This window comes from Methanosarcina sp., from assembly GCF_035390745.1.
Taxonomy (GTDB): domain Archaea; phylum Halobacteriota; class Methanosarcinia; order Methanosarcinales; family Methanosarcinaceae; genus Methanosarcina.
Genome location: NZ_DAOOUJ010000002.1, coordinates 57,672 through 114,489, shown reverse-complemented (window position 1 = coordinate 114,489; position 56,818 = coordinate 57,672). Strand labels below are relative to the sequence as shown.

The following is a 56,818-nucleotide window of genomic DNA, read 5'->3' as shown; positions in this document are numbered from 1 at the left end:
ATAAAGGAAGATATTAAAAAGCTCAAAGGACAGATTGAACCCGAAGAGGAACAGAAACTTAAAGATTCTTTTATGGGAAACCTGCGCGAAATCTTCAGAGAGAAAGAAGTAGGGGATAACATTCTCCTGCAGACAGAGGCCAGATTGGAGGAAGCAAGCAGCTCAAATCTGGAGTTAAAAGAGATAAAAGAGTCTGAAAAACAACTTGAAGAGGATGATGGAAGCAAAAGCAGTGAAATTTCCAAAAATAAATCCCAGCACAAATGGCTCAGCACTAAAATAAAAAGTCACGAAGAAGCTCTGAGTTACTGGGAAAAACAAAAAGCATGAATTGTTTTGGAAACACGTGGGTGGTAGGACATGAACAACGACGTTTCAACAGCAGAAACTGCAACGGCCGACCTTTCAAACCTTAACGAACGGGAACTCAAGGGCAAGGTTAACGAGCTCAGGAGCAAGATAGAGAAAAGCGAAAGGCAGTTGGCTTCGATATTCAAGGACCTGAAAATAAACAGAACCGACATCGACGAACTGAAAGCAAAGAGAGATGCTCTGAATCAGCAGGTAAAGGAAAGGGTTGCAAAAGCGCAGGCACTTAGAGACCGCAGGGACGAAATCAATAAACAAATTGGCGAATACAAAGAGAAAAGAAGCGGGATAAATTCCAAAACCCAGGAACTTTTTTCAGGAATTGCCAACCTCAAGGAAAAGCGTGATGAGTGCAATAAACTCTCTCACGGAAGTGTGGAATCTCTTTCAAAGGCATATGAAGCTGAACTCGACGCTTTATTTAATAAAGAACTCCCCCTTGCAGTAGAGATAAAGATACTGCAGAAGCTCAACGACCTGAGTAAACGCCTGGAAGCTGCAAAAAAGGCAAATGAGCTCCATTCACAGATCCAGGAGAGTTATAAGGAATCAAAAGGAATTCATAAAGAAGGGGACGAATTCCACGAAAAAATCCAGGCACTTTCGGATGAGTCCCAGGCATGCCACCTTGAAATGCTTGAAAATTTCAAGACAGCAGATGAGATTCGAAAAGAAGCAAATACTTACCATGCCCAGCTTACCGACAAGATCGCAAACATAAACTCTATTAAAGAAAAAATCGATCCACTCAAGAATAACATCGCTAACAGCCGGAAAGAGCTCTCCTTATATCTTGATAAATTAAAAGATCTTCAGCTAACGAAAGATGAGAACAAAGTGAGCCAGAAGCATAACGATGCCCGTGAAAAGCTGCAGAAAAACGCACGGCTCAGCCTTGAAGACCTCAAGCTTCTTATAGAAAAAGGAGACGTAAAGTTCTCAAATGAATGAGAACTGAGAAGAAAAAAGTGTTTGAAAGCCGATTTAAAAAGTCTATTTCAGACTTTTGGCGTGAAAGTGCTCTCAAGTACTACCATTTTTTGGGCATGTTATTCGAAGAATATCATGCACGTTTTTTGGGAACTTTAGTCTCAGACATGGTTCCCACATTAAAAATCGATTTATGTTAGTATTATTTTGACTGAAATAATAGCTACTGGCCTCTTTTTACAAAATCATTTTTTCTTATATATTCCTGCAAAAACGCCGGTCATCAATAAAACGGCTCCAATGCTCAGAAGAAAAAGAGGAATGTCAAAACCTTCTGCCTGATTTTTGGATACAGGAGAAACAGAAGAGTTATTATCAGAGCTGTTTTCAGGAGAAATTGATTCTGTCTGGGGCGCAGGAAGTTTGGGGTCAAGGTACTGATATACAGGAGAGAACTTTACCAGCACTCCGCTTGCCCCACCGTATATAGTTTCCACTGTGAGGTTCAAAATCTCTGTAGAGTTGTTAGAATATACAAAAGTATCGCCCTTTCCAACAATAGCATCTTCAAGAAAAACGTCGTCTCTTCGAAGTTCGATCCATACTCTGTTGCCCTCGGAATTGGCGCCCTTTACGTGGATCTGATAATCCTGTAACAGAGTGTAATAGTTGCCCGACCGCACATAAATCTCATCCCCGTCAATTAAAATAATCGAAAGCCTCTCATTATTATCATGCTTATCATCCCCTGCGGCAGGAAGGGCTGTAAATGAGACGATAATTGAAAATAAAAAAAAGATCATAACGGAAGAAAAAATTGCATGGAAGAAACTAACTCCTTTCCTGCTTTTTCTTCCGTGTTTATTTGGGACGTGCATAAATGCATCTACCTGCAATAATTTCTTCCTTAGTATCATCTGCCTTCCTGATTATAAGTGCTCCGTCCGGAGTAACTCCTACAGCCCTGCCCTCTATAATCCTGGAAGGTGTGGTGACCTTTACTTCTTTGCCGATAGTATCCGAAAGAGCGAGCCAGTCATTGAGTATATGCGAAAACGGCTGAGTTTTGAAGCTTATATACTGCTGCTCAAGCTCGAAAAGGAAGTCCTGAAGGAACGAAACCCTTCTTATGTGCTTTCCAAGCTCGACTTTCAGAGTGGTCGAACCTGCACGGAAAGATTCGGGAATGTCTTTCATATCCATATTTACATTGATCCCTATGCCGAGCACGACATAATCCACTCTGTCCACTTCAGCTTTTGCTTCGGTAAGGATCCCGCAGACTTTCTTCCCGTTTATGCGGACATCATTGGGCCACTTGATACGGGCATCGAGCCCCATGTCGCGGATAACGTTTGCAACTGCAAGCCCGGCAACAAGGGTCAGCCTTGAGGCATGCCTGAGAGGAATCCCGGGCTTAAGGATCACAGACATCCATATCCCGCCGTGGGGAGAAACCCACTCTCTGCCCATGCGTCCCCTGCCTCCTTTCTGGATCTCAGCAATGACAAGGGTTCCTTCTTCTTCGGAAGCTGCGATTTCTTTAGCAACACTGTTGGTGGAGCTGACTTCCTCGAAGTAATGTATCTTCTTGCCCAGAAGAGTTGTTTTGAGACCCATCTGGATCTCATCAGGGTACAGGAGTTGAGGCACGGATTTCAGGACATAACCCCTCTTCGGGGAAGATTCGATTTCGTATCCGTCAGCCTGGAGGGATTTGATATATTTCCATACCATTGTCCTGGAAATTCCAAGCTTAAGCCCCAGTTCCTCTCCAGAAACTGGGGTCTTCTGTGCATCCTTAAGTGCCTTAATAATTCGAGATCGTTTATCTCCCATCCGCGCACCCCATATAAATGTATATGTTCCACCGTATATAATTTCTTAGTCCAAACATGTGCTCATACCATGATAAGCCGGAAACTCTTTTTCCTGTTTTCCGAAGAGTGAACTGTATCACTGCTGTGTATTCTTCGCCATATTAACATAGGCATGTACCGCAGCCGTGATCGCTGCAACCTTCTTGTCCTTAGCCTCAAGAGCCGAAGCCAGAGTAGCTCCTTTCTCACTGTCAGCTTTGACGACGTTTTCCACAGCCTCAAGGATATTCTCTTCTTCGATGAAGTTTGTTGTCAGATCACCCCTGCGAAATGCCGGATTCCTCATGACAGCTTTATGGAAGGGAATATTGGTTTTTACTCCCACAACCACATACTCATAGAGTGCCCGGTCCATCCTGGCAATAGCATCTTCTCTTTTTCTTGACCAGACGCAGAGTTTGGAAATCATGGAGTCATAGTAAGGAGAGATTGTATAACCTGTATGAACACCGCTGTCCACCCTTACTCCGGGCCCTCCGGCAGAACGGTACCTCCGAATCTTTCCAGGGGAAGGAGCAAAATCATTCAGGGGGTCCTCGGCGTTTATCCGACACTCGATTGCATGTCCATCAATAACGATATCATCCTGCCCGAACTCGAGTTTTTCACCCCAGGCAATCCTGAGCTGTTCCCTGACAATATCAACGCCCGTAACCATTTCGGTGATTCCGTGTTCCACCTGAAGGCGGGTATTGACTTCAAGGAAATAGAAATTTCCTTTAGAGTAAAGGAATTCAACGGTTCCTGCATTTACGTAGCCTATTGCTTTTGCAACCTTTACAGCAGCCTCTCCCATCTGCTTCCGGAGTTCAGGAGTCATGATAGGAGAAGGTGCTTCTTCAATCAGCTTCTGGTGCCTTCTCTGGATTGAACACTCCCTGTCCGAGAGGTAAACCATATTACCGTGCGAATCGGCAAGGATCTGAATCTCTATGTGCCTGGGCTCTTCTACGTACTTCTCAATAAATACCGAAGAATCCCCAAAAGCCGAGCCTGCCATCTGCCGGGTGGAACTTAATGAGGAAGCAAGCTCTTCTCTGGAATGAACGACTTTCATCCCTATTCCGCCACCTCCGGCAGATGCTTTGATAAGAACGGGATAGCCGATTTTTTCCGCAACTGCAAGGGCTTCTTCAGGGTCCTCAACAGCATCCTTTGTTCCGGGCACAACGGGCACTCCGGCTTTCATCATCAGATTCCGGGCACGGATTTTGCTTCCCATTTCAGAAATTACATGGCTCGGAGGGCCTATGAAAATAATACCCTCATCCTCACAGCGCTTTGCAAAGACAGGGTTTTCGGAAAGAAAACCGTAGCCGGGATGAATTGCCTCAGCTCCGGTATTTTTTGCAACTGCGATGATAGCTTCCATGTTCAGATAACTCTGGCTGGAAGGGGCAGGACCTATTAAATAAGCTTCATCTGCATACTTGGCAAAAAGGGCATTTTTGTCAGCCTCAGAACACACAGCGACTGTGGAAATTCCCAGTTCCCTGCAGGCACGCATAACCCTTATCGCTATTTCACCGCGGTTTGCAACGAGTACTTTTTTGAACATGATACCTCCACCCTGCCCGGTTTACTCGATTGACAGTATTATATCGCCGGGAGCAACAGTATCCCCTTCGGCAACAAAGATTTCCTTGACTACTCCCGAATGCGGGGCGTGGATTGCATTTTCCATCTTCATTGCTTCGATAACAGCTACTGTATCCCCTTCCTTGACGGCATCTTCTACCTTAACTTTAAGGGAAAGCACCATGCCCTGCATTGAGCATGAAACTCCTCCTTTGATGGATTCGGCACTTGGCTTTTTAGGGGATGCTTCTGAAATGGAAACCCCGCCGCCGATAGGCTCTATCTTGACTTCGTATACCTCATCGTCCACCTCGACTTTGAAGTGAGTCGGGATTGCATACTCTTTCGGGGCTGCAGGAGCAGGCGCGACGACTGTCAGGGCTTCTTCTTCCATTTCCCCTTTAAGGAACTTGGGAGCAATAGCCGGGTAAAGGATGTATGTAAGAATATCTTCTTCGGACTTTGCAATTCCCATTTCTTCTGCTTCTTTTTTCCTCTTCTCGTACTCGGGCTTGAGGAGGTCTGCAGGGCGGCAGTGAATCGGTTCTTCGTCGCCTATGATCTTTCCTATGATCTCAGGGGTTATCGGGGCAGGGGAGCGCCCGTAGAGCCCGCGTACGTAGTCTTTTACCTCTTTGGGGATGACCTTGTAGCGTTCTCCCATGAGCACGTTGAGCACAGCCTGTGTGCCTACAATCTGGCTCGTGGGAGTAACAAGAGGCGGATACCCAAGTTCTTCCCTGACTCTCGGCATTTCTTCAAGCACTGCCCCATACTTGTCAAGGGCATTCTGCTCTTTTAGCTGAGAGACAAGGTTGGAGAGCATGCCTCCCGGAATCTGGTAGATAAGAACGTTAGTGTCAATCTGTTCGGAAATAGGATCAAGGATTCCGCGGTACTTTTCTTTCAGGTCTTTAAAGTACCTGACAGCTTCTTCAAAAGCCCCGAGGTCAAGCCCTGTATCATACGGGGTTCCCTGGAGAGCTGCAACAACAGTCTCGGTAGGAGGCTGGGAGGTGCCCCACGCAAGTGGGGAAAGGGCTGTATCCAGGACATCCACTCCAACTGAGCAGGCTGCCATATAGCTCATGGGAGCCATTCCCGATGTGCAGTGGCAGTGAAGAGAAATTGGGATAGAGATCTCTTTTTTCATGGCACTTATTATTTTTGTGGCTTCATTGGGAGAGAGAAGACCTGCCATATCTTTGATACAGAGGGAGTCGCATTCCAGCTCTTCAAGCTGTTTTGCAAGTTCAACATACTTTTCTACCGTATGTACCGGACTTATGGTGTAGCAGACCGTGCCCTGGACGTGAGCTCCGAGTTTATTTGCCACTTTGATGGAAAGTTCCATATTCCGGATATCATTGACCGCATCAAAGACACGGAAGATGTCAATGCCGTTTTCATAGGCTTTGGTGACGAACTTTTCAACCACATCGTCCGAATAATGCCTGTACCCTACCAGGTTCTGGCCGCGGAGCAGCATCTGGGCATATGTGTTGTTCATCCCTTTCTTCAGGTCCCTGAGGCGCTGCCAGGGGTCTTCGTTAAGATAGCGAATACAGGAGTCAAAGGTGGCACCTCCCCACATCTCGAGGGAAAAATACCCAATCTGGTCCAGTTGTTCAACCACTTCGAGCATATCCCGTGTCCGCATTCTGGTTGCCAGGAGGGACTGGTGTGCATCCCGGAGGACGGTTTCAGTAATTTTTACACGCATGGATGAGCCTCTTAAATCGAATCAAAAAAACAGAATTGGTGGAATATACTCAACAGCCACTTTTCTGAGAGATTAATCAGGAGCCTGGAGTATATGGAAACCTGTTTTTTGATGCGGTTCTGTCAAAGCATTATTATTCTCCTGATTGCGGTTGATTGCAGCATTCTGAAGTTTGCTGGATAGGGGTTAATTCGGCGTAGATAACCGAATCTCAGGTACCGCATAATATATCAGGAGAGGATTGATATTGACGATATACCCGCAAAACACAACGTGTCCTGCGTCGAGAGAATATTTTTAGTAATACCATTGTTAACAAGTAAATACTTTTCGCTGGTGTTAACATTAGGGGATACTCTCTCAAAAGAAGCTTCTCAGGCTGAAAAATGATTACAATAGAATGATAAGAAAGTTACTGAAGCAGATAAGAAAAAGGGAAGGAAGAGGATAAATCAAAAGATGTCCCTGCCAAAGCTCAAGCTTGGGGCGATTAACTTTTTTGTTTCCGCCCAACAAAGAACCACTGGTCATAAGCGCCTTCCGCATCCGTATTGTCCACGATTTCTCCTTCTACTCCTGCCCTGAAGAGGGCATCAGCAAGAATTTCAATCTCGGGTTTGCTACTTACGGTAAAGAGCAGAACTGCCCCATCAGATGCAACAGAAACAGCCTCCCGTATAATGCGGACCCAGAGTTCTTTGTTGAAGTCATAGATAAGCCCCAGCATAAAACCCATTACGGCATCAAAACTCCCCGGCTCAAAATATCTTGAAACGGCTGTCGCATCCATTACCATGACTCTTTGAGGGTTCAGAACCTGCTGTTCGAGCCCCTGACAGACGGTACACTTGTTTACTTCTATTGCAAGGGGGTCCAGCCCTGATCTGTAAAGTGCAAGCGTTGACATCCCGTTTCCGCAGCAGACCTCAAGGAGCCTGCCTTCGGGATAATACCCTTTTTTCCGGAGAAGTTCAAGAATATCAGCAACTCTTTTTATGCGGTTTTCCGAAAAAACACTGCTGTAAGACTCAGGCCGGACAGAACAGCTGTCGCACATGTTCCTGTTGACAAGCATCAGGGAATAATATTCATTTACTGCCCTCATCCAGGCTTCGTAAGAAATTTCTACATCCTTTTCAGGCGGGATGAGGGCAAGAATGGAGTCTGCAAGAGCTTCAAATCTGGATTTCATAGCAGCCTGGGCAAAAGCTCCGGTAAATACTGACCAGAAGTCTACAGGAACATCCCCTTCTGCAGGATTAAAAAACAGCAATCCCAGTGTGTGCCCTGCCTGCCTGACCCTTACAAGCCGGGTGTTCTCCATATCAGGAAAGTTCTGGAATCTGTTTAGATACTGGAGCGTACGCTCAGGAGTTCTCTGGGAGGTATAACTTTCTTCAATAAGGTAGATCTCTTCATCTATGCCAAGGAGTTCCTGTAAGAGCATGTTTGACTAGATTCGAATAATCCAATATCAAGATTTCGAAAAAAGGATTTAAGACAGGCTGCAGGGAGTTTGGGTGAGAACAAATTAATGAAAATTGAGAGGATAAGGATCAAAAAGACCTGAAAGAAATTTACCGTCACCCATGATATCTTATAAAAATAATTCAAAATAAAAAAAGATAAAATGGGCTTTACAAAGTAAACAAAGGGGAAAAAGAGCATTAAAACCTGAATAAGATGGAAAGAAAACCCCGATATAAGCAAAAGTATTTATAGCATCTGATTACAAAATCAGAGATTATAAGGAAATTATATTAAACAAAAGAAGCTTGGAGGATAATATGGCAGCAAAAGTTATACCATTCGCACCAATTGAACGTTTAATAAGGACAGCAGGTGCTCACAGGGTGAGTGAGAGTGCAGGAATGGCCCTTACGGAAATTCTGGAAGAATATGGGCTTCAAATATCGAAAGAGGCAATAAAACTTGCAGAACACGCAGGCAGGAAGACTGTAAAGGCTGAAGACATAAAGTTAGCTAAAGAAATGCTGTAAATTAAAAAAGTAAAATGCTGAAAAACAGCATTTTCCCTATTTTTATTGTATATTTGATTACGCAGTTGCGGCTTCAATCTCAATTATGGTAAGGGATTCCACAGGACAATTCTTTGAGCATGCTCCGCAGCGGATGCAGAATTCATCATTGATTACTGCCACACCGTCAATTACCCGAAGTGCAAGTTCGGCAGTTTCGGGATCAAAATCATCGCTTTTCATCAGTTTTGCATTTACGGGGCAGACGGAATAGCATATCCCGCACCCAATACACTTTTCAGACTGAACTACTTTTTTGTTTTTCTTATCTGTCTTTGCCATTTAAAATCACCTCAAAAACTCCATAGAATTGCCAGACAACGGGAAACAGACCATTTAAGAAGCTGTAAAAGCAGGGCTGGCTGCAAATATAAAGAGAAATTTATATTTGTTCTGTCTATGATAGATCTGATATTTTTAAGATATATGAAGATTTCGAAAGCCTGACAGATGTCACGCCAGCGAAAGAGTTTCGAAAGCCTGATAGATGTCACGCCCCGAAAATAAGTTCAAGAAGGCCCATGCCTGTCATGGTAACAGCAGTTACGATAATTCCCGCTATCATTACCCCTGCAGCGATTGCCGGAAAAGAATGCCTGAACTTTACACCGAATACAAAAGCTGCTGCACAGCCTGTCCATGCTCCCGTAACCGGCAAAGGCACGGCAACGAAGATTGTCAGGGCAAGGAGCCCGTATTTCTCAAAATTATCGTTGTGGTTCCTGCGGGTTCTTGAAAAGAGCCAAGTAAAGAATATATCGAAGATCCGGTAGCGGCGCAGGTAATTAGAAACAGGCTCAAGGAAGAGCAGCAGGGGAATTACAGGGATAAGGTTTCCAATCACGGAAAGGAAATAAGCCTCAACAGGTCTCATCCCATAGACGCCCATGGCAACGGGGATTGCCCCTCTTAATTCAGAAATTGGAATTGCCCCTATAACCATAACTGCAAGCCAGTGCGGCACAGAAGCAAGCATTTCTACCAGTAAATTTTCAACGGACATGATGATCAGGAGTGATAATAATAATCTTTTAAAAGAAAAAGGCTCGCTTCAGAGACCTTTTTCGGTTGCTTTTCGAAGATCTGGGAATAGAAATTGAAATATCTAGAAATTGAAATATCGGATATATAAACTACATAAAACCATTTTTCAGAATTTTGGAGTTTCAGTTTTCTCTTGAGAGAGCAAAATGTGCAAGCAGGGCTTCCAGCTGGATTTTTTCGCTGGCCCCTTCGGTCAATCTGAAGTCAGTCTCCCCGATAATGTCCACAAGTGCGACAATATCCTTTTCCGAAAGCCCCAGGTCGAGAATCATAAGGTTGTTCATTTCAGAAACGACCCTGTAGATCTGGCCCACAATGTCTTCTCCGGAAAGACCTTCTTCATAAAGCAGCCGGTTAAGCTCCTTTCTGGCAGCCCGGAAGTTTCCGCGCAGGGCAGTCTCGATCAGATTCTTAATCTCATCAGGGTTTGCAGTGGCTGTAGTCCTGTAAATGGTTTCCCTGGAGATGGGCTTTTCTGTATCAATGAAAGCAGCAGCCTGGAGAGAGTTGACAGCTTTTCGCATATCTCCCTGAGCTACATAAATAAGAGCCTCATATCCTCCTTCTGTGATTGAAAGGCCCTGATCTTTAGCAATGTACTCAAGGCGTTCTCTGATAGCTTCATCGGAAAGCCGCCTGAACCTGTAGACTGCGCATCTGGACTGAATAGGCTCAATTATCTTGGAGGAGTAGTTGCAGGAAAGAATAAAACGGCAGTTGCTGCTGAATTTTTCCATTGTTCTGCGGAGTGCGGACTGGGCATCCGAGGTAAGGGCATCAGCTTCATCAAGGAAAATGATCTTGAACGGAGCTCCGCCTATTGGAGCGGTTTTTGCAAAGTTTTTGATTTTGCTTCTGACGATATCAATACCCCTTTCATCGGAGGCATTGAGTTCCGTAAAATTTTCCCGCCATAAATCTTCCCCGAAGATCTCCCTTGCTATTGAAACTGCAGAGGCTGTTTTCCCGACACCCGGAGGCCCGGAAAAGAGGAGGTGAGGAAGGTTTTTTGTTGCCACATAAGACATCAGGCGCTCGATTGTTTCATCCTGCCCTGCTACCTGATTAAGCCTGACAGGCCTGTATTTTTCAATCCAGATCTCTTCTTTAATCTTAGAATCCTCCATTCGTGCTTGCACCTTAATTAGAGAATATAATATTTAAACTTTCGAATGTTTGCGATATTTCTGGCATATCGGCATCATTTCGAAAGAAGGATACTTAAGAGAACATCCTCCCGGATATATAATTTTGGACTTACGCATACGGGATACAGGATCAAAGCGCATGAAATCTTCGAATAACTGGTACAAAGAAATGAAAGTACTTGAGAGAACTTTCATGCTAGATGAAAAATAGATGAAAAAATCAACTGAGAAATAAAAAACCGATCCGGGTATTGAGGACTGGTTCAATCCAGCACAGGGAGGGATTTCAGTCCAGGTATACCGTATGCAGAGTCTCATAAATAGGACCATCGGGAGTTAGAGTGCTTTTTTTAAGAAGCGCTTTATTCACCTGAAAACTGCCAATTTCGATATTTTTTAATTCATTAAGGACATTTATAAAAGCAGTTTTTTGATCTTTATTTAGAGATTTTACCCTGGCAAGGGTAGCATGGGCTGTAAATGCCCTTTCATCTTCTTTGAACTTAAAAGGTTTCAGTACGGTCTCCACTTCATCGTGAAGAGTTTCAAAGTTTCCTGTTGCTCCAAGCCACAGGACTTTAGGACTTGAAGGCTTTGGGAAAACCCCTATACCCCCAACTTTTGCTTCGAAAGGCTCACACATAATTGAATCAAGAGCTGCAGCAACAGGGTCAACCATTGACTCCTTAATATCACCCAGAAACTTCAGAGTTATGTGAACAATTTCAGGATTGACAAATTTCAGATCAAACCCGGAAAACCTTTCCTGAATCTGGCGGATTTTCTCCCCAAAATCTGGGTCCAGTTCCACTGCTATGAATGTCCTGATCAAAGCTTTCACCAGTATAGATTAGAAGGGAAAAACAGAAAAACGTTTCTGTAGACCTATGTTTCTGAAAAAGCAGATTCAAGATACAATTTACCTGAAAAATTGTAAACTATTTTGTCCGGGCGATGCCCGAAAAAATAAGAAATAATAAGTATCGGAAGTTGAGAAAAAGATAGTAGAGAAAAAGAGAAAAATGGAATCGACCACAGAACAATTATAATATATAAGATATAACACTAGAAAATAAACGGGCTTATGAAGAAAATAATTACCATTAATGTTAACTCTGAGAAAATAATGTTAACCTGGAGAAATAACATTGGCCCAAAGAAATAATAATTAACTTCAAAATCAAACACCAGATTATTAATAACTTCAGAATGAAAAAGCAGGACTGCAAACATGATTGCATAAAAATAAAAAGGGGTGAGTGACATGGACAGAGCACGTATAATTGCAGAAGCGGCAGCCCACATTTCCCAGGAGCTTGGTGCTGCCGCAATTATGGTCTCTGGAGATCTTAGTTTTGAGGGAATCGAAACCGCAGGGATTCCTGTTTATTATATCTCCATGCGCCCGAAAAGCATAATAGACCATCTCGTAGCAACCAGTAAAGATGGAAAAAGTCCTGCAAAAGAACTGGGGGACCAGCTCAATAGGGAAGCTGCAGGCAATGTTGACCACCTGCAGCATGCTGCTGCCATAGAGTATATGCTTGAGGGACCACGAAGCGGGATTGTAGTCGGTGTTGTTGAAACTCGTGGCTCCAGCTCAATTATAGTCCATAATCTCGAAGAAAACCCCCTTATAAAAGCAATGAAAGAATGTGAAGAAAGAGTTAAACCGGAAGTAATGAATGCAGTCCTGAAAATTGCCTTTGATATCGCCCTCACTGGCAGGGAAGGAAAAAAAATAGGAGCTGCCTTTATTGTGGGGGACTCAGAAGAAGTTCTGAAACGCTCTCATCAGATAATTCTCAACCCTTATGCAGGCCATGAGGATATCCACAGAAATATCCTTGACAAAAAAAACTGGGAATCTGTAAAGGAATTTGCCCAGCTTGACGGAGTTTTTGTGATAGACGAGGTAGGCATTATCCGTGCAGCAGGACGATACCTTGATGTGGACGGAAAAAATATTGACATTGAAAAAGGACTTGGAGGACGCCACGTTTCAGCAGCCGCCATTACCAGGGATACAGTAGCAATTTCAGTTACAGTGTCGGAGTCAGGCGGAGTCCTCAGAGTATATAAAGACGCTAAAGAAACCCTCTGTATGGAAGCCTTACAACCTGCATCCAGATATATCTGAATCTGGAATGCGGGAAAAATTTGTAACTGCCTGTTTTTAACCCTCTATATTTAACATATTTAACTGCCCATTTTATAGAATCACTCATAAAGATATGAAACTCAAGTGCAGATGGATATTAATGAATAAAGAGAATGCAGATAGCTCATAATTATGCAGAAAACCGGAGTAACGAGAGTGGCCCCATGAGCAGACAGATTTTTTACATGCCTTTTAGCCTGAAATTCCTTTTCCTGTTAGTACTCATAACGATCTTCGGACTCGGTTCTCTGTTTCTGGGAGTTATCGTTTCTGCCTTCATGAAAATAGGATTTTCCGCAGAAGACGCACTCCTTATCCTGTTCCTATCCCTTATTGGGAGCGGAATCAATATCCCATTGACAACTCTGAAATCTGACATTCCGGTTGTTAAGGACAGTTACATTAAGGTTTTCGGGATTTCCTACAGGATTCCTGCCCGGAGGATGGTCAGGAATGAAACCTTACTTGCCGTCAATGTTGGAGGGGCAGTAATTCCCGTCCTGATTTCCGCATATCTTCTTACGCAGTTCCCTGATTCTTTCCGTGCTGCAGGGATAGGTGTGGCGATTGTTGCAATCATAACCCATTCCCTGGCAAGACCAATTAAAGGAGTAGGCATAGCAACTCCTGCTCTGGTCCCGCCCCTGACATCCGTTCTTGCTGCAGTCCTGCTCACTTCAGCGATTCATATTCCCGGCTGCCCTGCTGAAACGTGCCGTGTTATCATTGCCTATACAGGAGGAGTGCTTGGAACCCTGATAGGAGCTGATCTGCTTAACCTGGGAAAAATAAAGAATTTAGGAGCTCCCATTGCAAGTATAGGAGGAGCAGGCACCTTTGATGGGATATTTTTAAGCGGGTTTATCGCCCTTCTCCTGATCTGAAAAAAGAGAGATAATTCTCAAAGAGAATGGACCTCTAAGAGAATAAACCTCTATTACTCTCACCTGTAATGACAGATCAGCTCTTTCTTCTGAGAGCCAGACATATCATAATTCCAATAATTCCGGAAACTATTCCAAAGCCGGGAAGTTTTGCAGAAGAACTCTCTGCAGCTTCCTCAGGATTACTATTCTTATCTTCGGAGTCCGTTACTTCAGAAGAGGGCGCTGCCCTATAATCGGCTGAGATATTTTCAGATTCTTCTGAGCCTGAGGTTATATTTGCCTCTTCTGTGGAATTATCTGCAGGTTTAGTGGCGTTTTTGTCTTCGACAACCACATCCATTGCAGGATAAATGATGTATCCGGCAGAAGAAGTACTGCCCTTTCCTTCATCTGAGGTCTGGAAATACCAGGAGTCGGTGAAGTAATTCTTTGTGTCTTTATCGAGGTTCAAAGTAATTGATTTTGAGTTTGTAAGAACAATCCCATCTTCAGAAACTTCTTCTACTTCAAAGCCCTGGAATTCATCCCCGTTTTCAATAACAAGGACATTATCTTTGTCAATAAGCCATGTATACTTGAAAACTGCAAATGAATCAGTGGCACTCACAAAAACAGAGTCTACATAGGTAACGAAATAGAGCTGGTCCTTTCCGTCTCCGAAATCTGCAGTTGCAGTAAAGGTTTGACCTTCTACAGTCCCATCTGCATTCACAATTCCAGATTCGAGCTCGGTTCCGTTTTTAGATAAGGAAAACCAGACCTTATTGCCCTCGACATCTACCTGGTTTACAGTTAGCGAATAACCTTTCCCAAGGTCCCAGACGTCTCCGGCTTTAAGCTCTTTTTTATCGCTGCCTTCCTGGTTGATAACAATGTTTGCAAGCTGTGAGGGATCGTTTTCAACAGTAACATACGGTTTTCCGAAAAATGTAAGTTTGTAGTAAAACATTCCACCGAGTTCTGCAGGAGCTGTGCTGTCATTAAGTTCAAGTTCGGAAACAAGTTTATGTTTTTCTGAGAACTGCCTTGTAGAATACACAAGCTCTCCTTCACCTATAATATGGTTTCCAGGATTGTTTTTCCCAAGTTCATCCTCCCCGTCTTTCTCAATGTACTGCAGGCGCTCTCCCCACCAGCCTTCAGAGGCAACGAAATTCTTGTGTTTGTTTATGGGGTAGTTAAAACCTCCAAAAGTAGTTGCATTCCAGCAAAAATCATCGGATGATGTCTCATTAGTATCAAGAGGTACTCCTCTTAAAGTATAATTTCCAGGTTTGTCCAGTTCTTTTGCAGGCAGGATAACGTATCCATTCGGAGAAGTGCTGCCTTTTCCTTCATCTGAGGTCTGGAAGTACCAGGAATCAGTGAAGTAATTCTTTTTATCCTTATCAAGTTCCAGGGTAATAGAATCTGAGTTTTCGAGGGCAATACCATCTTCGGAAGTTTCGACTACTTCAAATCCCTGGTATTCATCCCCGTTTTCAATAACAAGAATGTCATCTTTGTCAATAAGCCAGGTATACTTGAAAACTGCAACAGAATCAGTGGCACTCACAAAAACAGAGTCTACATAGGTGATGAAGTAGAGCTGGTCCTTTCCATCTCCAAAGTCTGCAGTTGCGGTAAAAGTCTGATTTTCCACAGTCCCGTCTGCATTCACAATTCCTGACTCGAGCTCGGTTCCGTTTTTGGATAAGGAGAACCAGACCTTATCCCCCTCGACATCTACCTGGTTCACAGTCAAAGAATAACCTTTCCCAAGATCCCAGGTGTCACCGGCTTTAAGCTCTTTTTTATCACTGCTGTCCTGCGTGATAACAATATTTGCAAGCTGGGCAGGATCGTTTTCAACGGTAACATACGGTTTTCCAAACCAGGCAAGTTTATAGAAAAACATCCCTCCAAGTTCTGCAGGAGTTGTACTGGCATTGAGTCCGAGTTCAGAAACAAGTTCGTATTTGTTGGAGAACTGCCTTGTAGAATATACAAGCTCTCCTTCACCAATAACATGGTTTCCTGGGTTGTTTTTTCCAAGTTCATCCTGTCCATCCTTCTCAATGTACTGCAGGCGTTCTCCCCACCAGTCTTCGGAAGCTACAAAGTTACTGTGTTTGTTTACAGGATAGTTGAAGCCCCCAAAAGTGGTTGCATTCCAGCAAAAACCATCGGATGAGGTAGCATTGGTATCAAAAGGAACCCCGCAAATAGCTGGACCCGCCAGACCCGGTGCAGGAAGCATCAAACAGATTGTTAAAGCCATCAATAGCGAATGCAAAAATCTTTTAATATCGAAATTCATAAACACCATCACTCATTTTAATATAAATTTAATAACTAATTCAACAAAGAAATTATTTATAAGCAAATATTGTTATAAATAAACCTAAAAGTAACAACAAATAAAGCTGAGTAGTTAATAAATTTTACGAATTTGAATCAAAAATCAGAAAGATAACACTGAAACATGACCCAAAAATAAAAAAACTGTTCTCAGCCATCCAATGTCAAGGAGAAAAGAATTAACAATCGAAAGAAAACAAAAATAAGAAAATAAAATAACGAAAAAATAAAAACCAAATGTACGAAATATGAAAGGACAAATTAAGTAGATTAATAAATTAAGTAGATTAATAGAATTGATGGCTGAAGATTAACAGACCTGCACTGGATCAGCCCGTTACTTTGAAACGGAGCAGAGCTGCGATTCCGCCAAGCTTGTGAAGTTTTTCTCCGGGCTCAAAGGCTGTGCTGAACACAACAACCTTTCCCTGCGCCTGCTCGACTTCCATAAGGAGCTTATCAATATCTTCCCCTTTTTCCCGCCCTTCCCGAAGGGTTTCGTCAGCAATTAGCAGGGTTTCAACAGCACCGTAACCAAGTGCATTTTTGACATCTGCAAAACCGTAAGCAGCTTTGCCGTCCATTGATATTTCCCTGATAAGGTCTTCCATAAGAGAAGACTCCCGGGCGATGCGGGATTCCTGCATGATCCGGTCCACAGCCCCTCTGCGGAGCACTTCCTGAAACCCGGACATCCCTATCATGGATGTGTCTTCAATCAATGCCTTTGAAGCCATTCCGGACTCAACTTCACTGAAGTATTTCAGGAAATCCTCTTTTGTAAAACCCGGCCCTGCAATCACTATAGAAGCATCTTCAGGAACGGCGTGCCTGAGCTGTTCAACAATTTCCCTGAAAAACTCATTCCGAAGCCCGCTCTCCCGCTTCCCGGAGGACTGCCGGATATGTGAATAGACCTCAATTCCGTAGTGGCGCACAAAACCAATATCTGCATCTCCTTCCTCAACTGCCACAATCACAACTTTCGGGCGCTTTCCGGCTTCTTCAGCATCCTGAATGCGCTGGAGCTGGTCGTTTTTCCAGTGATCCTTAATGATTGAGATGTTAGTCCCGATTTCCACATTGAGTGTGTGATAGGAACCTGCGTCCATCCCGTGCTCTATAGGGCCATGTATTCGCAGCCTGTTTGCAAATTTATGGAACTCAAGTTCCTCGACCCTGATCCCCAGCCTTACCTTTACTTTCTCAACCTTTTCCGGGCGGAGTTTATCGCTTGCCGTATCGGCTTTCCTTTTGGTCACGGCAAAGACCAGGTCTCCCTTTTCAATTATATATTTCAGGTGCCAGAGGTCATCAAGGGTCTCGGCTGTTACTGCAATTTCCCCTTCCCTGCCTTTCAGAGAACGGTTTGTCACCCTCATACCTTTTTCACTCCAGTCTTTTCAATACCTTCTCCGGCTTCTTCTATGAATTCCTCATCAGTTTCGCCTTCGCTATCTTCAAATCCTGCTTCTGTTCCGGGAGTTTCATACTCCTCGCCTTCGAACCCGACTCCCTTTCCTTTTCGTTCAGGCTTCTGGCTCCTGATATCAGATTCTCCGGCAGGAATCATCATAGCTACCTGGTCAGGGGATGCGATCTGTTTCACAAAACGAGGGTCATTCAGCTCATCTGCATAAATCCGGTAGATCTTTTTCGAGATATCGTTCTGGTTGAATTTGCCGGGAACAATTTCAAGGATATAATCTCCGTTCTTCCGGACTGCAGAAGCAGGCCCGCCTATAACCCTTGTTTCACCGCCTTTCAGCTCAAGCCCGACTGCAATGCCAAGAGGCACGTCTTTGAAGTAGTTACGCTCCCCGCGGATAACGAAAGCCCCTTTTTTCAGGTATTCTCCCGATTCAGGGGTCTTTGTTACCTGTTCGGATTTAATCCAGTAACAGTCCCCGCTGGACTGCCCGGCTTTCCAGAGGCTCGAATAAGAAACCGCAAACTGCGCAGCCTCCTGAAGTGTGGATTCCGGAACTTCTTCTCCTCCGGTCTTTACAACCGTAAGAGGAGCGCCCGGAGTCTGTGTATGGAAAACGATGTCTCTCTTTTCCATGTATTTTTTGAAAATCTCTTCGTTGGTATCGGCGTCCCTGCCTCCTACAACCAGGAATCCGTCTGAAGACACAAACCACCTGAAACGGTCGTACCAGTGCTTTTTCCTGGACGCCTGCAGTTTCCTGCCCGCCTTTGCAGCTTTTGACGCAGCCTTTTTCTCCATAGCCTTTTTAGTGTCCTCAATAGCCCTGATAGCCCCATCCCTCTTTTTGGTGAACTTTTTGACCTTTTCATAGTATTCCTGAGCATTCTGAGGCACGGTCTTGCGGATATCAAGGCTTACGATCTTCCCGTCGAGGTCTACCATTATAGTTCCGGTTTTCGGGTCAATGTTCGTAATTTTTTGAGCAGCAGGCACGGTCTTTTTTGCCTGTTTGAGGATGGAACGGATTTCATCCCAGGAATAGCCCTTTGCCCTTGCGCCATTGAGTACGGAAAAAAGTTCTTCAATAACCTGGTAATTTGCATATACGATTTCTGCAAGGGCATTGTTTTTCTCAATTTCTTTTCCGAACTTTGCAAGGCTCTCTTCCTGCTGAAGCAGACGCCTTTCAAAGACACCCAGGGTTTTTTCCTTCTTTTCAGCTTCTTTTACCTCTGCGACCTGTTCCAGAGCTTTTTTCCCGAAAAACTCATCAAGTGCCGTATTAAATGAATCAAAATATTCTTTTTCATAATCTGAATAGCGCTTAAGGTCAAATGGCACTACATCAAAGGTTTCAATTTTTCCATTAATTTCCTGCTTCACGTGCTGGGGCCTGAGCCCGGGAATCTGAGTTTCGATCCCAGCTTCGGTTTCGGGCTCACCTTCAGGTTTGGCAGCCGCCCTTCCCCTGAAAAGAGGTGAAAAAAGATCCTGCAATGCATTTTGGAGCTTTTCAGCATCCTCCAGGGTAGCTTCTTTTGCAGGTTTGGACTTCTCGATTCCTGCGCGTGCACAGGCTTCTTCTGCGAGGACGCCTCCGAGGTTGAACCTTGTAGCAATGGTCCGGACTATATCAGCCGTTGATTTAGAAAACGCATCCATGAGGTCCGAAACTTTAGCTTCGACAGGGCTCAACTGCGCTTCCGGAAGCTCATAAACCTCTCCACTCCTGAGCCTGCGGTCCTTAAGGGTTACGGGATTCATGGGCAGGATGATTTTGTTTTCCGAATCCACTATCAGGACATTGCCTCGCGCAAACAGTTCTACAATGAGTGTGCTTCTGACTCCAGCTCTCTCAATCCCTATTTTAATGATCCTGTCGAAGTCGTGCTGCTCGACAGATACAATCCTGCCTCCCATCAGGTATTTTCGCAGAAGCATGGGAAAAGCCTGGGGAAGCGTGGGGCTTGCCCGGATGTACTTTGTCATATGGAGGCGCTTTCCTGCCTCGATAACCAGGTTGTCCCTTCCCTGATGAAAAACGTAAAGGTTGATGCGTATCTCCTCGCTCGCAGGCTGGTAGATCTTTCCGATCTTCGCATCAATAATGGACCTGGGACCCGCTGACAGTTCGGCAACAACTGCAGCAACGTCTGCACTTGACATATCCTGTTTCATGAAGTGGATATAATAGAGGACTCATGTATAAGTGTTACTGTAGAATTTTTTTACAGATAGGAAATTTTCAAGCTCCCGAATTGCGATTTGGGAGCCCGCTGTCCTTCCCGAGTTCCGCCTCGGGAAGGCGGTGTCCTTTTCGGTCGCTTTGCTCCCTCAAGAGGACTCTTATTGTGGGAAAGATTTTTGAGAGGCATTTTAAAAGGAAACTCGAATGATAAAAAGAGACCGAATAGGAATAGTTATAATTCCCTCACAAGCCGAAATCCAAGATTGGCTAAACGTTTCTCAGGCTCACGGCTGAAGCGGGCAGCCGAGCGGCAGGAATCTACATCACAGTACCAGCTTCCTCCGCGAGAGACACGATTGGAACTGTTTCCGTCTTCCCATGCGCTGCCATCAGAAGGAGAGCCGTTATAATTATCGTGCCATCTGTCCTGAACCCATTCCCAGACGTTTCCGTGCATATCGTAAAGTCCCCAGGGATTTGGTTTCTTTTTACCAACCGGGTGAGTTTTGCGGCCTGCGTTCCTGACGTACCATGCATAATCGCCAAGCTTTGATTCATCGTCGCCAAAAAAGTACCTGCTCTGTGTGCCGGCTCTGCAGGCATATTCCCATTCGGCTTCCGAGGGCAGACGGTATTTAGAGGTGTTTTCCCTCGTGTTCAGTTTTTGAATAAATTCCTGGACCTCTTCCCAGGAAACCTTCTCTACAGGCAGGGATTCATCACTGAAGTTTGCAGGGCTGGTTCCCATAATCTTCTTCCACTGTCTTTGTGTAACCGGAGTTTTGCCCATGTAAAAAGGATTTTTAATCGTAACCCTATGGACAGGAGATTCGCAGTCTGACCTGTCTTTCTCTTCGGGAGAGGATCCCATTATAAATTCGCCTGCAGGGATCAGTAAAAATTCGATGCCTGTAGACGAGCTGATAAAAGTTTCGTGGTTCTCAGACTCTGTCGCACCATTCGAATATTCAATGGAATCTTCGATAGAGCCTTCAATTTCTTTCTTTTTCAAATAGGACCGGATTGTGTTAATAGGATTTATAATACTGATTTTACTTCCCAAAATACTTAACCCCCAAAATCATTATCTTCATCAGTTTCTACAGTTTCGCCAATTTTCACACTCGTTGACTATGACAATTATAAGCATGATAGTATAATAATGGAATCCATTTTTAAGTTTCTTATTATCTTATATTTATTGCGCATGACTCTATCTTTATGACTTTTTTAACTTAAAGAAGCTTTTTATTAGTTTCAAAATCTCTGACCTGAGCAAGGATAGGCAGGTAGACAGTAAAAAAGAAAATTTATAGATAACCAAAAGTAAAATATGAGATAATTTATCTTAGAAAAACCCAGACCATATCCCTGACAAAATAATTAACCGAGATCCAAAACCCTGAAGCCCTAAAACCATGGACATCCGAACCACCCGTTATTTGAAATCCTGTTTTCAGAAGTATTATAAAACCGCCGAGATAGGCCTTCCTGACCACCTGCCTAACAGGGAATGGGCTTTTATCTTTTATGATGACATGCCGGAAAAGATGATGCACAGGCACAAATCTTTCGGCTCGCCTGGAGAAGCTCTTGATTACCTTTACGGCATGGCGCCTGCGCATGTTTATAACTCTACCGCTTATTATGAATACCCTGATGCGCGGAAAATGAACGAGAAAAACTGGCTCGGCGCAGAGCTCATTTTTGATCTTGATGCAGACCACCTGCCGGACGCACCGAGGAATTATGCGGATATGCTTGAGCTTGTAAAGAAAGAGACTTTCAAGCTGATGGACTTCCTTTTAGACGATTTTGGGTTCTCAGAGCAGGAGATCGAGCTCGTATTTTCCGGAGGGAGAGGGTACCATTTCCACATTACAAGTCCGAAAGTCCTGAAGCTCGGCAGTTCCGAAAGAAGGGAAATCGTGAACTATGTCAGCGGCAGAGACCTTGATTTCAAGCACTTTTTCAGGGAAGTTGCAATGGACGGAGATTTCGGGACAGGCTCAAAGTCATTTAAAGGGATCAAGAACGTGCCGATGAAATGCACGCTCGTGGGTTATGATTCGGGGTGGGGGAAGAGGATTGCACTTTACCTTACGGATTACATGAAAGCAGAGTGCGGAAAGAAATACAAAAAAGATATGTTTTCCGAGCTTAGAAGGCATGAGAAGGTAGGGGACACCACAATCAAAAAGCTAATTAATATTACTAACAGTGAAAACGGCTTAAAGGATATTCTTGAGAGAGGAAGGCTGGACTTCGACGTAAGAAACTTTAAGGAGATTGCCGCATATTTCATGCAGGAATCAAGGGAAAATTTCCTGCACAGGTTCGGAGCGAGCGTTGACGAACCTGTAACTGCCGACATCAAAAGACTTATTCGTGTGCCCGGATCCCTGCACGGCGGATCAGGGATGATGGTTAAAAAACTTTCTTTGTCCGAACTGGAAAGTTTTGATCCGCTGAATGATGCGGTTGTTTTTGGCGAGAGACCGGTAAAAATAACTGTTTCAAAGCCTTTCTCAGTACAGTTAAAGGGCAAGGATTTAAGAATAGATGAAGGCATACAGGAAGTTCCGGAGTACGCAGCCGTATATCTGATTTGTAGAGGTGTTGCAGAATATGGATATAGAAGAAATCAGCCAGACACTGTATAAAGAAAAAAACCAGACCCTGAAGACAATTCCGGCTGATTTTTACCTGGAAGCCGAAAAATACATCCGGGAACTTGAGAAAGAGATAAGTAAAATAAATAATCCCCGTTCACCGGAGTCAAAAATGCTCAACGATGAGCATGAAAGAGCGCTTTCTGACCTTGAGACCATATTTATGAAAAGGATAGGAAAGGTCATTACCAGGGCAACGATCCAGTCTCACGCTGATAAACCTATTTCAAAGGATATCGAAAAACTGCTTCCTGCGGAAAAACTGCTTTATGACCTTGTGATTCAGGGAATCGAAGCTGCAAAAATAGAGCTGCTTGGCCCCATTCTTTACCCTGATTCCGGAAAGACTGCTAACTGGCCCTGTGTATGGGCTTCAAGACAGGCTCCTGCCCCAGTTCATTCGGAAGTAAAAAACGGGGAAGAAGTAACCGTGACTGCAGCGGAAAAGGAAACCGGGACAGATCCGGGCAAAAACAATATAAACGAAAACTATGTTGTTGTTCGAATACTGAAGGATTTGCCTACCTTCACAGGTGCAGACGGCAGGAATTATACGGTCAATGCCGAAGATGTTGTTGTTTTGCCGCAACTGAATGCAACAGGGCTGATAAAGCGGAATGCAGCAAAACTGATTGCTGCGGGGGACAAAAGTTCCGTAGAGAAGAATTCCGAAAAGAATTAATTTCTTGAAACATGCAGCTTTTTTTAGCCAGAAAAACAGTTTGATGGCAACATCAGAATGCCTGCAAATGGAAGGCTCATGCCTTATGAAAAAAGAGGCACTTCAGGTAATAGCATTATTATTTATATGTGTAGCTATATCTGTGTAGCTTAACCTTGTTAGCGTGCTCTGACCTCGTCTCCGATAGAGACCGCAACTCAGGATTCGAGACAAAAGAGGTCTGAATTATTTCAAACTCATCAATCAAAGGCTTCCCAAATAATAGCTTCCCAGGAAATAAAACGCCATACGTAACGCCATACGTATTAAACAAGTATATTTAAACGATGCTTTTCCGCCAAAGCCGGAACATGCACACCAATACCAATAATCGACAAAAAGGTGTAAAGAATGAAGATTCCAAAGAAGTTCAGAACTTACTGCCCGTTCTGTAAGACCCACCAGGAACACGTAGCAGAGAGGGTAAAGAAGGGCCAGGCTTCATCATTAACCCACATTGCAAGGCAGAAGAACAGACAGCAAGGCATAGGGAACAGCGGAAAGTTCTCCAAGGTGCCCGGCGGCGACAAGCCGACAAAGCGCATCTGGCTCAGGTATCGCTGCTCAGTATGTAAGAAAGCACACCAGAGACCCTGCTTCAGGGCAAAGAAGTTCGAGTTCAAGGAGTAAGATAATATGGTAGACTATACCCAGAGGCCAAAGAGCAGGTTCCTGCGCGTAAAGTGCAACGACTGCGAAAACGAACAGATCATATTCGGAAGCGCAAGCCGCAAGATTACCTGCGTTGTCTGTGGAAGAACCCTTGCCGAACCAACCGGTGGAAAATCTACAATTACCACTCACATCCTGGAAGTGCTTGAATAACCGGACCGGTAAAAGCACTGAACAGGAGTACAGTAGAGAGTAATAAAAGACAAAAATCGAGAAGTGGTACGAATGGGAAACGATAACTGGCCCGAAGTCGGAGAGTTTGTTGTCTGTACGGTGAAGAATGTAACTGATTTCGGAGCCTACGTCGAGCTTGAGGAATTCGGAGGGCGGGAAGGTTTTATCCACATCTCTGAAATTAAAGCAGGCTGGGTCAAATACGTCAGGGATTACGTCAGGGAAGGGCAGAAGATTGTCTGCAAGGTTCTGAACGTGGACCCTTCCCGCGGCCACATAGACCTTTCATTGAAAGACGTGAACGAGCACCAGCGGCGGGCTAAAATCCAGGAATGGAAGAATGAGCAGAAAGCCGCCAAGTGGCTCCAGTTCGTGGCCGAAGAGACCAAGACAGATGAAAACGGCCTGCAGGCTCTGCACGAGAGACTTGTAGAAGACTTTGGAAGCGCATATTCAGCCTTTGAAGAAGCAGCTATCGAAGGGGAGAAGGCTTTTAAAGGACTTAAAGTCAACAAGAAATACCTGAAGAGCATAGTCAAAATTGCAGGAGAAAATATCAAACTGCCTTTCGTGGATATCGCAGGGTATGTTGATCTGACCTGTAATCTTCCAAACGGCATAGAGGTCATAAAACAATCCCTCAGTGCTGCGAATTCCATCAGCGATGTAGATGGAAAGGATGTCAGGCTCGACATAACTTACACGGGGGCTCCGAGATATCGAATCAAGGTGATAGCTCCTGATTATAAGAAAGCCGAATCAGTCCTTAAGAAATCCGCCCAGACGGCAATAGACACTATTTCCAAACTCGGTGGACACGGGGTCTTTAAACGGCATATCGAATCGACAAAGGCGTGATACCCTTTGGGACAAAAGATCCGCAAATGCAAAAATTGCGGCAGGTACACTTTAAGGGAAAAATGTCCGGTTTGCGGGGGAGATGCCTTACCCGCTATCCCGGCTCGCTTTTCTCCTCAGGACCCTTATGGTAAGTACCGCAGACTGGCAAAGAAAGGATAAGGATTTTTATGCAGCAAAGTATACTTGTCCGCCTGAAAGAAAACCTTGCACTCAAAAACCCCATAATGGTTGTCGGACTTCCAGGAGTAGGGCTTGTGGGCAAGCTGGTAGCAGAACATCTTGTAGACGAACTCGCGGCTGAAAAGATTATGGAGGTTTATTCCCCACACTTTCCGCCTCAGGTTCTTGTCAACAAAGATTGTACCGTCCGTCCGGTAAGCAACACCATATATCAGGGGAAAGCAAACGAAACTGATGTTCTTTTTCTCGTTGGAGACCACCAGAGTACCACTGCACAGGGGCACTACGAACTCTGTTCTCTTTACCTGGACATTGCAGAGGAACTGAAAGTTCCCAGGATATACACTCTCGGAGGCTACCCGACAGGCAAACTCACCTATGAAGAGACAGTCCTTGGAGTTGCCAACAGCACTGAACTGATAGAAGAGATTAAAAAATACGGAGTGGAGTTCAGGGAATCCGAGCCGAGCGGAGGAATCGTAGGAGCTTCCGGCCTGCTTGTGGCTTTCAGCGGGATGAGGGGCATAGATGCCGCCTGCCTCATGGGAATGACACCCGGATACCTTATGGACCCTAAAAGCGCCCAATCTCTTTTGAAAGTGCTGTGCAATATTTTCGGAATCGAGGTAAATACAGACTCTCTGAAGAAAAAAGCTGAGGAAATGGAGAACATCCTCGAGAAATTGAAAGAAAAAGAAGAACAGCAGAACCTCCCGGAAGTCAAGCCCACGGAAGAAGACCTGCGTTATATAGGATAAATATACATTTCAGGAAGTAAATAAGGACAAAAATCCGGATAAACACACTGTAGAGAACCTGATAGTTAAAAACTTCTGGCGAAAGGTTCGGAAATGAAAGTCAATGCAGACCTCCATCTTCATTCAAAGTACTCGATGGCATGTTCCATGAAGATGGAATTGCCCTCAATTGCAAGTGAAGCCTCGAAAAAAGGGATGGAGCTTATAGGTACAGGGGACTGTACCCATCCGAAGTGGCTCGAAGAGATTAAGAAAGCAGCCATTTCAGACGAAGAAATCAGGATAGGAAACATTTCTTTTATCCCTACTACCGAGATTGAAGATATCGACCGTGTGCATCACCTTCTTATTTTGCCTTCAATTTCAAAAGCCGAAGAGCTGTCAGAAAGAATTGCCCCTTTTGGAAACCTTGAAGCAGATGGAAGACCCGCAGTTAAGCTGGACGGCTGTGAAATTGCCGAGATTGCAAAGGATATTGGAGCTCTTATCGGCCCCTGCCATGCTTTTACTCCCTGGACTGCTCTTTACGCTTACCATGACAGCCTGGAAAGCTGCTATGGGAGTATGACAGATTACGTTTCTTTTGTTGAACTTGGACTGAGCGCAGACAGTGATTATGCGGACAGGATTGAAGAACTGCACCGACTTACTTTTCTCACAAACTCTGATGCCCATTCCCCGTCTGCTAATAAATTAGCAAGGGAATTTACTCAGTTCAATGTCCCTGATATTACCTTTGATGGCATAAAAAAAGCCATTCTGAGGGAACAGGGATACGGGTCTACTCTGAATGTCGGCTTTTTCCCTGAAGAAGGAAAGTACAACAGGTCTGCCTGCATCAAATGTTTTACCCAGTATACTCTGCCCGAAGCTGAAGCTATTAAATGGCGCTGTTCTGCATGCGGAGGCGTTATAAAAAAAGGAGTGTTTGACCGGGTCAACGAACTTGCTGATTTTGAAGAGCCCAGACATCCTGTTTACCGCCCGCCTTATCTTCACCTTATCCCTCTTGCAGAAATCATACAGATGGCACTTGGCCATGCAGGTGTCCAGACAAAAGGCGTAAAAACAGCCTGGGAAACCCTTGTAGAGCACTTTGGAAACGAGGTTGAAGCCCTTATTTATGCAGAACCCGAATACCTGAAAATAGTGGACGAGAAGATAGTGAACGCAATTCTCGCCTTCAGGAAAGGTAATGTTATAATTCACCCGGGAGGAGGAGGGCAGTACGGCTGGCTTGAACTGCCTGAACACCTGAAAAATGAGAAGGCTGAACCTGCAGTAAAAGCCGGTGAGGAAAAGAAAAGAGCTTCAAGGATGACGAAGGAGAAAGAAAAGCCCGGGACCCAGATATCTTTCTCTGACTTCGAGCAAAAAATTACTGGAAAAGCATTAAAGGCGGATGTAGAGATGGCAGCTGGAACAGAAGCAAAAAGATCAGAAGAGAATACAGAAAAAACTGCAGGTCAGAAATCCCTTTTTGATTTTTAAAATTATGGAATTCGCGAGAATAAAATATATAAGATAGAAAGTATATTCACTTTACTCTGCACCAGAAACGCCGGGCGATGCCCGGAAACTTCCTCATTACTTAAATACTTTGGAATCAAAATGCCCAGGTCGTCTAGCGGTATGGCGACGGTCTCGAAAACCGTTCCCTTTGGGATCGCAGGTTCGAATCCTGCCCTGGGCGTAAATTCCAAATTAAATCTGTTAAAACCTTTTTTAGAAAAAGTAAAATCGCCTGAATTCCTTTTTTTACTTTCAAGGCGTTTTAAGGGAAGATTGTAGATCAGTAGCTGTAATTCTAGATAGATTAGTGAGTTATAATTCTGGGACTACTGGACGAAGTAAAAACTCGTAAGAAGCCTTTTCTTCACTGTAGAAAAGCAAAGAAGGGGCTTCACTATCAATAATAAATATAGGTTTATTACCACTGCTTTGAAGAAAGATATCAGTGGTTGAATTATGCCTTATTACAGATCATTTATTTGGCTGGGGGTATGGTAGAATTGTTACCAGACATATTTACTGCAGGAGGCTTGGGAGGCAGAGTAGTATTGTTGCCAGGCATTTCTCCAGCAGGAGGCATACTAGCGTTGGGAGACACATTACCCTCTGTTTCTTCTACAGGGGTAACTTCTTCGGTAGGAGTAACTTCTTCGGTAGGAGTAACTTCTTCGGTAGGGGTAGCAGTTTCAGCTTTTTCGCCACCTGTGCACCCTGATATTGCTACTATGGAAAGAAGCAGCAAGCTAATTACTAAAAAGCTCATTTTCTTCATTTTGTTTACCTCAATATCATTTATTTTATAGTTTTCATGAAGAGTAGAAGTGTTTTAAATTTACCCAGATGCGTAGAAATTATTTCCTAACTTCCTCACATTAGAGCATTGTGAATAGTATTGAATAACACTACCTTTAATAATTATTTCGGTTTATTCTTAAAAAAAATAAATCTAAATGATCTTTTTGGATATTCTCTTCTTTTAAGGGCTCTTTTTTCCAAATAGATCCAGTTTCTTTTTCTAAAAAATATGATATAGATCTCTTTCCATTAAAAATTAAGATGCTCTGGTGTATAGATTTAGATTTTAATATCAGACACACTGAGCGTTAGAAATAATAGATATAACCTGATAATAAGGTGAAAAAAGATTTCAAACAAAGGGGAGAGATATATGAGTTCCAAAGACAACCTCAAAGCTGCATTTACCGGCGAATCGATGGCAAACAGAACGTATCTGGCATTCGCAAAGAAAGCAGACGAGGAAGGGTATCACCAGATAGCTAAACTCTTTAGAGCCGCTGCTGCTGCAGAAACAGTCCATGCCCTCAATCACCTTCAGCGCATGGGCGGTATTGGGACCACAATGGATAACCTGAAAGAAGCAATTGAAGGGGAAACATACGAGTTTACGAAAATGTACCCCCAATTCATAGAGGAAGCACAGGCAGAAGGGGACAAAAGGGCTCTCTGGAGCTTTGAAGTAGCAAATAAAGTAGAAAAAGTTCATGCCATGCTGTACGAAAAGGCACTGCAAGAAATTGGAAATAACAAAGAAGTTGACTATTACGTATGTCCGGTCTGCGGACATACTGTAGAAGGCGAACCCGAAGGCAACTGCCCGATCTGCGGGGCATCTGCATCCAAGTTCAATAAAATCGACTGAAAACCCCGATAAAACAGCATTTTCGGGCAATTATCGAGAGATAGAGAGCTGACAAATAAGAAAAGCTCTCTACCTGCTTTTTTGCTTCCATATGCCTTATTTTCCTGCTTAAAATTTGCTTTGTTCTAATGTGCTGAGGAAGAAATAGAAATATTTAAGGAACATTTTAAAAACATTTTCTTGAAAACATTACTTCCTGCCGTTAAGTATTTAAAAGAGAAAAGATATGTCAGTATCCTTGTTAATCAATATTAAGGGGCTGTGGCCTAGCCCGGCATGGCGATGGGCTCCAGCGGATAAATGATGAACAACGGGTCTACCGAGTCTTTCCCGACGGGGCAGGACAATGAGGAACCGTTGGAGCACTGATAGATGCTCACCAGAGAACTGTTAAAGCAGTTGTTCGGAGATACCCGTCGATCGTGAGTTCGAATCTCACCAGCCCCACGTTTTTTCTTTTCTTTAATTTTGCTATGTCTCCTTTTTTAAACTCGTTCTGCATATTCTGATCTTAATCTGTTATGTTTAGAGAAATGAACATAGAAAAACCGGCAGGGCTGGAAATAATTACTTTCACAAAGCTTCCCCAACAGTTATTACCTTCAAAATACAATCTTCTTCTAAGATCCGATTTTTCTATATCCATCCAAACGACCGAGGTTGTCCTTTGAGGCGAGAAAAAGAAAAAATAGCAGTCCTTGTCAGAGCTACCCCGGAGAAGAGCAAAAGAAATGGGGAAGGGCACGCTGTTGGAGTTACCGGCATCAACAAAGATGGGGAGCTCCTCAGGCTTTACCCTCTCAGGTTCAGGTATGGGGAAGGGCTGGTGGATTTCAGAAGAAATGACCTGCTTGAGGTTACGGTTACAAGGCCTGAGAACGATATGAGATGGGAGAGCAGGAAAGTCCTTGATTACGTTAACCTTGGAAGGCCTGCAAAGGACAGGGAAATAAAAGAGCTTATCCTGCCGCTTGTTACTTCTTTAGAAAGGCTGAATATCGAGGGAGCAAGCCTCGGAGTGGTAAAGCCCGAGCTTCTGGATATTGAAGTTAAGGTAAACAGCCTTGAGACCTTTGACCGGCAGCAGTATTTTGATATGATGGGAGACTTTCTGGAGAAAGGAGAAAAAGCTGGAATGCCTGTAGAGATAAAGTATACTTTCAGGTGCGAGGGAGAAGAAGCCTGCAGAGGGCATAAAATTGTTCTGCTTGACTGGGAAATCAATGAAACCGTACGGAATATAGTGAGGGAAGAAAAAGAACATCTGGCTGTGAAAAAAAGAATAAAAGAGAAGCTCTTTGAACGCTTAAAAGAAAAAGAACTTTACTTTATAATGGGGACTCATTTCACGTATGGGACATGGCTGATCACAGGGATTTTCTGCCCTGAAAAAGAAAGCGTTAATCAGAGGAGTATCTTTGATTTCAGGCAGAAGAGAAGAGTTTCTGAAATAAATAAAGGACTGCAAACAAAAGTAAGATAAAACCTGTAGAAAACCTTCACTTAAACAGGTTTTAGAAAAATTAATTAGGAAAAATTAATAAACAGAGACTGGACGCTGCCTGATCCTGAAAAGCTCATCATTCAAGCTCTTTTTCCAGAAAAGCTTCCAGACGGTCCATGCCTTCTGCAATGTTTTCCAGGCTGTTGGCATAGGAAAAACGCAGATAGCCCTCTGCCCCGTTCCCGAAGTCTATGCCTGGAGTTACAGCCACTCCTGCCTCATTAAGGATCCTGCGGCTAAATTCAAGGGAATCGCTGCAGTATTTTCGGGCATCGGCAAGGACATAAAAAGCTCCCATCGGCTCTTTGCGTACATCGAGCCCCATGCCGATAAGCCTTTTTAGCATGTACTGGCGGCGTACATTGTAAGTCTGGACCATCTCAGCAACGTGATCCTGAGGGCCTTTCAGGGCTGCAATACCGGCTTCTTGAACGAAAGAGTTGGCACAGATAAAGAAGTTCTGGTGAATTTTCTGAAGTGCACGTACACATTCAGGAGGACAGATAATATATCCCAGCCTCCAGCCGGTCATTGCATACAATTTCGAAAAACCGTTAAGGACAAAGGCATTCCTGGTATATTCAAGGATTGTATGATCTTCTCCGCTGTAGATCAGACCCTGGTAGATTTCGTCCGAAATGATAGGAATACCTCTTTCCTCAGCTATTGCTGCAAGACCCTGAAGATTTTCTGGAGACATGACGTGCCCGCCGGGATTTGATGGGCTATTGATAAGAATGGCTTTCGTATAGGGGCTCAAACACTGCCTTACCGTTTCCGGCTCAAGGGCAAAACCGTTTGCCTCACTCGTGTAAACAAAAACAGGAGTCCCCCCAAGATGTTTTACAAAATTAGGATAGCAGGCGTAGTGAGGGTTCGACATAATTACTTCGTCTTTCTTTTCAAGAAGAGCCATAAAAACAATGAGTAGAGCAGGGCTTGTCCCGGAAGTAACAATAACCTGGCCCGGATCCAGGTCAACTCCAAACTTCCTGTAGTAAGACTCAACTATTGCCTCTCTGAGCTCGGGCAGTCCCTGGCTGTGAGTGTACTTAGTCATGCCCCGGCCAATAGCAGCACATGCAGCTTCACATATATGGGGAGCGGTGGGGAAATCAGGCTCTCCGACCTCAAGATGGATTATGTGCCTGCCCTGAGCTTCCAGAGCCTTGGCACTTTCCAGGACTTCCATCACATAGAAAGGAGGAATATCTTCGGATTTTTTTGAAAGAATACATTCGGCATTTATCGAAAACATAAAAGACCTTCTGAAAGATGATCACTATAAAAGCCACAAGTTAGAAGCAAATAATAACACTGAGTATGTACCTGAAACTGCGTATGCTTTCAAGATTTAAAAATCCTGTGGGGAAAACAAAAAGTTAGAACTGAAGACGCAAAAAAGGGAATTAATCCCCGAGAAAACTGAAAAGAAAAAATAAACTTTCTGGCTGGACAGATTCTATAGAAAGTTAATCTTTCGGCATAATTTTATCTACAACCTTCACATCCGGCCCATCCCATCCCTGATTTTCAAGCATCTTTGCAAAGTCACGCTGAAAGGTCTGGAATTTTTCAACGTTTTCAGGGATAATATTAAGGAAGTCATAATCTCCATAAGCTCCTGTAAAGAAGGAAGCTACCGTTTCTTCAAATTTTTCCTCGATCCTCTGCGGATACCAGAACCCGAATTGAGAAAGCAAAACGAAGTTAGGGTCAGGCACAGGAGTTTCTCCAGAATAAGAATAAAGACCAATAAATACCTCTTCTCCTGACTTTGCCAGGACCAGTTTTTTTTCAAATTCCGGTATCTGAAGTTTCAGGAACCATTCACCCTTTAAAAGGTCTTCAGGTTCTTTGATAACTCCATGGGCTTTAAGAATCCTTTCAGCTACCTGCTGGATCTCCAGAAGCATGCTGTTACGCTGTTCCTCAGGCATATTTAAACAGGAAATGCAGAATTCTTCCGAGGGAACTCCTGATCGAATGTCAGGCTCTTTTACCTTCGTCTCCTGCTTCTCAGCCTTATTCTCACGATTTTCAGGAAATTTCTCATCACTATGAGTTTCGTTCCTGTGCGGTGTTTCGATCTCAGGATATTTTGTCATGACTGCACCCCCGTTAATGTATATAGGATGTGGATGTCCATAAGCATTGGGATTGGTCCTGAACATCTGAATTCAATTTCACCCTGCATTCCTGAGGAGCAGGGTTTCAGGAACTGTGCATTTCCCGGCTTTTAACCAATCCTGCCTCTCTGCTTTCCTCGTGTGAATCCTCTTTTACATCTTCAGAAGCAAGCCACCTGATTCCAAGATATACAAACGGAGTATCAAGAAGAGCGAAAATTACCTTAAGGGCCCAGAGCGGCAAAACCATAGAAAATACTGCAGCCACATCCATTTCAGGAGTTGCGCGATAAAAAGCAATAAACATGAAAACTATAGAGTCAAGCAGCTGGGAGACAATTGTTGAGAAGTTGTTCCTGAGCCACAGATATTTCCCATTTGTTTTTTGCTTCCAGAAATTGAAAGCCCAGATGTCGTGATACTGGCTTATAATAAAAGCGGTTACACTTGCCAGAATCATTCTCAGGGAGTTTGAAAAAACATACTTATAAGCTTCATTATGCGGATACAGAGGAGAAGGGGGCAGGCCCGTGCTTACAAATACGAAAAATATAGCAATACAGAGTGAAAGAAAGCCTGCATGTACGAAAATCTTTGTCGCTTCTTTTCCTCTAACCTCTTCGACTATATCCGTAATAAGAAAAGTAGGCGGATATCCTAAAAGGCCGACAGAAGTTACTATTCCGAAAATCTCAATTAGCTTGCTTCCCAGAAGGTTTCCAAGGAGCAGGCAGCTGACGAACATAGTTAGCAAAAGCTGTGTTTTGTAATCTATGGGTTTCATGGATTCTCAGGGTTTAAATTGGGTTTGGGGTTGTTAGGGGGAAGATATAATACTGTAAGTGGAATACCTTGATTTACATAATATCGGTTTACAGATATTCTGAAACGTCAACTATAAAGTAACGGGCTGTACAGGCAAAAAGTTATCTGAAACGCTCTGCTCTTTTGAAAAGGTTTTGAGGTGATCGGTCTACTTCATCACATATGATTTTATGAGGGATGGAAGGAGGCAGGATAGAGCAGGCCTGGCTGTCCGTACCCCGCAGTCCCCAGGTCTCGTCTGTGAGCAGGAAGTAGGAGTTTTCAAGCCTGATGCCTTTCGATTTCAGGGAAGAAAGAATCTCCGGGTCTGAGAGGTCCTTTCGAATTTCTTCAGCGGCTTTTACCTGAGTGCCCGGACCTCCTTTTTTTATGGAATAAAAACGGTCATCAGAAAGGATTTTCTCCATATTACGGATTACCAGCCTGTAGCAGGTTTTTTTATTTGAAGACATTTCCGGCACTTTCTCAAGATAAAAAACACTGCTTTTATTGCGGGCAATATCTGTGAGAATATCTTCACGTCTTGAAAAGGATTCCACATTACATGTAGCTGTACTTGAGAAAAAAACAGGAAACTTTTTAGACAGACTGTCTGCGGCTGCCTGATACATCTTTTCACGGGGGATATATTCGAAGCTGATTCTGGACTCTGGAAACTCCTTTTCCACTTCCCCTGCCTTTCCCTGAAAAGTTTTTACGGCTTCGGTAGAATCGTTATAGAGAATTATTTCTTTATCCCTTTCGGAAAAAGTCCTTACAAGGGACATCGCGAAGTTAAGGGCTGCAAGTTCACATTCAAGGTTGTTCTGAGGATTTCCCGGGACTTTAGTTGTGGATTGATGAAGTTGCATACCGTTCCGCAGCACCACGCAGCCGATATAGGAGTCTTCACTTTCATTGTAGGATGAGTCGCAGTAGACTTCAAGCATTTTTACTTTCACCTTTCTGGTAGAGAGAATTTAAAGTAAGCCAGGCTCAGGATTAAAAAAGGTAGACCATAGCTTAAGACTTATAGATATGGGTAATTACGTTCTTACAAAAATAATGTTTTAATGAGAGAAAAAGATTTTCAGCATTAACCGGGATAAAAAGGCAGAAAAAAGAAAGGAAAGAAAAGAAGAAGAGGAAAAAGGAAAAATGCAATCAGATAATGATTGCTGCGGTTCTTTCGTCCTTTTCTTCGTTGAAGTCTGTTACGAGAGCTTCTGTTGTTAGAACCATGCCTGCAATTGAAGCAGCGTTCTGGAGGCCGCTCCTTACAACTTTTGTAGGGTCGATTACACCTGCTTCGAAGAGATCTTCAAAAACGTCTCTTTTTGCATTGTACCCAAAGTGTTCACTGGATTCAGCCTTTATGGCTGCCACAACCTCAGCGCCTTCTCTGCCTGCATTTGCTGCAATCTGGCGGACAGGATCCTCTATGGCTCTCTGGACGATCTTTACACCGACCTGCCTGTCGCCGTCAAGGTTAAGAGATTCAAGAATCGCAGCTGCGCGGAAGAGACTTATTCCTCCTCCTGTAACCACACCTTCCTCAACTGCGGCTTTTGTGGCATTCAGAGCGTCATCAATTCTCATTTTCTTTTCCTTAAGTTCGGTTTCGGTTGCAGCTCCCACTTTGATTACTGCAACGCCGCCTCCCAGCTTTGCCATGCGCTTTTTGAGTTCGGTTTTTCTGTAATCGGTTTCAGCAATATTTATCTGGGCATCGATAATCCTGATCCTTTCATCGATATCTTTCTTGTTGCCTCTGCCTTCTACAATTATGGTTTTATGGTTGTCAACCGTGACTTTTCTGGCACTTCCGAGCATGTAGTCGCTGAATTCTTCAAGCTTCATACCCTTTTCTTCGCTGATGACCTGCCCGCCGGTAAGGACAGCAATGTCCTCGAGCATTTCTTTTCTCTCGTTTCCGAACCCTGGAGCCTTTACAGCGCAGACCTTCAGGGCTCCTCGAATAATGTTCAGAATAAGGGCAGCCTGAGCATCTCCATCAACGTCCTCTGCAATAATCAGGAGGGGCCTTCCTTCAGAAGCGACCTTTTCAAGCACAGGTACAATCTGCTTCATGCTGTTGATTTTTTTGTCAGTAATCAGAATATAGGGATCTTCAAATTCACAGATCATTTTCTCGGTATCAAGTGCCATATAGGGGGAAACAAATCCGCGGTCGAACTGCATACCCTCGACCACATCAAGGCTGGTTTCCATGGTCTTTGAGTCTTCAACAGTTATTACCCCGTTGTAGCCGACCCTTTCCATAGCATCGGCAATCAGGTTGCCTATTTCTTCGTCATTGTTTGCAGAGATAGTAGCTACCTGAATGATTTTGTCCTTGCCCTTTACTTCCACACTTTTTCCTTTGAGATACCCTACGACTTTTTCCGTGGCAATCTCGATCCCCTTCTTGACTTCTATGGGGTTTGCTCCGGCACTGATGTTCTTTAATCCTTCCCGGATCATGCTCTGGGCAAGAAGGGTGGCTGTTGTTGTTCCGTCCCCTGTGTTGTCCTGGGTTTTGGAAGCGACTTCTTTAACGAGTTTGGCTCCCATATTTTCAAATTTGTCATGGAGCTCTATTTCTTTTGCAATGGTGACACCATCGTTTGTGACCACAGGCTTTGTAGTTTTATCCAGAACGACATAACGGCCCTTGGGTCCCAGAGTTATCTTGACGGTATTTGCGACTTTATCCACACCGTTTAAGAGTGCTTTTCTTGCACCCTCATCAAACATTATCTGCTTTGAAGCCATCTGTATCACCTTAATTAAGATCAATATTTCTACCGAATTAAATCATGGTTTATCGAGGTCATTATTTGCCTGACATTCACCAGACTCATGATTTACTGATATTCATGGTTGCCTGATTCAGTATTTTCAGAAAAGGCCTCATTCAATGTTATTCTTCAACAACCGTTGCCAGGATATCTTTGAAGTCGACAAAAATGTATTTTTCGTCATCGATTTCAATCTCGTCGGCCTGGTATCCCCCGTAAATTACATGATCACCTTTCTTCAGGGGGAGTTCTTTCCCGTCTTCAAAGGTTCCCACGGCAATAACAATTCCTTCTTTCTTCTCCTGCCGTGCAGATTCCGGGATGTAGATTCCGCCTTTAGTTACTTCTTCTTTCTTCTGGTGCTTGAGTAATACTCGTTCGCCAATAGGTTTGACAATCATCTTTTGTTCCTCCTATGTGTAAGCGACCTTAATATTAGCTGAAGGTTAACTTGCTGCTAGAAGTCAGTATAAAATCGGTGAATTATTGAGCTTTTTAGCGCCCAACTATCTGCATATAATGTAAAACTTATATTTAAAAATTACCCGCAAATATGAGAATAGATATTAATTTAATAAGAATAATCACAATAAAATAGATATGATGTCTACAAATTTAAATAAACCTTATATATCTGAATATCTAAAATAGTAGACAGATGGTTCAGCAAATTATCCTCAGAAACCTCGAAAAACCCAGAATCAAAAGCCTTGAAGAAGACCTCCTGTGGTTCTGTGATAGCTTTGGCTTCTCTTCGGGCAGGGACACCGAAAGCACAGCTAACAGGATAATTTTCAGCCTGCTTGAAAGGCTCTCAAATGAGAGTGAAAGTACATCGGAAGCTCTGGCTGAAGACCTGGATATGAAAATCTCAAGAATCAACCATCACCTCCGGAACCTCAATGAGTCCGGGCTCCTGTACAGGAAAAAACGCCTGATTTATCTGAGGGGAGGAAGCCTTAAAGCTGCGGTAAAGGAGATGAGGAAGGATTCGGAAAGGATACTGGACGAGCTGGAAAGCATAGCCGAAGAAATAGACCTGATGATGGGCCTGAAAAACAGGTAAAAAGGATACTGAAAAATACCTGAAAATACCTGAAAAACAGTTAACAACTGGTAAATGGATAATAAACTGAAACAGAGAGTTGATACCGGAAAAGAATTCAATAATTACCTGCATTTATTTTAATCAATGAATAAAGTCTCCATAGTTCCCTGTTCTGATTACTCCAGCGCAAAAGAAACAATAGCTAAAGCTCTTGATTTGCTCGGAGGCCTTGAAAACGTAATCAATCCTGGAGATAGCGTACTCCTCAAGCCAAATATTCTCGCAGCAAGCCCGCCTGAAGCTGCCACAACCACCCATCCGGCTGTGGTCTCAGCAATGTGTGAATTCGTGCTCAGTGCCGGAGGAAAGCCGGTAGTCGGGGACGGAGCGGGAATATCAAGGCCAGGTGCTACTGCAAAAGCCCTGAAAGCCTCGGGAATAGAAGAGGCTGCCTTAAAAGCAGGAGCCAGGGTTGTGAACTTTGAGACTGCAGGTTTTACCCTCACGGAAGTCCCGGAGCCCCTCCAGTTCCGAAAACTGTACATTGCAAACCCTGTCCTTGAAGCCGATGTTGTAATATCCCTTCCGAAATTGAAAACACATGAGCTTACGTATTACACGGGTGCGGTCAAGAATTTCTTTGGTACTCTTCCTCTTAAGTGCCGGAAAGAGACTCATCTTCTTGGAAAACGTGACCTTTTTGGCGAAGCTGTTGCTGATCTATACTCTATAATAAAACCTGATTTTGCGGTGATGGATGGGATTATCGGCATGGAAGGAAATGGCCCCTCCCATGGAAACCCGGTAAACTCAGGAGTAATTCTGGCGAGCAGGGACTGTGTTTCCCTGGATATTATTGCGGCAGAGATGATAGGATTTGAACCCCTTAAAATTCCGACGACCGCAGGTGCCCTGAAAAAAGGGTTCGGAAACCAGTGCCCTGTCGTGGTTGGAACACCGTTAAAAGAAGTCAAAAAGAAATTCAAACCTTCAAGCGGAGGAGTCAGTACAGCTCCGACTTTCCTGACGCGCCGCCTGGGGAAATATTATACCATATACCCCAGGATTAACCAGAGGAAATGCACCCGCTGTGCAGCGTGCTACAACAACTGCTCTCCCCATGCTGTGGAGCGTCTTGAAGACGGGAGTTTCAGGATCAACAGAGAAAAATGTATTTTATGCTACTGCTGCCGCGAACTCTGCCCCAATAATGCAGTAGAAATTAAAAAATCACTTCTCGCAACTCTTTTAACAGCAAAGGAAAGTCTATTTCAAAAAACATAACTGATAAAAGTAGAAAAGTGGAAAAACGGGCAGAGAAGGGATGGAAACCTGTATTACATTATAACACTTTCCATTTTATCTTTTTGCAAGATCTTTTAACCCAGAACGCCGAAAATATGTATAAAAAGAATCTTTTGCTCAACCAAATTACCCTGTGCTCATAATAAGAAAGGTGATGGTGAGATGGTCTATACCTATGTAGATACGGAATATGCTCCGGAAAGATGTTCCCTGTGCAATGGAACCGGACATGTTGAAGGTAAAATCTGTGAGGCATGCGGAGGACAGGGAAACGTGCTCGTTGCCCAGCCTGCAATAATATGCCCGCTCTGCAACGGGTCAGGAAATTTAGAAAGCGGAACCTGCAGGGCCTGCGGAGGAAGCGGATGGGCTCTATTCTGAAGGTAACCGGGGAATGATTTCAAATTATCTCATCTACCTTCATAAGTCTGAAGCGGGCCTATGGCTCTTCAGCAGATGATTTATCGGAAAGCTCCTCTGAACTCTCCAGCAAGTCTTTTTTTTCGTTTTGCTTTGCCAGAATGTCTTTCTTTTTTTCTTCAGACAGGCAGCCAAAGCAGGTTTCATACCTTGAAGATTTATACTTTTTTCTGCATACGGGACAGAGTTCCATACCCCTCAGGCTTGCAAAATGGCAGCGCCTGCACAGCACAATTGCATGCTCAAGAGATGCACCTTCTTCTTCTGCTTTTTTAATCTCCTCTTCGATAAGCTCTTCAATTCCGTTTTCCTCAAGCCATTCACGGTAGGTTGTGAGAATCGTTTCAAGGGGAGTGGCATAATGTCTTCAATTCCGTTTTCCTCAAGCCATTCACGGTAGAGCTGTTTAAAGTTTCCTTCTCCCTTATCTTCAACGAGTTTCTCAATACGCTGCTCTTCAAGGTCAGTATGGTCAGGTTCGGTCTTATGGATGGTTGAGGCTTTGTGCCATACAGGATGACTTTTATGGCGGTGTTTACCGGTAAGGATATATTCGAATTTCTGGTACTTCTGCCTGTATACTTCTTTAAATCTGGCATAGGCGAGATTATAAACCCCTGTGCGAATTTCTGCCGGAGAAAAAGCTCCAGGAGTATGGACACAGAGAAAGTCAGATGAGCCGCACCAGGCACAGACTTTACCTTCAATGAATTCGGACCTTTTTAGTTTCCATTCCCTGGAGGTTCGTTTCATCTGATACCTGTAAGATCTTTCGCAATAAACAAATTTTGGCATATTGCCCTATAAATTATGTACAGAGGATTATGACTGTTTTGAGTAAATTATATAGATTGCATAGAGTTAAGGAAACAATTTAAAAAATAATATAATCAGTATTTAGAAGAAATTTTTACAAAAGATAGAGCATAAAGCTCTAGAGAGATAGGGAAATCAGTACAGAGAAAACCTCTATAGACTCCGATTTTTACAAGATTTAGATAAATCATATAAATGATTTAGAATCCATATCTCTGTAATACTATCTAAATAATATTAGCTCATTAAGATAACTATTTATACAAAGTATATGTACACTATATCAAAGTACAATTAAAAAACAGCTAAAAAGTTGTTGAAACATGGCTGAAGATTGAGGTATCCAGTTACCTGAATCTTACAGGCGAAGTTGAAACTAATTAAAAAAGTGGGAGAAATTTATGGAGTATATAACTAAAACATGTCCAGTTTGTGGGCATGAATTTGTAGTCCTTGAAAAGGTTGAGAAAAAAGCAATCTACTGCACGCTTGAATGCCTTTTAGCAGCTCAGGGGAAAAATAATAGAGAAAAAGTTTCCCCGATCATATCTGCATAAAAGGTCATATTGCATAAATTATCAGTTTCATGGGGAAAAGCATAATTTCTTTACTTTTCCCTTTTACCTGAATCAATTAAAAACTGAATAACCTGAAGCAACTGAAGATTAAAACCAACTTAAATCAAGATAAATCAGGACAATAACTTAACAGTGGGGGAAAAATTATGAGAATAAGAGTAGTTAGTTCCAGGGAAGAGATCTTTACACTTAATCCGAATGAGCGTCTTGTTCACCTGGCATTCAGACCTTCAAACAAGGACATCTTTGGGCTTATTGAAACATGCCCGAAGATTGAGGTAATTCAGTTACCCAAATCGTACATGTCTACGGTCTCAAAGTCCATAGAGATGTTCCTTCAGATGCAGAGGATCCAGCTCCTTGAAGGAGATGTCTGGGGACACAGAAAAGATATTAACGAATACTTCACAATTCCATCCTCGGTAATCGAAAAAATAAAGATGATGAAGGCAGAAGGCAAAGCCGCTGAGGAAATTGAGAAAAAGGTTGCAAGGGAAAGTAAGCTGAACCCTGGGATGGTCGGCTATATCCTGAATAAGGAAATAACTGCCTGATCTTTACAGGACAATGTATGACCCTTGAGGCTGTGCTGGAGATTAGATCGTACAGCTATCGATTCCACATCACATTTATCTAATCTCCAGCTTAAGTCTTGAAACTTTTATAATTTGATGATTTTTGATTGATTACAGATACTTAACACGTTAACAGATATTGTGTTAACAGATGTTGGTTAACAAATCTGTATCCCGTATTTGTTTACCAAATATGTTTTATAACCCGGGACTTATAATTTTGCCTGCTTTGCTCTGGCAATATTATCGATATGGGATTTTCCGGGATTGTCTGCCTCAGTATTATACCTGCAAAGATAAAAGATATTTAAAGCTGGAGATCCCATGTTCCGGGCTTAAGAATATTTTTTGCTCTATTTCAGATCACAGGAGCCTGTCTAATTATCAAAGATAGAACCTGAAGAATCTATTGAAGAGACTTTCTCTGACTTCTCTTTATAATATTCGAAAAGTTCTCTCCCCCAGACAAGAGCTCGGGGTTCAAAACCAAGAAGGTATTGACCTTCAAATCTCCCTTTTTTATTGAATAACCCGAGCAGTAAAGCGCTATCCGAAATCGCAACCAATGCAGGGATTTCAAGAGGGAGCCCTGAGTAAACAAAAACAGAGGCGTTTTTCTTTGCCAGGATTTGCTCCCCCATATCCCGGAAGTCTCCTGAAAACCTGTCAAAAGAATCTCTGCTAAAGATGAGCTGTACCTGAACATTTTTTTTTGCAAGCTCCATAGAAAAAGATGGAGCCAGGGGATGAAAAAAAGAAAAAAGAAGCATAACCTTTGAAGACTCAGTAAAATGATCAATCAGCTCAGGAAACAGATCGAACCCATGAGTTAGCCCTGGTTCTAGAAGCTGGTTCCCCTTAAGGTCTCCTATACGTTTTAGCAGATGAAAAGGAATAGAATCCAGTTTCCTGTGGCCCCAGTAATAATCATTACCTTCAAATGTACTGGCTGCATCCAGAAGAGGACTGGCTTTTTTGACTAATATACTGCCTATGATAGAAAGAGAATATATATCTCCTTGCTGAAGAATTAAACCTTCTTCCTTTAATTTCTTAATATGGGGGAGTAAAGAAACTCTGGAGATCTGGAGCATATCAAGAATTTCATCAATACTTCTGGGCTTTTCTTCCAGCAATAACACTAAATCTTTCCTTTTCTCGGAAAATAAAAGGAGGTTAACAAGCTGTAGCTTCATCTGGTTTGCGCCTTCTAACATAAATCAGCGTCTAGTAGTAGACCAATTGTATAAAAAATTTAGATAAATATAACACTGTATAATCACTGGTGTATAGATATAAATGTTGCCTAAAACTAAAGCAAAAAACAAAGAAGTTAGAGGAAAAACAGAGAATACCTGATACGATTATTATTGGTTAACTGGAATCAGAACAAAAAAGACATATTTAAAAAAATACATTATTAAAGAAAAAATTTTAATTTTAAATTGACCCTGAGAGTAGAAGTTTAGGGAGAAAGAGGAGATTTCGATTAACAAAATACTTCCTGTGCTACTACTGATATTATTGTTAACTTTTATGGCTGGATGCACCGAGAAACAGACAGACACTTCAGGAAATCAAACAGACATCTCAGAGAATGTAACCATAACCCACAGGACATATGGTGCCTTCACACTTCCGGAAATGCAGCTGCAGGAATTGACCGTGAATAGCACCTCAGTTGTATTTACAACTTCGGATAACGAAGGAAAATTTAAGAAAACATATGAAAAACCTTTCAATGAAACTGCTTTCAGAGACCTTATAAATCTGTTTGAAGAAAACCAGTTCCTTCAGATGGAAGAGCGTTATGTTCCGCAGGAAGGGCAGCCTATAGTTACAGATGTCGGAACACTGGAAATTAGCCTGATTGAGGAAAACCGCACGAAAAAAGTAACTGTGGACCCTTATTATTCCGAATATATGCCAGAAGGACTTAAGGAGATCGATTCTGCACTGGTTGAACTGCGGGCTTATGCTCTGTCCACCTCTCCGGAAGAAGCTGAAAAAATAGCCGAAACCTGGATAAAAAGCGCGCCTACTTACAGTTTTGATGACTTTGACCTGAAACTGGAAGACCATGAAGTGCTTGAGACATTCCCTGAGCAGCACGTTCTGAACTACACTTTTACGAGCAGTTACGGAGGATACGGAAACCGGACAGACCAGATTGTAACCGAAGCCCTCACCCCTCACAGTATAGAAATCATTATTTCTGAAAGCGAGGTAATGTCTGCAGTAATCGACGGCAAGTGGGACGAAATTGCCCAGCAGCCTCTTGAAGATGAGTCAGATACTGCTGACAATACCACAGGAGTTTCAGGAGCAGAGGAAAACTTTGTAGAAATGAAGTATCCTGTATCTGAAGAAAAGACTCCCTGGGAAAAGTGGTATGGAGAAGGTAACATCCAGTTCATTAAAGCCCCCACTCAGGCAGAACTGATAATCGCTTATTACGGAAACGTGTACGAGATAGATGTTTTGGATACACAGACTGATGGGGACTGCGCCCCAGGATATCCCTGCAGCGAGTATTATATTGTAAAGGTAAAGGAAAGAGACTCTGCACAGATGAGAGAACTGGGATGGACAGACCTGGACGAGAAATAAAATTTAAAAAAAACAGCAAAACCAATATAAGAAGAAGCCTGGAAGCACTGCGTCCCTTTTACTGTATCCCCCCCTACAGCAGCCCCGCCAATATACTCCCCCAAGCATACTGATCCGGAGCAGGATCAATTGCCTCCAGGCAGTTCTTTACTTATTTTTCATACCCTCAAACTTTATAACTCCACAAATATAACATTATATCATTAACTATTTCTAATTAATTACCTAAAAAATTTTTTCCAAACAAAAAAGAGTCCCGTGTAGAAAATTTCAAAGAAAGAAAAAAACCTGCTAGGGGGCTGCATCCAGATAAAAGCACCTGAGTTCTTCTGTTCATCCATTTTTTAATCAGGTTTCATTAGTTAAGGTCTCATTCTCTGAAATGTTAAACCATAAAATGAACTCTGCTCCATTGTCTCTTTTGGATTAAATATCCACCCTTTGATCATGGAGTAGAATAATAGGATAGTTTAAGCTGAAATTAATAAGCTATACACTTAAGGATTCAAATATAGATAGTATAAATCACAAATCTTCTTATGAATTATTCAGATTCAATTGGGGTTGAAGGAAAATGATGGCAATTTACAGAGATCGAGTAGACGCAGGAAAAAGATTGGCAAAAGAACTTTCAAAATACTCGAACCGTACGGATGTGCTGATACTGGCACTCCCCAGGGGAGGAGTCCCCGTAGCGTTTGAAGTCGCAAAAGAGCTGAACGTAAAAATGGATGTTTTCATAGTGCGGAAGCTGGGAGTTCCCGGAAATGAAGAACTGGCAATGGGAGCAATTGCATCTGAAGATGTCCGGGTTTTGAATGAAAATGTTATAAAATCGTATAAAATACCTGACAGAATTATTGCTACGGTAGCTGCAAATGAACTCAGGGAACTGGAACGCAGAGAACGCAAATATCGTGGAAACCGCCCAAAACCGGATATAGAAGGTATGACTGTAATCCTGATAGACGACGGGCTTGCAACCGGAGCGACAATGCATGCAGCAGTTGAAGCCCTTAAAACCAAACACCCGGCTAAACTGGTTGTTGCAGTCCCTACAGCTTCCCCGGAGATGTGCAGATTCTTTAAAAAAATAGTAGACGAAATGATCTGCGCCGCCACTCCTGAACCTTTTTATTCGGTAGGGGCCTGGTATGGGGACTTCAGCCAGACCACAGACGAAGAAGTATGCAAGATGCTGGAAAAAGCACAGAGCCTTCCGGCAAAGTAAGTTTATAGACAAAGGGGGGGAAATATGAGCTCATCATCGAATATTGGTAAAAGGAATGTTGAAGTCCGCATTCCTGTGGACTCAGCCTATCTTGAAGGAAACCTGCAGATTCCAGAAGGAGCCAGAGGAATTGTTGTTTTCGTACACGGAAGCGGAAGCAGCCGCCACAGCCCGCGCAACAAGTACGTTGCAGAAGAGTTTCAGAAAGAAGGGCTTGCGACTCTTTTATTTGACCTTCTTACCGTTGAAGAAGAAAGAATTGACATGTTAACCCGCAGTCTCCGTTTTGATATAGGGCTTCTCTCAAAGCGCCTCATTGATGTGACAGGATGGCTCCTGAGCAGACCGGATACTAAAAACCTTAACATAGGCTACTTTGGCGCCAGCACAGGTGCGGCAGCCGCACTAACTGCTGCAAAAGAACAAACGTCAACAGTAAAAGCAATAGTTTCAAGAGGGGGGCGCCCTGACCTTGCCGAAAGCGCCCTGATGTATGTAAAAGCACCAACCCTTTTCATAGTAGGCGAAAGGGATACCCAGGTAATAAGCCTGAATCGGCGGGCTCTTGACATGATGGGTATGCCGGAAAAAGAACTCCGGATGGTTCCGGGTGCTACGCACCTTTTTGAAGAACAGGGAGCTCTTGAAGAAGTTGCCAGGTTAGCAGGGGAATGGTTTAAGAGGTATCTTTCAGAGGAGAAATAAAAAACACATATGAAATTCTTTGAATAACAGGCACAAAGAAATGAAAGTACTTGAGAGTACTTTCAGCTAAAGCGAAATAATTTTGTTACAAAACGACTGAAAAAAATCATGAAATAGTGCTGTGGCCCGGGCGCACTAACTCCGAAAGATCACACTCTGGTTTTCCGCAGTCCCTTTCAGTTACCCTCGTGCCGGGCAGTATCACACTATCGATGTACCGCATTGGGGTTGTCTGTACACTCACAGTCAGGATTTTCCATTATCTCGTGCAAGGACCTATACAATGCGCTGGAAGCCATATATATATTTACTAACTAATAAATATATCGATAAGAATAATTTTTGCTTTGAGCAGATATTTAGAAGCATCAACTAAAAAAGATGAAAAAAATACTCTGATGCGCCCTGAATAAAGGAAAAATGCCTGAATAATATGAAAAATGCCTAAGGAAAGGTTATATATGATGTATATGATTGGTCATCCATAAACTGAGCACAGGTGTTTGATCAATAACAGAGGTGCGTATAGGTGTACGGCACTGAACAGATAATTTCCGGAACAATAATATCAGGCCCCGAACTTGTACCCATAGAGGGATACATCTGTGTAAGAAACGGGAAAATTACGGAAATTGGAGAAGAACGTACATATTCAAAAAACATAATAGCCCCCTGTTTTGTCAATGCCCATACTCATCTTGGAGACTCGGTTTGCAAAGACCCTGCACTGGGAAAAACCTCCGGTTTTCGGATTCAGAGAGATCTGGACTCCCTGGTAAAGCCTCCTGACGGATTAAAACACAGAATTCTCAGGGAAACTTCTTATAAAACACTTATGGAGCACATGAGAAGGTCTTTACTGGATATGATAGGGACAGGAACATGTGCTTTTGCGGATTTTAGAGAAGGAGGAGTCGTAGGAGTCGCAGCCCTGAATAAAGCCCTTGAAGGGCTGGAACTGCATTCTCTGATATTGGGAAGACCCACAGAACCCCAGCTTCCTCTGGAAGTAGTACTTGCCGAAGTGAGAAGGATTCTACTGCATTCGAATGGACTTGGAATGAGCGGAGCAAACGATCTCGATATGGAACTCCTGCAAGAGATTGCAGCCTGTACGCGGGATAGAAAAAAGCTCTTTGCAATCCATGCAGGGGAAAAAGACAGAAGTGACATTGAAAAAGCCCTGTCTCTGGATCCGGACCTGTTAATTCATTTAACACATGCCACAAAGAAAGACCTTGATGAAGTAGCCCAGGCAAAAGCTCCAGTTGTTGTCTGCCCGAGGTCGAACTTTGTAACAGGAGTGGGAATGGCGCCGATAGCTGAAATGCTTGAAGCTGGAATTCGGGTAGCAGCCGGAACAGATAATGTAATGTTAAATTCTGTAAATATGTTTGCCGAAATGGAATTTATGTCTAAAATATTTTCTATAGATGATAGGCAAGTATTTAAAATTTGCACACTTAATGGTTCTTTTGTAATGGGACCAGATTCCACGTGTTCTATCGAAAAGGGGAATAAAGCCAATTTAATGATCCTGAATGGGAGTTCCAATAATCTTGCAGGTATTCAGGACCCTATAGGTGGAATTACAAAACGGGCAAGGCCCGATGATATATTAGCGGTACTTCATTCGTAAAGCAAATGGAGAACAAGACATGAAGAGCGAGTTTTACAGGAACATAGTAATTGCAACAGACGGATCCGAGAATACCCGGAAAGCAATTTCATACGGAATTGAGATTGCAAAACTCAGCGGGGCTACGGTTCACGCACTTTATGTGGTGGACACATCTTCTTTTTCATCAATACCTATGAGCACGGAAGGCGGCTGGGAAGCAATGTATGAAGTCCTGAAAACAGAGGGCAAGAAAGCAGTTTCTGCCGTAAAGAGTGAGGGAGAGGCTTCAGGAGTAGATGTGAGAGAGGTTGTCCTGGAAGGGCACCCGATTAATGAAATCATCGAGTTCGCAGAGAAAAACAAAGCTGACCTGATAGTTATGGGGACACTGGGAAAAACCGGGCTTGACAGGTTCCTTCTGGGAAGCGTTGCAGAAAAAGTGGTCAGAGGCTCAAAGGTTCCGGTAATGGTAGTCCGCAGTGGAGAAAAGACCTGATTTTGCTTTAACTGAAGCCTTTTGAAGAATCGATAGAACAAAATAATCCAGATTCAGAGGATAATACAGGTGTAGATCATATGCCAAAAAACATCTTCATAGAAGATATCATGGTAAGGGACGTCGCATGCGCAACCCTTCCTGGTTCCAGGGACGAGGTTCTTAAAATCCTTAAGAACAAACATATCTCGGGAGTCCCGGTACTCAAAGATTCCAAAGTAGTAGGAATCGTTACCAGGACAAACCTTTTACAAAACCCTGAAGAAGAACAGCTGGCCCTTCTTATGACACGGGACCCGATAACCATATCCCCTGGATCGGACCTGCAGACCGCCGCGCGCCTGCTCCTTCAGCACGGCATCAGAAGGCTGCCGGTGGTTGACGATGGAAAGCTCGTGGGGCTTGTTACGGTTGCAGATGTTGTGGGTGCGATTGCTGATATGAGTATTGATACTCCTATCAAAGACTATGTGGAAAAGGAAGTAGTTGCAATTTACAGTGAAACGCCTTTGCCTGTTGTGGCGAGAATCATGGAACTTGCCGCTGTCAAGGCTGTACCTGTGCTTGATGCTGCCCTTGAACTCATAGGAATTATCTCGGACCGCGACATTATCTCTGCCAGCATTATTGAGGACAGCGTGGAGATGTCGGATATGTCCGCAGGTCAGGATGACGATGCCTGGACCTGGGAGTCCATGAGAGATACCATGAGCATCTACTACAGCGTATCAAGGATAAAGGTCCCCAATCTGATAGCAAGCGACATCATGATCCGGGAACCCATCACAGCTACATATATTGCATCTATCAGCGACTGCGCAAGGAAAATGAAGCGTAACAGGATCGACCAGATACCTATCATTAATTCAAACCGCAAGCTTCAGGGTCTCTTAAGAGACCATGATCTCCTGAAGCCCCTGATAGAATCCTGAATAACATACTGAAAAATGTAGAGAATAGTTTTGAGCCAGGCCGGGAATAATTAAGGATCCTGCTCAAACTACCTCAACTAAAAAATAAAAACGATCCTTTTAATTCAATACTTTTTTCAGGAGCCACAAAATGGACAGGCCCTTTATTTTTATAAATTCTGCTATGTCAGCCGACGGCAAGCTCTCAACAAAGGAGAGAAAACAGGTAAAGATCTCCGGAAAACTTGATTTTGAGAGAGTGGACGAACTCAGGGCTAATGCAGATGCTATTATGGTAGGGATAGGAACCGTACTTGCCGATGACCCCAGCCTGACAGTAAAATCCCCTGAAAGGAAAGCCGCCAGAAAAGCTGCCGGAAAAGATGAAAATCCAGTAAGGATTGTTGTGGACAGTGCTGCAAGAACTCCTCTGGATGCCGATATCTTCAAAAAAGGAGAGGGGCTCAGGATAATTGCCGTTTCGAATTCAGCCCCGGCAGAAAAAGTCAAAATGCTGGAAGAAAAAGCTCTGGTTATAAAAACAGGAACCCATAGAGTTGACCTTACAGAGCTTGCAACAAAATTAAAGGAAATAGGCATAAACAGCCTCATGGTAGAAGGAGGTGCAACCCTTAACTGGGGCATGATCTCTGCAGGACTTGTAGATGAGATTTACACTTTCATTGGAAACCTCATTATAGGAGGAAAAACAGCTCCAACCTTTACGGATGGAGAAGGTTTTACAGAAGCCGAATTCTCTGGCCTTGAACTGCTTTCCGCGGAGAAAATAGAAGAGGGGATACTCCTTAAATGGAAGGTTAAAGGAAAAAGGAATTGAAAACCTCTTCTCTTCAATTATTCTAATAAAGTATCTCTTTCAGAATCAGGAAATTTGACCCTATTAAGGATTAAAAAATCTGCCGGTTACCTGCCTGATTCTTGCCTGACTTTTTGTTTTTCAAACCTGCCTTTGCAATATACAAAAACTTCAAGTTCGCATCCGCCTTTAAGAGATTCCCGCATTTTGCGGTCATAGAGCCTCTGGACGTGTTTTAAGCTGTTTTTACTGAAATGAGCCTTCACAGCTTCGAAAAAACCGATCATCTGTTTAAGATAGGCTTCTTCATAAGCCCTGGTCTCCCGTGCAATTTCTTCACACGTAGAATCGTCAATTTCTGAATGATAGCTTCCATGCTCGTTTAAGCCGCTTATCTGCCGCCAGTCCACTTTTCCGGTTTCATCGGCTTCCCTGTGCAGCATGTGGGGATATACCCTGCAGATTGAAGGGCGGCTCGAATAAATTCTGCATCTCCGGTTCTCAAGGAAAATGCAGGAGCCGTCAGGTTTTGTTTTCAGGGCATAGCCTGAGACATAGAACCTGCCGCCCTGATCGCAAAACTCGTAATAAGGAGCGGGAGTGACGGCATCAGGGTCTATACTCCTGATTCTTTCCAGATCTGAATCCAGCAGAAACACATGGTCGTTAAACTCTCTGGTGCAGCAACGGGCACAGAGTTCGCATTTGAATCCAAGTTCTTTGATTATGCCGGTAAACTCGGAGTCAGGGAAATTTTTCAAATCCAGAAGTTCTTTTTGCACTTCGGCAAGCCTGGTATCAATAGAATCATTTTTTACGGGAATCACCTTTTCAGAAAAAAGTACAGTTTTCAGTAGCAACCCTGAGATTTTAAGAGGACTTTACAGTTTCAGCTGGGTTTATATGCATCTTCGAGAGGTAGAATTATTTATACCTTACGTATATCTGCCACATTTTTATGCCTGAATTTCTACAGATATCCGTAACATTTAACTAGTAGCATTTCTCTTTATGATAAACTCAAGGCTTGATTAAACCATAGTCTCTTACTCAGGCTTTTAAGGAATACTGGATATTCCGGTCAAGATCATTGAAAGTTTATCGATTTGATAATCATCATCAGATTACCTCTGTTGCTGAAGCACTGCTGAAGGAGAAAAATCCGCGGCAAACAGCAGTGATAGGCGATAAGGCGAATATGGTATGTGAATAAATCATTAATGAATTAAAGCAAATACATATAAATTCATATCAAAATCAGCGAGGAATGATAATGGGCAAAACCGGCAGCATTGATTGGGTAAAGGTAAAAGGCAGAAAAGGCAGAGTAATCAAGGTCCAGAAATCGAAAGCTCAGAAAGCACACCCAGGACCTGCACAGCGCTTCACCTCTTCAGGTCACAAGAGGCGCTTCATAAGAAGATCTGCAAAAGCCCTTGTAAAATAACTTAAGGGCTTTCATTTTACCATTTTTTTCATTCATTAATTTTACCACTAAAAGTCCCTTTTTTGTTAAACTGAAGAGCTGGTTTTCGAATAGCTCTGCCTATCTAAAAAAGTGTCTTCGTGCGCTGCTTTCAAAATGATGCTTTAAAAACTTCCAGATCAAAGCCTGAGAGCAAGATATGCGATGCTTATCCCCAGGAGGCAGAGCATAACATTTAGAAAGATATTCAGAAAAAATGAAACGTTCTGCCCCTCTTCAAGGAGCCTGAAGGTTTCATAAGCAAAGGTTGAGAAAGTCGTAAAGGAGCCGAGAATTCCTATATTTACCATATAGACCATGGATTCGGGCTCAGAAGAAAAGGTAAGGAGGGCAAGCGCTATACTCCCCAGAAAGTTTACTGTAAGGGTCCCTGCCGGAATATTCTGGATTTTTGGTACGCGGCTTGCAACTGTATACCTAAGAGATGCCCCTATAAAACCGCCCGTACCTATTAGAACAAGCTCTCCTATATTTGACGCGGAGAACATGTTTCAAATCTCCCTGCTCGAGAGGGCTTTTATAACATTCCTGCCAAAGAATACGCCAGTAAGGGTCAGAAAAAGATTGGCACTGATGTTTCCGAGGGCAGGAAGGAAAGGCATGCTGAAAGACTGAACTGCAAATGTCGAGAAAGTTGTGAACGCCCCTATAAACCCTGTTCCGAGTAAAATCCTTCCTTTAGAGCCTATTAAGCCCAGATACTCAGAATCATACATTATCATGCCAAGCACGAAGCTGCCGAGCACGTTTACAGATAGGATGCCAAGCTGTCCTTCCACAAGATCGCAGAGCAAAAATCGGCAAACAGCGCCCAGAAAGCCGCCGACTCCTATTAAAAAAATTTTATCCATTTCTTTATCTGGTGAGGGCATGTTTTTCACTTTAACACTTTAAAGCCTGAGTTTAGGACGGTTACGTTCTTCCCATTACCTCCTGCTAGTATAAAACGTTATTCATTTATTGCGCAAAGAAATGACAACAGTTCGAGGTGAACGAGCGTAGATCAGTTACAGTATATCGTTTACTCAATAAGAAAGACATCCACTTCCTGTCCTTCCTCATAACCTTCTATGTTCTCAGGCACCAGCACATAACCGTCAGCCTTTGCAACCGAGCTAAGGACTCCTGCCTTTCCCGTAATAGGCCGAACTTTATTCCCTTCAAAAACAACGCGGATGAAATTGACATATCCGATTTTAGAACTTATCTTTGACGCCAGCTGTTTTCGAAGGACAAATTCCGGCATTTCGGGTATTGATCCCAGCTTCCTTATCCCGGGGCGGACAAAGAAATACAGGGCAACAAGCCCGGCAACCGGGTAGCCTGGAAGACAGACCACAGGAGTTTCATTTATCACACCAAGAGCTACAGGCTTTCCTGGACTGACCCCTACTCCGTGAACAAGCAGTTTTCCCAGAGATTCGACAGCTTCGGGAGCGTGGTCCCTTTTGCCAACTGAAGTCCCGCCTGAGAGGAGAATCATATCGGCATCAAGGTTTGACTCTATCGCTTCTTTTATGCTCTCAGGACGGTCGGGCACGATACCTGCATATCTGGAAATTCCCCCCCACTTTTCCACATAAAGGGCAGTCATAAGCCCGTTTGTCTCGAGCACCATACCCACAGGCGGAACCTCTCCGGCCTTCTCGCGGCTTACCAGCTCATCTCCTGTGGGGATGACTGCAACCACAGGTTTTCTGAAAACCTTCGCCCTTTTCAGTCCAAGAGATGCAAGAACTGCAGCATCACAGGGGCGAAGGAGGTGCCCCTCCTCAAAAACCAGATCTTCTTTTTTGATATCCTCCCCAGCCTGCCCCACATTCCTCCCCGGATGAACCTGAGCCCTGATTTCAACCATGTTTCCGGCTGTAACGGTGTCCTCGACCATTACAACAGCATCGGCTCCTTCAGGTAGAGCAGCCCCTGTATGAACCCACATTGAAGTTCCTTCCTCTACGCAATCAGAAAGCTGTAAAAACACGGGATTTGCAGGAGAAGCCCCCGAAGTATCAGACGCCCTGACAGCGTATCCATCCATTGCAGCGCGCCTGTAGTGAGGGACATCCCTTCCGGAAATTACAGACTCTGCAAGTACCCTGCCTGCACAGGTTTCGAGCGGTACTTCTTCGGTACGCCTGAGAGAAGAAAAGCTTTCAAGAAAAAGCTGTAAAGCCTCGTCAACTGAAGTACGTTCTTTGAATATCCTGCCCATACTCCTGACCCCCTGAAAATTTATCCTCCGGAAACCGGTGGCAGAATCCCGATCTCATCTGAGTCATTAAGACCGGTGTCAAGCCCTTCAAGGTGCCTGACATTATTTCCATTTACAAGGATATTTATTGAGCCGCAGAGAACAGGGATTTCATCTTTCTCATGCTTTTCAAAAATGAGATTTTTTATCCCGGGGTATTTCTCCGTGAGAGATAAAAGGATATCAATAACCTTTTCTCCGGAAAGCAGGATTTCAGGCGTGCCTGCTGCCTCACGCAGATTTGCAAATAACTTAACTCTTACTTCAGCCATGAGGAAGACTATTTCATCCTACTCCTTAAATATACCTATGCTTTATAAGAAGCAGTCATCACCGAAGGTTTGGAAACAATGCTGCAAAGTCCAGATAACGAAAACGCAAATTTACCGGAGACCCCTGACAAAAAGTACAGGATATACGGGCTTCTAATTGTTTTTTTTGGTATTGCATTCAGATTATTTGAGCTTGGAGAAAGGGTTTTCCATCATGACGAAAGCGTGCATGCCAGCTTAACCCTCAAATTGCTTGAACGCGGAGAATACAGTTATGATCCGGCTTACCACGGACCTTTTCTTTTTCACTCCACCGCAGCTGTTTTTCATTTCCTCGGAATAAACGATGCAACAGCCCGCCTTGTCCCGGTTTTCTTCGGAGTTGCATCTCTTCTTGCGGTCTTTTTGCTGAAGAAAGAACTGGGAAAAAGCGGAGTGCTGTGGTCAATGTTTCTGCTGGCTTTTTCTCCAAGTATGGTGTACTTCTCAAGGTTCTTCAGAAACGATATGATAATCGTATTCTGCACCCTGGCAGCTGTCGCAGGTGCATTCCGCTATCTTGACAATATCCACAGCTTAAAGCGGTATCCTTACATCATTTTAACGGCTTCATCTCTTGCAATTGCCGTCTCTTCCAAAGAAAATGCTTACCTCATTATTGCCCTCTTCGGAGCTTATGCCGGGATAGGATTGTTATACTGGATCTATTCAGACTGGAAGAAAGAAAATACAGGATTGAAGAAGACTCTTATCCGTAAGATCTCAGCTATTTTGCCCTACCTTCCTGAGATTATTCTTTCCACAGCACTTTCCGTTTTTATTATATTGTTTTTTTATTCCAGTGCCTTCAGGTACGATGTATCTCTTTTCTCGATTGTGGAAAAAGCTTTCAGCCACTGGATGGAAATGCACAGGATAGAGAGGATCGGAGGTCCTTTTTACTATTATATTCCTATTCTTCTCGTATATGAGATTCCGATTGTGCTCTTTGGTACGGCGGGATTTTTCCATTTCCTGAGAAATAAAGGAAGAAATAAGTGGCAGAATTACTCATTTTTCCTTTTCCTCTCTTACTGGGCCCTTACGAGCCTGCTGCTCTATTCCTATCTTCAGGAAAAAGTTCCCTGGCTTGTTGTTCACATCGTCCTGCCTTTTGGACTCCTGGCAGGAGCTTTCATTGGAGAGATATTTTCTCGAAATACTGTAGACGGACAGCCGGCAAATTACTCCGGCAAAACCCGCACTTTACTGGCAGGAGTTCTGTTGCTTACCCTTCTGGTTTCCATGGCTCAGTGTATCTCGGTAAATTACTACAGGAGCATGGAGGACAGGGAGCTGATGACATACACACAGGCATCTCCCGATATAAGGGAAGTTATGGAAAAGATAGGAAAATTCGAGGGTAGCCCTGAAACCCTGCGGATTTATGTGATTGACCAGTACCAGCTGTACTGGCCTCTCCCCTGGTACCTGCGGGACTACGAAAAAGCGGCTTACTCTTCAAAACCACCATCTAGCAGCAAATACGATGCCATAATCGTGCCCATCTCCTATGATATGTACAGGGAACTTCCTGAAGAAGAATATTCTTCTTACAATTTCACCCTTCGCCCTGGAAGAGATTTCACCCTATATTATAAGAATGAACTTGAAAAAAGCTGACTGATGCGTGGCTGTCCAGGTTTTAAAAAGGTTCAGGGGAATGATTTTCGATTTCTCTGCCTCGAAAATTATGCCCCTGCTCTTTTTACGGGCTCCTTTTAGTCAGCCTTTCTTCCATTATTTATGTGCTTTACAATCTCCACAGAGATGAGGGTAGTGGAAGCTAAAGCCAGTATGATCCCCAATTCAGAAAGAGAAAGCGGAACTGTGCTGAAAGCAAACTGAAGGAAGGGGACGTAAATAACCATCAACTGCAGGATCACCGTGGTCAGGACTGCGTAGACCAGAGCCTTGTTTGTAAAGAGCCCCAGAGAAAAGACAGAATATCTTTCAGACCGCCAGTTGAAGGCATTGAACATCTCTGAAAAGACTACAAGCGTAAAGACCATTGTCTGCAATTTATGAATGGAAAAGCCGCTGTCCAGAGCCCAGACTAAAACTATGAGTGCCTGCACAGTAATGAGTCCACCTATTCCCAGCCCGGCAGCAATTTCGCGGCGTGTAATAATTCCTTCTTCAACATTCCTGGGCTTCTGCCTCATAAGCCCCCTGTCAGGAGGCTCGACAGAAAGAGCCATAGGAGGAAGGCCATCCGTAATCAGGTTTATCCACAGGATCTGTACGGCCATTAAAGGCAGGATCTGCCAGCCCAGAATTGCTATGAGGACTATCAGAACTTCCCCTATATGGCAGGTAAGCCCGTATGTAATGAAATTTCTAATATTTTTAAAAATATTTCGCCCTTCCTCAACTGCCGATACGATGGACGCAAAATTGTCGTCGGTCAGGATCATGCTTGAGGCTTCCTTGCTGACATCCGTTCCCGTAATTCCCATGGCTATCCCCATGTCCGCAGCTTTCAGGGCAGGAGCATCATTTACCCCGTCTCCGGTCATTGCCACGATATAATCTTTCTTTTTAAGGGCTTCTACAACCCTCAGTTTATGAGAAGGGTAGACCCGTGAGTAAACCGAGACCCTTTCAACTTTATCATCAAACTCTTCCTCTTCAAGGTCGTCAAGTTCCGCACCCGTAAGTGTGAGGTCGTTTTCTTTTAAAATCCCGAGTTCCCGGGCAATTTCGGCCGCTGTAACCTTATGATCCCCGGTTATCATCACGGTCTTGATGCCGGCGTCCTCACAGGTCTTGATTGCAGCTTTTACTTCTTCCCTCGGGGGATCTCTCATCCCGGTTAGCCCTGAAAAAACCATATCCTCTTCAACTATTTCTGCAGAAATTTTCCCGGAAGAAACCTTTTCGGGGGGGAAACTTTCTTCAAAAGGACGGAAAGAAAAAGCCATAACTCGAAGAGCCTGGTCAGCAAGCTCTTTTACCTGCTCGAAGATTTCCTGCTTCTTTTCAGGGGTAAAATCCTTCATTTCACCGTCAATAAAAATTTTCGTACAGGAACCAAGGATAACTTCGGGAGCCCCTTTTGAAAAAGCCACAAGTTTGGAATCAAGAAAGCTGTCTGGACCGTTCTCCAGCCTGTTAAAGGTGGTCATTCTCTTGCTTTCGGAAGAAAAAGGTATTTCCGCAAGCCTGGGGTATTTCCTGTCAATTTCGGATTTTTCAAAGCCAGCCTTTGCCGCAGCGACCACAAGAGCTGCTTCTGTGGGATCTCCCCTTATTTCCCACCCGTCTTCTCCATTATGGAGGCTTGAATCATTACATAGAGCAGCCCCCAGAAGGAGAAAATGAAGGTGTGTATCATTCCCTGATGCATACGAATCTCCATTTTCTGAGCCTTCCCCTTCTGGATCTTCTTTCAGGAATTTTCCTTCCGGAGTATATCCAGCTCCAGTGACTTTTATAGTCTGCCCGTTAACATATATCTTCTCAACTGT

At 43.5% G+C, this 56,818-nt stretch carries 57 protein-coding genes and 2 tRNA genes (2 of these 59 only partly in view); 31 read left to right on the top strand and 28 right to left on the bottom strand.

The features are described from left to right. Both PLL47_RS01415 and PLL47_RS01410 read left to right on the top strand, forming a co-directional pair. A protein-coding gene (locus PLL47_RS01415) for a hypothetical protein (RefSeq protein WP_324443981.1) crosses the window boundary here: on the top strand, positions 1-330 show its 3' portion. It extends 294 nt beyond the left edge of the window; 330 of the gene's 624 nt are visible here — the last part of the coding sequence; the start codon falls outside the window, past its left edge; the stop codon is at positions 328-330. Positions 331-360: 30 nt separating this feature from the next. Next, complete coding sequence (locus PLL47_RS01410; RefSeq protein ID WP_324443979.1) at positions 361-1,320, top strand: coiled-coil protein; 960 nt, start codon at positions 361-363, stop codon at positions 1,318-1,320. 224 nt (positions 1,321-1,544) lie between these two features. On the opposite strand, the gene PLL47_RS01405 is transcribed toward PLL47_RS01410, so the two are convergent. The 5 genes from PLL47_RS01405 to PLL47_RS01385 all read right to left on the bottom strand — a co-directional run bounded on the left by PLL47_RS01405 (position 1,545) and on the right by PLL47_RS01385 (position 7,927). Next, positions 1,545-2,177, bottom strand: a complete 633-nt coding sequence (locus PLL47_RS01405) for an S-layer protein domain-containing protein (RefSeq protein ID WP_324443977.1) — start codon at positions 2,175-2,177, stop codon at positions 1,545-1,547. Beyond that, a complete protein-coding gene (locus PLL47_RS01400) occupies positions 2,161-3,138 on the bottom strand; it encodes a biotin--[acetyl-CoA-carboxylase] ligase (protein ID WP_324443975.1) in 978 nt (325 codons plus the stop codon). The genes PLL47_RS01405 and PLL47_RS01400 overlap by 17 nt, the downstream gene beginning before the upstream one ends. A 117-nt stretch (positions 3,139-3,255) precedes the next feature. After that, positions 3,256-4,737, bottom strand: coding sequence for an acetyl-CoA carboxylase biotin carboxylase subunit (locus PLL47_RS01395; RefSeq protein WP_324443973.1), 1,482 nt, complete (start codon positions 4,735-4,737; stop codon positions 3,256-3,258). 21 nt (positions 4,738-4,758) lie between these two features. Then, positions 4,759-6,480, bottom strand: a complete 1,722-nt coding sequence (gene oadA / locus PLL47_RS01390; protein WP_324443971.1) for a sodium-extruding oxaloacetate decarboxylase subunit alpha — start codon at positions 6,478-6,480, stop codon at positions 4,759-4,761. Positions 6,481-6,970: 490 nt separating this feature from the next. Further along, positions 6,971-7,927 carry a class I SAM-dependent methyltransferase gene (locus tag PLL47_RS01385; protein WP_324443969.1) on the bottom strand — a complete coding sequence of 319 codons (957 nt, stop codon included), beginning with the start codon at positions 7,925-7,927 and terminating at the stop codon, positions 6,971-6,973. Between the two features lie 340 nt (positions 7,928-8,267). Between PLL47_RS01385 and PLL47_RS01380 the strand changes: the two genes are divergently transcribed. Then, on the top strand, positions 8,268-8,480 hold the full coding sequence (locus PLL47_RS01380; protein ID WP_011033762.1) for a histone family protein: 213 nt from the start codon (positions 8,268-8,270) through the stop codon (positions 8,478-8,480). A gap of 57 nt (positions 8,481-8,537) precedes the next feature. Here the strand turns inward: PLL47_RS01380 and PLL47_RS01375 are convergent, their stop codons facing one another. The 4 genes from PLL47_RS01375 to thpR form a co-directional block, all read right to left on the bottom strand. Further along, a complete protein-coding gene (locus tag PLL47_RS01375) occupies positions 8,538-8,801 on the bottom strand; it encodes a DUF362 domain-containing protein (RefSeq protein WP_324443953.1) in 264 nt (87 codons plus the stop codon). A 208-nt stretch (positions 8,802-9,009) separates the two neighbouring features. Continuing rightward, the gene (locus PLL47_RS01370) at positions 9,010-9,522 is read right to left on the bottom strand and encodes a COG2426 family protein (RefSeq protein ID WP_324443951.1); all 513 of its coding nucleotides are present in this window, start codon (positions 9,520-9,522) and stop codon (positions 9,010-9,012) included. 163 nt (positions 9,523-9,685) lie between these two features. Continuing rightward, complete coding sequence (locus PLL47_RS01365) at positions 9,686-10,690, bottom strand: replication factor C small subunit (RefSeq protein ID WP_324443950.1); 1,005 nt, start codon at positions 10,688-10,690, stop codon at positions 9,686-9,688. Positions 10,691-10,997: 307 nt separating this feature from the next. Further along, entirely contained in the window at positions 10,998-11,543 is a 546-nt protein-coding gene (gene thpR, locus PLL47_RS01360) for an RNA 2',3'-cyclic phosphodiesterase (protein ID WP_324444006.1), read from the bottom strand. Positions 11,544-11,975: 432 nt separating this feature from the next. Between thpR and PLL47_RS01355 the strand changes: the two genes are divergently transcribed. Both PLL47_RS01355 and PLL47_RS01350 read left to right on the top strand, forming a co-directional pair. Further along, entirely contained in the window at positions 11,976-12,851 is an 876-nt protein-coding gene (locus PLL47_RS01355; protein ID WP_324443948.1) for a DNA integrity scanning protein DisA nucleotide-binding domain protein, read from the top strand. Positions 12,852-13,036: 185 nt separating this feature from the next. Further along, positions 13,037-13,756: a DUF1614 domain-containing protein gene (locus PLL47_RS01350; protein WP_324443946.1), complete on the top strand. Its 720-nt coding sequence runs from the start codon at positions 13,037-13,039 to the stop codon at positions 13,754-13,756. Positions 13,757-13,832: 76 nt separating this feature from the next. On the opposite strand, the gene PLL47_RS01345 is transcribed toward PLL47_RS01350, so the two are convergent. The 4 genes from PLL47_RS01345 to PLL47_RS01330 all read right to left on the bottom strand — a co-directional run bounded on the left by PLL47_RS01345 (position 13,833) and on the right by PLL47_RS01330 (position 20,782). After that, positions 13,833-16,019, bottom strand: a complete 2,187-nt coding sequence (locus tag PLL47_RS01345) for an MA0829/MM1976 family S-layer protein (RefSeq protein ID WP_324443943.1) — start codon at positions 16,017-16,019, stop codon at positions 13,833-13,835. Between the two features lie 409 nt (positions 16,020-16,428). Continuing rightward, on the bottom strand, positions 16,429-17,481 hold the full coding sequence (locus PLL47_RS01340) for an mRNA surveillance protein pelota (protein WP_324443941.1): 1,053 nt from the start codon (positions 17,479-17,481) through the stop codon (positions 16,429-16,431). Beyond that, on the bottom strand, positions 17,478-19,709 hold the full coding sequence (gene rqcH, locus PLL47_RS01335) for a ribosome rescue protein RqcH (RefSeq protein ID WP_324443939.1): 2,232 nt from the start codon (positions 19,707-19,709) through the stop codon (positions 17,478-17,480). The genes PLL47_RS01340 and rqcH overlap by 4 nt, the downstream gene beginning before the upstream one ends. A 242-nt stretch (positions 19,710-19,951) precedes the next feature. Next, positions 19,952-20,782: a formylglycine-generating enzyme family protein gene (locus tag PLL47_RS01330; RefSeq protein ID WP_324443937.1), complete on the bottom strand. Its 831-nt coding sequence runs from the start codon at positions 20,780-20,782 to the stop codon at positions 19,952-19,954. Positions 20,783-21,137: 355 nt separating this feature from the next. On the opposite strand from PLL47_RS01330, the gene priS reads away from it, so the two are divergent. From priS to PLL47_RS01285, 9 genes are all read left to right on the top strand, one after another. Continuing rightward, positions 21,138-22,382: a DNA primase catalytic subunit PriS gene (gene priS, locus PLL47_RS01325; protein WP_324443935.1), complete on the top strand. Its 1,245-nt coding sequence runs from the start codon at positions 21,138-21,140 to the stop codon at positions 22,380-22,382. After that, a complete protein-coding gene (locus tag PLL47_RS01320) occupies positions 22,348-23,073 on the top strand; it encodes a DNA replication complex subunit Gins51 (RefSeq protein WP_324443933.1) in 726 nt (241 codons plus the stop codon). The genes priS and PLL47_RS01320 overlap by 35 nt, the downstream gene beginning before the upstream one ends. A 390-nt stretch (positions 23,074-23,463) precedes the next feature. Then, the gene (locus tag PLL47_RS01315) at positions 23,464-23,742 is read left to right on the top strand and encodes a 50S ribosomal protein L44e (RefSeq protein WP_324443931.1); all 279 of its coding nucleotides are present in this window, start codon (positions 23,464-23,466) and stop codon (positions 23,740-23,742) included. A 6-nt stretch (positions 23,743-23,748) separates the two neighbouring features. Beyond that, positions 23,749-23,937 carry a 30S ribosomal protein S27e gene (locus PLL47_RS01310; protein ID WP_011020692.1) on the top strand — a complete coding sequence of 63 codons (189 nt, stop codon included), beginning with the start codon at positions 23,749-23,751 and terminating at the stop codon, positions 23,935-23,937. 72 nt (positions 23,938-24,009) lie between these two features. Continuing rightward, complete coding sequence (locus PLL47_RS01305; RefSeq protein WP_324443897.1) at positions 24,010-24,816, top strand: translation initiation factor IF-2 subunit alpha; 807 nt, start codon at positions 24,010-24,012, stop codon at positions 24,814-24,816. 6 nt (positions 24,817-24,822) lie between these two features. Continuing rightward, a complete protein-coding gene (locus tag PLL47_RS01300; protein WP_324443895.1) occupies positions 24,823-24,978 on the top strand; it encodes an RNA-protein complex protein Nop10 in 156 nt (51 codons plus the stop codon). Between the two features lie 8 nt (positions 24,979-24,986). Next, positions 24,987-25,757: a proteasome assembly chaperone family protein gene (locus PLL47_RS01295; RefSeq protein ID WP_324443893.1), complete on the top strand. Its 771-nt coding sequence runs from the start codon at positions 24,987-24,989 to the stop codon at positions 25,755-25,757. Positions 25,758-25,850: 93 nt separating this feature from the next. After that, positions 25,851-27,248 (top strand): TIGR00375 family protein, encoded by a 1,398-nt coding sequence (locus PLL47_RS01290; protein ID WP_324443892.1) that lies wholly within the window; start codon positions 25,851-25,853, stop codon positions 27,246-27,248. Positions 27,249-27,370: 122 nt separating this feature from the next. Then, a tRNA-Ser gene (locus PLL47_RS01285) sits at positions 27,371-27,450 on the top strand. 294 nt (positions 27,451-27,744) lie between these two features. Here the strand turns inward: PLL47_RS01285 and PLL47_RS01280 are convergent. Further along, positions 27,745-28,041: a hypothetical protein gene (locus tag PLL47_RS01280; RefSeq protein WP_324443891.1), complete on the bottom strand. Its 297-nt coding sequence runs from the start codon at positions 28,039-28,041 to the stop codon at positions 27,745-27,747. Between the two features lie 396 nt (positions 28,042-28,437). On the opposite strand from PLL47_RS01280, the gene PLL47_RS01275 reads away from it, so the two are divergent. The 3 genes from PLL47_RS01275 (at position 28,438) to PLL47_RS01265 (ending at position 30,412) form a co-directional block, all read left to right on the top strand. Next, positions 28,438-28,929, top strand: a complete 492-nt coding sequence (locus PLL47_RS01275; RefSeq protein ID WP_324443890.1) for a rubrerythrin family protein — start codon at positions 28,438-28,440, stop codon at positions 28,927-28,929. 255 nt (positions 28,930-29,184) lie between these two features. Further along, positions 29,185-29,376, top strand: a tRNA-Trp gene (locus tag PLL47_RS01270). A gap of 220 nt (positions 29,377-29,596) precedes the next feature. Then, the gene (locus PLL47_RS01265; RefSeq protein ID WP_324443889.1) at positions 29,597-30,412 is read left to right on the top strand and encodes a DUF8757 domain-containing protein; all 816 of its coding nucleotides are present in this window, start codon (positions 29,597-29,599) and stop codon (positions 30,410-30,412) included. Between the two features lie 97 nt (positions 30,413-30,509). Here the strand turns inward: PLL47_RS01265 and PLL47_RS01260 are convergent, their stop codons facing one another. The 6 genes from PLL47_RS01260 to groES all read right to left on the bottom strand — a co-directional run bounded on the left by PLL47_RS01260 (position 30,510) and on the right by groES (position 36,568). Beyond that, positions 30,510-31,691 carry a pyridoxal phosphate-dependent aminotransferase gene (locus PLL47_RS01260; RefSeq protein ID WP_324443888.1) on the bottom strand — a complete coding sequence of 394 codons (1,182 nt, stop codon included), beginning with the start codon at positions 31,689-31,691 and terminating at the stop codon, positions 30,510-30,512. A gap of 214 nt (positions 31,692-31,905) precedes the next feature. Further along, complete coding sequence (locus PLL47_RS01255; protein WP_324443887.1) at positions 31,906-32,541, bottom strand: hypothetical protein; 636 nt, start codon at positions 32,539-32,541, stop codon at positions 31,906-31,908. A gap of 106 nt (positions 32,542-32,647) precedes the next feature. Then, positions 32,648-33,346, bottom strand: a complete 699-nt coding sequence (locus tag PLL47_RS01250) for a queuosine precursor transporter (RefSeq protein WP_324443886.1) — start codon at positions 33,344-33,346, stop codon at positions 32,648-32,650. 142 nt (positions 33,347-33,488) lie between these two features. Continuing rightward, positions 33,489-34,316, bottom strand: a complete 828-nt coding sequence (locus PLL47_RS01245) for a ribonuclease H family protein (protein ID WP_324443885.1) — start codon at positions 34,314-34,316, stop codon at positions 33,489-33,491. Between the two features lie 214 nt (positions 34,317-34,530). Further along, positions 34,531-36,141, bottom strand: coding sequence for a chaperonin GroEL (gene groL, locus PLL47_RS01240; protein WP_324443884.1), 1,611 nt, complete (start codon positions 36,139-36,141; stop codon positions 34,531-34,533). Between the two features lie 148 nt (positions 36,142-36,289). Then, entirely contained in the window at positions 36,290-36,568 is a 279-nt protein-coding gene (gene groES, locus PLL47_RS01235) for a co-chaperone GroES (protein WP_324443883.1), read from the bottom strand. Positions 36,569-36,825: 257 nt separating this feature from the next. On the opposite strand from groES, the gene PLL47_RS01230 reads away from it, so the two are divergent. The 3 genes from PLL47_RS01230 to PLL47_RS01220 all read left to right on the top strand — a co-directional run bounded on the left by PLL47_RS01230 (position 36,826) and on the right by PLL47_RS01220 (position 38,901). Beyond that, entirely contained in the window at positions 36,826-37,233 is a 408-nt protein-coding gene (locus PLL47_RS01230; RefSeq protein WP_324443882.1) for an ArsR family transcriptional regulator, read from the top strand. 126 nt (positions 37,234-37,359) lie between these two features. Next, entirely contained in the window at positions 37,360-38,499 is a 1,140-nt protein-coding gene (locus PLL47_RS01225; protein ID WP_324443881.1) for a DUF362 domain-containing protein, read from the top strand. Positions 38,500-38,682: 183 nt separating this feature from the next. Continuing rightward, the gene (locus tag PLL47_RS01220) at positions 38,683-38,901 is read left to right on the top strand and encodes a transcriptional regulator (RefSeq protein ID WP_324443880.1); all 219 of its coding nucleotides are present in this window, start codon (positions 38,683-38,685) and stop codon (positions 38,899-38,901) included. A 237-nt stretch (positions 38,902-39,138) separates the two neighbouring features. On the opposite strand, the gene PLL47_RS01215 is transcribed toward PLL47_RS01220, so the two are convergent. After that, complete coding sequence (locus PLL47_RS01215) at positions 39,139-39,693, bottom strand: hypothetical protein (protein ID WP_324443879.1); 555 nt, start codon at positions 39,691-39,693, stop codon at positions 39,139-39,141. 464 nt (positions 39,694-40,157) lie between these two features. Here PLL47_RS01215 and PLL47_RS01210 point away from each other — a divergent pair, with 464 nt between their 5' ends. Together PLL47_RS01210 and PLL47_RS01205 are read left to right on the top strand one after the other, a co-directional pair. After that, positions 40,158-40,313: a hypothetical protein gene (locus PLL47_RS01210; protein ID WP_324443878.1), complete on the top strand. Its 156-nt coding sequence runs from the start codon at positions 40,158-40,160 to the stop codon at positions 40,311-40,313. Positions 40,314-40,480: 167 nt separating this feature from the next. Continuing rightward, the gene (locus tag PLL47_RS01205; protein ID WP_324443877.1) at positions 40,481-40,888 is read left to right on the top strand and encodes a DUF1699 family protein; all 408 of its coding nucleotides are present in this window, start codon (positions 40,481-40,483) and stop codon (positions 40,886-40,888) included. A 398-nt stretch (positions 40,889-41,286) separates the two neighbouring features. Here PLL47_RS01205 and PLL47_RS01200 read toward each other — a convergent pair whose 3' ends face one another. Next, positions 41,287-42,126, bottom strand: coding sequence for a helix-turn-helix transcriptional regulator (locus PLL47_RS01200; RefSeq protein WP_324443876.1), 840 nt, complete (start codon positions 42,124-42,126; stop codon positions 41,287-41,289). A gap of 319 nt (positions 42,127-42,445) precedes the next feature. Here PLL47_RS01200 and PLL47_RS01195 point away from each other — a divergent pair, with 319 nt between their 5' ends. From PLL47_RS01195 to PLL47_RS01165, 7 genes are all read left to right on the top strand, one after another. Then, positions 42,446-43,519, top strand: a complete 1,074-nt coding sequence (locus tag PLL47_RS01195; RefSeq protein WP_324443875.1) for a hypothetical protein — start codon at positions 42,446-42,448, stop codon at positions 43,517-43,519. Between the two features lie 577 nt (positions 43,520-44,096). Further along, positions 44,097-44,750 carry a phosphoribosyltransferase gene (locus tag PLL47_RS01190; RefSeq protein ID WP_324444004.1) on the top strand — a complete coding sequence of 218 codons (654 nt, stop codon included), beginning with the start codon at positions 44,097-44,099 and terminating at the stop codon, positions 44,748-44,750. Between the two features lie 24 nt (positions 44,751-44,774). Then, positions 44,775-45,455, top strand: a complete 681-nt coding sequence (locus PLL47_RS01185) for a dienelactone hydrolase family protein (protein ID WP_324443874.1) — start codon at positions 44,775-44,777, stop codon at positions 45,453-45,455. Positions 45,456-45,984: 529 nt separating this feature from the next. Further along, positions 45,985-47,094: an amidohydrolase family protein gene (locus PLL47_RS01180; RefSeq protein ID WP_324443873.1), complete on the top strand. Its 1,110-nt coding sequence runs from the start codon at positions 45,985-45,987 to the stop codon at positions 47,092-47,094. A 19-nt stretch (positions 47,095-47,113) separates the two neighbouring features. Further along, positions 47,114-47,572: a universal stress protein gene (locus PLL47_RS01175; RefSeq protein ID WP_324443872.1), complete on the top strand. Its 459-nt coding sequence runs from the start codon at positions 47,114-47,116 to the stop codon at positions 47,570-47,572. Positions 47,573-47,652: 80 nt separating this feature from the next. Next, positions 47,653-48,504, top strand: coding sequence for a CBS domain-containing protein (locus PLL47_RS01170; RefSeq protein WP_324443871.1), 852 nt, complete (start codon positions 47,653-47,655; stop codon positions 48,502-48,504). Between the two features lie 130 nt (positions 48,505-48,634). After that, the gene (locus PLL47_RS01165; protein ID WP_324443870.1) at positions 48,635-49,321 is read left to right on the top strand and encodes a 2,5-diamino-6-(ribosylamino)-4(3H)-pyrimidinone 5'-phosphate reductase; all 687 of its coding nucleotides are present in this window, start codon (positions 48,635-48,637) and stop codon (positions 49,319-49,321) included. Positions 49,322-49,407: 86 nt separating this feature from the next. On the opposite strand, the gene PLL47_RS01160 is transcribed toward PLL47_RS01165, so the two are convergent. After that, positions 49,408-50,127, bottom strand: a complete 720-nt coding sequence (locus PLL47_RS01160) for a YkgJ family cysteine cluster protein (RefSeq protein ID WP_324443869.1) — start codon at positions 50,125-50,127, stop codon at positions 49,408-49,410. Between the two features lie 446 nt (positions 50,128-50,573). Between PLL47_RS01160 and PLL47_RS01155 the strand changes: the two genes are divergently transcribed. Then, positions 50,574-50,747 carry a DUF5350 domain-containing protein gene (locus tag PLL47_RS01155; RefSeq protein WP_324444002.1) on the top strand — a complete coding sequence of 58 codons (174 nt, stop codon included), beginning with the start codon at positions 50,574-50,576 and terminating at the stop codon, positions 50,745-50,747. Between the two features lie 158 nt (positions 50,748-50,905). Here the strand turns inward: PLL47_RS01155 and crcB (PLL47_RS01150) are convergent, their stop codons facing one another. The 4 genes from crcB (PLL47_RS01150) to PLL47_RS01135 all read right to left on the bottom strand — a co-directional run bounded on the left by crcB (PLL47_RS01150) (position 50,906) and on the right by PLL47_RS01135 (position 53,309). Continuing rightward, a complete protein-coding gene (crcB, locus tag PLL47_RS01150; RefSeq protein WP_324443868.1) occupies positions 50,906-51,274 on the bottom strand; it encodes a fluoride efflux transporter CrcB in 369 nt (122 codons plus the stop codon). A gap of 3 nt (positions 51,275-51,277) precedes the next feature. Beyond that, positions 51,278-51,658: a fluoride efflux transporter CrcB gene (gene crcB / locus PLL47_RS01145; RefSeq protein ID WP_324443867.1), complete on the bottom strand. Its 381-nt coding sequence runs from the start codon at positions 51,656-51,658 to the stop codon at positions 51,278-51,280. 149 nt (positions 51,659-51,807) lie between these two features. Next, a complete protein-coding gene (locus PLL47_RS01140) occupies positions 51,808-52,998 on the bottom strand; it encodes a molybdopterin molybdotransferase MoeA (RefSeq protein WP_324443866.1) in 1,191 nt (396 codons plus the stop codon). Positions 52,999-53,018: 20 nt separating this feature from the next. Then, entirely contained in the window at positions 53,019-53,309 is a 291-nt protein-coding gene (locus tag PLL47_RS01135; protein WP_324443865.1) for a ubiquitin-like small modifier protein 1, read from the bottom strand. 78 nt (positions 53,310-53,387) lie between these two features. On the opposite strand from PLL47_RS01135, the gene PLL47_RS01130 reads away from it, so the two are divergent. Next, positions 53,388-54,971, top strand: a complete 1,584-nt coding sequence (locus PLL47_RS01130; RefSeq protein WP_324443864.1) for a flippase activity-associated protein Agl23 — start codon at positions 53,388-53,390, stop codon at positions 54,969-54,971. A 98-nt stretch (positions 54,972-55,069) separates the two neighbouring features. On the opposite strand, the gene PLL47_RS01125 is transcribed toward PLL47_RS01130, so the two are convergent. Beyond that, positions 55,070-56,818 carry the 3' portion of a cation-translocating P-type ATPase gene (locus PLL47_RS01125; protein WP_324443863.1) on the bottom strand. It continues 999 nt past the right edge of the window, so 1,749 of the gene's 2,748 nt are visible here — the last part of the coding sequence; its start codon lies off the right edge, out of view — the gene reads right to left on this strand; the stop codon is at positions 55,070-55,072.

What these genes read in the sequence shown, in the direction of transcription:
- PLL47_RS01410 (WP_324443979.1), top strand. Translation starts at nt 361, where the DNA reads ATGAACAACGACGTTTCAACAGCAGAAACTGCAACGGCCGACCTTTCA.
- PLL47_RS01405 (WP_324443977.1), bottom strand. Translation starts at nt 2,177, where the DNA reads ATGCACGTCCCAAATAAACACGGAAGAAAAAGCAGGAAAGGAGTTAGT.
- PLL47_RS01400 (WP_324443975.1), bottom strand. Translation starts at nt 3,138, where the DNA reads ATGGGAGATAAACGATCTCGAATTATTAAGGCACTTAAGGATGCACAG.
- PLL47_RS01395 (WP_324443973.1), bottom strand. Translation starts at nt 4,737, where the DNA reads ATGTTCAAAAAAGTACTCGTTGCAAACCGCGGTGAAATAGCGATAAGG.
- oadA (WP_324443971.1), bottom strand. Translation starts at nt 6,480, where the DNA reads ATGCGTGTAAAAATTACTGAAACCGTCCTCCGGGATGCACACCAGTCC.
- PLL47_RS01385 (WP_324443969.1), bottom strand. Translation starts at nt 7,927, where the DNA reads ATGCTCTTACAGGAACTCCTTGGCATAGATGAAGAGATCTACCTTATT.
- PLL47_RS01380 (WP_011033762.1), top strand. Translation starts at nt 8,268, where the DNA reads ATGGCAGCAAAAGTTATACCATTCGCACCAATTGAACGTTTAATAAGG.
- PLL47_RS01375 (WP_324443953.1), bottom strand. Translation starts at nt 8,801, where the DNA reads ATGGCAAAGACAGATAAGAAAAACAAAAAAGTAGTTCAGTCTGAAAAG.
- PLL47_RS01370 (WP_324443951.1), bottom strand. Translation starts at nt 9,522, where the DNA reads ATGTCCGTTGAAAATTTACTGGTAGAAATGCTTGCTTCTGTGCCGCAC.
- PLL47_RS01365 (WP_324443950.1), bottom strand. Translation starts at nt 10,690, where the DNA reads ATGGAGGATTCTAAGATTAAAGAAGAGATCTGGATTGAAAAATACAGG.
- PLL47_RS01355 (WP_324443948.1), top strand. Translation starts at nt 11,976, where the DNA reads ATGGACAGAGCACGTATAATTGCAGAAGCGGCAGCCCACATTTCCCAG.
- PLL47_RS01350 (WP_324443946.1), top strand. Translation starts at nt 13,037, where the DNA reads ATGAGCAGACAGATTTTTTACATGCCTTTTAGCCTGAAATTCCTTTTC.
- PLL47_RS01345 (WP_324443943.1), bottom strand. Translation starts at nt 16,019, where the DNA reads ATGGCTTTAACAATCTGTTTGATGCTTCCTGCACCGGGTCTGGCGGGT.
- PLL47_RS01340 (WP_324443941.1), bottom strand. Translation starts at nt 17,481, where the DNA reads ATGAGGGTGACAAACCGTTCTCTGAAAGGCAGGGAAGGGGAAATTGCA.
- rqcH (WP_324443939.1), bottom strand. Translation starts at nt 19,709, where the DNA reads ATGAAACAGGATATGTCAAGTGCAGACGTTGCTGCAGTTGTTGCCGAA.
- priS (WP_324443935.1), top strand. Translation starts at nt 21,138, where the DNA reads ATGGACATCCGAACCACCCGTTATTTGAAATCCTGTTTTCAGAAGTAT.
- PLL47_RS01320 (WP_324443933.1), top strand. Translation starts at nt 22,348, where the DNA reads ATGGATATAGAAGAAATCAGCCAGACACTGTATAAAGAAAAAAACCAG.
- PLL47_RS01315 (WP_324443931.1), top strand. Translation starts at nt 23,464, where the DNA reads ATGAAGATTCCAAAGAAGTTCAGAACTTACTGCCCGTTCTGTAAGACC.
- PLL47_RS01310 (WP_011020692.1), top strand. Translation starts at nt 23,749, where the DNA reads ATGGTAGACTATACCCAGAGGCCAAAGAGCAGGTTCCTGCGCGTAAAG.
- PLL47_RS01305 (WP_324443897.1), top strand. Translation starts at nt 24,010, where the DNA reads ATGGGAAACGATAACTGGCCCGAAGTCGGAGAGTTTGTTGTCTGTACG.
- PLL47_RS01295 (WP_324443893.1), top strand. Translation starts at nt 24,987, where the DNA reads ATGCAGCAAAGTATACTTGTCCGCCTGAAAGAAAACCTTGCACTCAAA.
- PLL47_RS01290 (WP_324443892.1), top strand. Translation starts at nt 25,851, where the DNA reads ATGAAAGTCAATGCAGACCTCCATCTTCATTCAAAGTACTCGATGGCA.
- PLL47_RS01280 (WP_324443891.1), bottom strand. Translation starts at nt 28,041, where the DNA reads ATGAAGAAAATGAGCTTTTTAGTAATTAGCTTGCTGCTTCTTTCCATA.
- PLL47_RS01275 (WP_324443890.1), top strand. Translation starts at nt 28,438, where the DNA reads ATGAGTTCCAAAGACAACCTCAAAGCTGCATTTACCGGCGAATCGATG.
- PLL47_RS01260 (WP_324443888.1), bottom strand. Translation starts at nt 31,691, where the DNA reads ATGTTTTCGATAAATGCCGAATGTATTCTTTCAAAAAAATCCGAAGAT.
- PLL47_RS01255 (WP_324443887.1), bottom strand. Translation starts at nt 32,541, where the DNA reads ATGACAAAATATCCTGAGATCGAAACACCGCACAGGAACGAAACTCAT.
- PLL47_RS01250 (WP_324443886.1), bottom strand. Translation starts at nt 33,346, where the DNA reads ATGAAACCCATAGATTACAAAACACAGCTTTTGCTAACTATGTTCGTC.
- PLL47_RS01245 (WP_324443885.1), bottom strand. Translation starts at nt 34,316, where the DNA reads ATGCTTGAAGTCTACTGCGACTCATCCTACAATGAAAGTGAAGACTCC.
- groL (WP_324443884.1), bottom strand. Translation starts at nt 36,141, where the DNA reads ATGGCTTCAAAGCAGATAATGTTTGATGAGGGTGCAAGAAAAGCACTC.
- groES (WP_324443883.1), bottom strand. Translation starts at nt 36,568, where the DNA reads ATGATTGTCAAACCTATTGGCGAACGAGTATTACTCAAGCACCAGAAG.
- PLL47_RS01230 (WP_324443882.1), top strand. Translation starts at nt 36,826, where the DNA reads ATGGTTCAGCAAATTATCCTCAGAAACCTCGAAAAACCCAGAATCAAA.
- PLL47_RS01225 (WP_324443881.1), top strand. Translation starts at nt 37,360, where the DNA reads ATGAATAAAGTCTCCATAGTTCCCTGTTCTGATTACTCCAGCGCAAAA.
- PLL47_RS01220 (WP_324443880.1), top strand. Translation starts at nt 38,683, where the DNA reads ATGGTCTATACCTATGTAGATACGGAATATGCTCCGGAAAGATGTTCC.
- PLL47_RS01215 (WP_324443879.1), bottom strand. Translation starts at nt 39,693, where the DNA reads ATGAAACGAACCTCCAGGGAATGGAAACTAAAAAGGTCCGAATTCATT.
- PLL47_RS01210 (WP_324443878.1), top strand. Translation starts at nt 40,158, where the DNA reads ATGGAGTATATAACTAAAACATGTCCAGTTTGTGGGCATGAATTTGTA.
- PLL47_RS01205 (WP_324443877.1), top strand. Translation starts at nt 40,481, where the DNA reads ATGAGAATAAGAGTAGTTAGTTCCAGGGAAGAGATCTTTACACTTAAT.
- PLL47_RS01200 (WP_324443876.1), bottom strand. Translation starts at nt 42,126, where the DNA reads ATGTTAGAAGGCGCAAACCAGATGAAGCTACAGCTTGTTAACCTCCTT.
- PLL47_RS01195 (WP_324443875.1), top strand. Translation starts at nt 42,446, where the DNA reads ATGGCTGGATGCACCGAGAAACAGACAGACACTTCAGGAAATCAAACA.
- PLL47_RS01190 (WP_324444004.1), top strand. Translation starts at nt 44,097, where the DNA reads ATGGCAATTTACAGAGATCGAGTAGACGCAGGAAAAAGATTGGCAAAA.
- PLL47_RS01185 (WP_324443874.1), top strand. Translation starts at nt 44,775, where the DNA reads ATGAGCTCATCATCGAATATTGGTAAAAGGAATGTTGAAGTCCGCATT.
- PLL47_RS01175 (WP_324443872.1), top strand. Translation starts at nt 47,114, where the DNA reads ATGAAGAGCGAGTTTTACAGGAACATAGTAATTGCAACAGACGGATCC.
- PLL47_RS01170 (WP_324443871.1), top strand. Translation starts at nt 47,653, where the DNA reads ATGCCAAAAAACATCTTCATAGAAGATATCATGGTAAGGGACGTCGCA.
- PLL47_RS01165 (WP_324443870.1), top strand. Translation starts at nt 48,635, where the DNA reads ATGGACAGGCCCTTTATTTTTATAAATTCTGCTATGTCAGCCGACGGC.
- PLL47_RS01155 (WP_324444002.1), top strand. Translation starts at nt 50,574, where the DNA reads ATGGGCAAAACCGGCAGCATTGATTGGGTAAAGGTAAAAGGCAGAAAA.
- crcB (WP_324443868.1), bottom strand. Translation starts at nt 51,274, where the DNA reads ATGTTCTCCGCGTCAAATATAGGAGAGCTTGTTCTAATAGGTACGGGC.
- crcB (WP_324443867.1), bottom strand. Translation starts at nt 51,658, where the DNA reads ATGCCCTCACCAGATAAAGAAATGGATAAAATTTTTTTAATAGGAGTC.
- PLL47_RS01140 (WP_324443866.1), bottom strand. Translation starts at nt 52,998, where the DNA reads ATGGGCAGGATATTCAAAGAACGTACTTCAGTTGACGAGGCTTTACAG.
- PLL47_RS01135 (WP_324443865.1), bottom strand. Translation starts at nt 53,309, where the DNA reads ATGGCTGAAGTAAGAGTTAAGTTATTTGCAAATCTGCGTGAGGCAGCA.
- PLL47_RS01130 (WP_324443864.1), top strand. Translation starts at nt 53,388, where the DNA reads ATGCTGCAAAGTCCAGATAACGAAAACGCAAATTTACCGGAGACCCCT.